49 protein-coding genes and 1 riboswitch (1 of these 50 cut by a window edge) are annotated in these 40,860 nt (G+C 45.7%); of the genes, 3 read left to right on the top strand and 46 right to left on the bottom strand.

Translation table 11 applies throughout. From position 1 onward, the window contains the following. Positions 1-47: 47 nt before the first annotated feature. From J7E26_RS11605 to J7E26_RS11540, 14 genes are all read right to left on the bottom strand, one after another. The gene (locus tag J7E26_RS11605; RefSeq protein WP_251034468.1) at positions 48-1,145 is read right to left on the bottom strand and encodes a sugar dehydratase; all 1,098 of its coding nucleotides are present in this window, start codon (positions 1,143-1,145) and stop codon (positions 48-50) included. Continuing rightward, a complete protein-coding gene (gene sigX, locus J7E26_RS11600) occupies positions 1,081-1,665 on the bottom strand; it encodes an RNA polymerase sigma factor SigX (RefSeq protein WP_214798927.1) in 585 nt (194 codons plus the stop codon). Before sigX ends, J7E26_RS11605 begins: the two co-directional genes overlap by 65 nt. 189 nt (positions 1,666-1,854) lie before the next feature. After that, positions 1,855-3,624: an ATP-binding protein gene (locus tag J7E26_RS11595; RefSeq protein ID WP_214798924.1), complete on the bottom strand. Its 1,770-nt coding sequence runs from the start codon at positions 3,622-3,624 to the stop codon at positions 1,855-1,857. After that, positions 3,621-4,343, bottom strand: a complete 723-nt coding sequence (gene resD, locus J7E26_RS11590) for a response regulator transcription factor (protein ID WP_214798921.1) — start codon at positions 4,341-4,343, stop codon at positions 3,621-3,623. Before resD ends, J7E26_RS11595 begins: the two co-directional genes overlap by 4 nt. Positions 4,344-4,422: 79 nt before the next feature. Continuing rightward, a complete protein-coding gene (gene ccsB / locus J7E26_RS11585; protein WP_214813312.1) occupies positions 4,423-5,598 on the bottom strand; it encodes a c-type cytochrome biogenesis protein CcsB in 1,176 nt (391 codons plus the stop codon). Positions 5,599-5,616: 18 nt separating this feature from the next. Further along, entirely contained in the window at positions 5,617-7,245 is a 1,629-nt protein-coding gene (gene resB / locus J7E26_RS11580; protein WP_214798914.1) for a cytochrome c biogenesis protein ResB, read from the bottom strand. Next, positions 7,242-7,781 (bottom strand): thiol-disulfide oxidoreductase ResA, encoded by a 540-nt coding sequence (gene resA / locus J7E26_RS11575; protein WP_214798911.1) that lies wholly within the window; start codon positions 7,779-7,781, stop codon positions 7,242-7,244. Before resA ends, resB begins: the two co-directional genes overlap by 4 nt. An 84-nt stretch (positions 7,782-7,865) precedes the next feature. Beyond that, complete coding sequence (gene rluB, locus J7E26_RS11570; protein WP_214798908.1) at positions 7,866-8,600, bottom strand: 23S rRNA pseudouridine(2605) synthase RluB; 735 nt, start codon at positions 8,598-8,600, stop codon at positions 7,866-7,868. A 93-nt stretch (positions 8,601-8,693) separates the two neighbouring features. After that, positions 8,694-9,230, bottom strand: a complete 537-nt coding sequence (spmB, locus tag J7E26_RS11565; RefSeq protein WP_214798905.1) for a spore maturation protein — start codon at positions 9,228-9,230, stop codon at positions 8,694-8,696. 4 nt (positions 9,231-9,234) lie between these two features. Continuing rightward, complete coding sequence (locus tag J7E26_RS11560; RefSeq protein ID WP_214798902.1) at positions 9,235-9,825, bottom strand: nucleoside recognition domain-containing protein; 591 nt, start codon at positions 9,823-9,825, stop codon at positions 9,235-9,237. Beyond that, a complete protein-coding gene (locus J7E26_RS11555) occupies positions 9,813-10,964 on the bottom strand; it encodes a D-alanyl-D-alanine carboxypeptidase family protein (protein WP_214798900.1) in 1,152 nt (383 codons plus the stop codon). The genes J7E26_RS11560 and J7E26_RS11555 overlap by 13 nt, the downstream gene beginning before the upstream one ends. A 113-nt stretch (positions 10,965-11,077) precedes the next feature. Beyond that, on the bottom strand, positions 11,078-11,611 hold the full coding sequence (locus J7E26_RS11550) for a DUF3907 family protein (protein ID WP_251034467.1): 534 nt from the start codon (positions 11,609-11,611) through the stop codon (positions 11,078-11,080). A gap of 40 nt (positions 11,612-11,651) precedes the next feature. Continuing rightward, positions 11,652-12,245: an SMC-Scp complex subunit ScpB gene (gene scpB, locus J7E26_RS11545; RefSeq protein ID WP_214798898.1), complete on the bottom strand. Its 594-nt coding sequence runs from the start codon at positions 12,243-12,245 to the stop codon at positions 11,652-11,654. Then, positions 12,235-12,990: a segregation/condensation protein A gene (locus J7E26_RS11540; protein WP_214798896.1), complete on the bottom strand. Its 756-nt coding sequence runs from the start codon at positions 12,988-12,990 to the stop codon at positions 12,235-12,237. The genes scpB and J7E26_RS11540 overlap by 11 nt, the downstream gene beginning before the upstream one ends. 207 nt (positions 12,991-13,197) lie before the next feature. Here J7E26_RS11540 and J7E26_RS11535 point away from each other — a divergent pair, with 207 nt between their 5' ends. Continuing rightward, entirely contained in the window at positions 13,198-13,287 is a 90-nt protein-coding gene (locus J7E26_RS11535; protein ID WP_214798893.1) for a YjcZ family sporulation protein, read from the top strand. Between the two features lie 88 nt (positions 13,288-13,375). Beyond that, entirely contained in the window at positions 13,376-13,900 is a 525-nt protein-coding gene (locus tag J7E26_RS11530) for a DUF309 domain-containing protein (RefSeq protein WP_214798890.1), read from the top strand. Positions 13,901-13,987: 87 nt separating this feature from the next. On the opposite strand, the gene J7E26_RS11525 is transcribed toward J7E26_RS11530, so the two are convergent. The 9 genes from J7E26_RS11525 to J7E26_RS11485 all read right to left on the bottom strand — a co-directional run bounded on the left by J7E26_RS11525 (position 13,988) and on the right by J7E26_RS11485 (position 20,646). After that, the gene (locus J7E26_RS11525; protein ID WP_214798887.1) at positions 13,988-14,362 is read right to left on the bottom strand and encodes a GNAT family N-acetyltransferase; all 375 of its coding nucleotides are present in this window, start codon (positions 14,360-14,362) and stop codon (positions 13,988-13,990) included. A 115-nt stretch (positions 14,363-14,477) separates the two neighbouring features. Continuing rightward, positions 14,478-14,942, bottom strand: a complete 465-nt coding sequence (gene ribH / locus J7E26_RS11520) for a 6,7-dimethyl-8-ribityllumazine synthase (protein WP_214798883.1) — start codon at positions 14,940-14,942, stop codon at positions 14,478-14,480. 31 nt (positions 14,943-14,973) lie between these two features. After that, the gene (locus J7E26_RS11515) at positions 14,974-16,170 is read right to left on the bottom strand and encodes a bifunctional 3,4-dihydroxy-2-butanone-4-phosphate synthase/GTP cyclohydrolase II (RefSeq protein ID WP_214798881.1); all 1,197 of its coding nucleotides are present in this window, start codon (positions 16,168-16,170) and stop codon (positions 14,974-14,976) included. Positions 16,171-16,184: 14 nt separating this feature from the next. Further along, positions 16,185-16,832 (bottom strand): riboflavin synthase, encoded by a 648-nt coding sequence (ribE, locus tag J7E26_RS11510; protein ID WP_214798878.1) that lies wholly within the window; start codon positions 16,830-16,832, stop codon positions 16,185-16,187. Then, the gene (gene ribD / locus J7E26_RS11505; protein WP_214798875.1) at positions 16,813-17,928 is read right to left on the bottom strand and encodes a bifunctional diaminohydroxyphosphoribosylaminopyrimidine deaminase/5-amino-6-(5-phosphoribosylamino)uracil reductase RibD; all 1,116 of its coding nucleotides are present in this window, start codon (positions 17,926-17,928) and stop codon (positions 16,813-16,815) included. Before ribD ends, ribE begins: the two co-directional genes overlap by 20 nt. A 131-nt stretch (positions 17,929-18,059) precedes the next feature. Further along, positions 18,060-18,206: riboswitch (FMN riboswitch) on the bottom strand. Between the two features lie 123 nt (positions 18,207-18,329). Beyond that, positions 18,330-18,674 (bottom strand): hypothetical protein, encoded by a 345-nt coding sequence (locus J7E26_RS11500; protein WP_214798871.1) that lies wholly within the window; start codon positions 18,672-18,674, stop codon positions 18,330-18,332. Positions 18,675-18,916: 242 nt separating this feature from the next. Next, positions 18,917-19,492 carry a signal peptidase I gene (gene lepB / locus J7E26_RS11495; RefSeq protein ID WP_214798869.1) on the bottom strand — a complete coding sequence of 192 codons (576 nt, stop codon included), beginning with the start codon at positions 19,490-19,492 and terminating at the stop codon, positions 18,917-18,919. A gap of 84 nt (positions 19,493-19,576) precedes the next feature. Next, on the bottom strand, positions 19,577-20,068 hold the full coding sequence (locus J7E26_RS11490) for a CcdC protein domain-containing protein (protein WP_214798865.1): 492 nt from the start codon (positions 20,066-20,068) through the stop codon (positions 19,577-19,579). 146 nt (positions 20,069-20,214) lie between these two features. Beyond that, positions 20,215-20,646: a peptidylprolyl isomerase gene (locus J7E26_RS11485; RefSeq protein WP_061521248.1), complete on the bottom strand. Its 432-nt coding sequence runs from the start codon at positions 20,644-20,646 to the stop codon at positions 20,215-20,217. Between the two features lie 280 nt (positions 20,647-20,926). Between J7E26_RS11485 and J7E26_RS11480 the strand changes: the two genes are divergently transcribed. Next, positions 20,927-21,826 carry a DUF1002 domain-containing protein gene (locus J7E26_RS11480; protein ID WP_214798863.1) on the top strand — a complete coding sequence of 300 codons (900 nt, stop codon included), beginning with the start codon at positions 20,927-20,929 and terminating at the stop codon, positions 21,824-21,826. Between the two features lie 49 nt (positions 21,827-21,875). On the opposite strand, the gene lysA is transcribed toward J7E26_RS11480, so the two are convergent. The 23 genes from lysA to aspA form a co-directional block, all read right to left on the bottom strand. Continuing rightward, positions 21,876-23,195, bottom strand: a complete 1,320-nt coding sequence (lysA, locus tag J7E26_RS11475) for a diaminopimelate decarboxylase (protein ID WP_214798860.1) — start codon at positions 23,193-23,195, stop codon at positions 21,876-21,878. Between the two features lie 124 nt (positions 23,196-23,319). Then, complete coding sequence (locus J7E26_RS11470) at positions 23,320-24,804, bottom strand: spore germination protein (RefSeq protein ID WP_214798857.1); 1,485 nt, start codon at positions 24,802-24,804, stop codon at positions 23,320-23,322. Continuing rightward, entirely contained in the window at positions 24,755-25,366 is a 612-nt protein-coding gene (gene spoVAEA / locus J7E26_RS11465; protein ID WP_214798855.1) for a stage V sporulation protein SpoVABEA, read from the bottom strand. The genes J7E26_RS11470 and spoVAEA overlap by 50 nt, the downstream gene beginning before the upstream one ends. A gap of 6 nt (positions 25,367-25,372) precedes the next feature. After that, entirely contained in the window at positions 25,373-25,723 is a 351-nt protein-coding gene (gene spoVAE / locus J7E26_RS11460; RefSeq protein WP_214798852.1) for a stage V sporulation protein AE, read from the bottom strand. Next, positions 25,724-26,740: a stage V sporulation protein AD gene (gene spoVAD, locus J7E26_RS11455; protein WP_214798849.1), complete on the bottom strand. Its 1,017-nt coding sequence runs from the start codon at positions 26,738-26,740 to the stop codon at positions 25,724-25,726. It lies immediately after the preceding gene. A 15-nt stretch (positions 26,741-26,755) separates the two neighbouring features. Then, positions 26,756-27,208, bottom strand: coding sequence for a stage V sporulation protein AC (gene spoVAC / locus J7E26_RS11450; RefSeq protein WP_214798846.1), 453 nt, complete (start codon positions 27,206-27,208; stop codon positions 26,756-26,758). A gap of 12 nt (positions 27,209-27,220) precedes the next feature. Continuing rightward, the gene (locus J7E26_RS11445) at positions 27,221-27,646 is read right to left on the bottom strand and encodes a stage V sporulation protein AB (RefSeq protein WP_214798843.1); all 426 of its coding nucleotides are present in this window, start codon (positions 27,644-27,646) and stop codon (positions 27,221-27,223) included. Beyond that, positions 27,636-28,256 (bottom strand): stage V sporulation protein AA, encoded by a 621-nt coding sequence (locus J7E26_RS11440; RefSeq protein WP_214798840.1) that lies wholly within the window; start codon positions 28,254-28,256, stop codon positions 27,636-27,638. The genes J7E26_RS11445 and J7E26_RS11440 overlap by 11 nt, the downstream gene beginning before the upstream one ends. A 127-nt stretch (positions 28,257-28,383) precedes the next feature. Further along, positions 28,384-29,151: an RNA polymerase sporulation sigma factor SigF gene (sigF, locus tag J7E26_RS11435; protein WP_214798837.1), complete on the bottom strand. Its 768-nt coding sequence runs from the start codon at positions 29,149-29,151 to the stop codon at positions 28,384-28,386. 11 nt (positions 29,152-29,162) lie between these two features. Continuing rightward, positions 29,163-29,603, bottom strand: coding sequence for an anti-sigma F factor (spoIIAB, locus tag J7E26_RS11430; RefSeq protein ID WP_061520885.1), 441 nt, complete (start codon positions 29,601-29,603; stop codon positions 29,163-29,165). Beyond that, complete coding sequence (gene spoIIAA / locus J7E26_RS11425; protein WP_061520884.1) at positions 29,600-29,953, bottom strand: anti-sigma F factor antagonist; 354 nt, start codon at positions 29,951-29,953, stop codon at positions 29,600-29,602. Before spoIIAA ends, spoIIAB begins: the two co-directional genes overlap by 4 nt. Positions 29,954-30,048: 95 nt before the next feature. Then, positions 30,049-31,218, bottom strand: a complete 1,170-nt coding sequence (locus J7E26_RS11420) for a D-alanyl-D-alanine carboxypeptidase family protein (protein ID WP_214798834.1) — start codon at positions 31,216-31,218, stop codon at positions 30,049-30,051. A gap of 139 nt (positions 31,219-31,357) precedes the next feature. Beyond that, positions 31,358-32,176 carry a purine-nucleoside phosphorylase gene (locus J7E26_RS11415; RefSeq protein ID WP_214798831.1) on the bottom strand — a complete coding sequence of 273 codons (819 nt, stop codon included), beginning with the start codon at positions 32,174-32,176 and terminating at the stop codon, positions 31,358-31,360. Between the two features lie 11 nt (positions 32,177-32,187). Further along, positions 32,188-33,372, bottom strand: coding sequence for a phosphopentomutase (deoB, locus tag J7E26_RS11410; protein WP_214798828.1), 1,185 nt, complete (start codon positions 33,370-33,372; stop codon positions 32,188-32,190). Between the two features lie 164 nt (positions 33,373-33,536). Continuing rightward, the gene (gene xerD, locus J7E26_RS11405) at positions 33,537-34,427 is read right to left on the bottom strand and encodes a site-specific tyrosine recombinase XerD (RefSeq protein ID WP_214798825.1); all 891 of its coding nucleotides are present in this window, start codon (positions 34,425-34,427) and stop codon (positions 33,537-33,539) included. Between the two features lie 7 nt (positions 34,428-34,434). Further along, entirely contained in the window at positions 34,435-34,662 is a 228-nt protein-coding gene (locus J7E26_RS11400) for a YqzK family protein (RefSeq protein WP_214798823.1), read from the bottom strand. Between the two features lie 114 nt (positions 34,663-34,776). Further along, the gene (gene fur, locus J7E26_RS11395) at positions 34,777-35,226 is read right to left on the bottom strand and encodes a ferric iron uptake transcriptional regulator (RefSeq protein WP_214798820.1); all 450 of its coding nucleotides are present in this window, start codon (positions 35,224-35,226) and stop codon (positions 34,777-34,779) included. A 112-nt stretch (positions 35,227-35,338) separates the two neighbouring features. Beyond that, a complete protein-coding gene (gene spoIIM, locus J7E26_RS11390; RefSeq protein ID WP_214798817.1) occupies positions 35,339-35,983 on the bottom strand; it encodes a stage II sporulation protein M in 645 nt (214 codons plus the stop codon). 76 nt (positions 35,984-36,059) lie between these two features. Continuing rightward, positions 36,060-36,287, bottom strand: a complete 228-nt coding sequence (locus tag J7E26_RS18290) for a hypothetical protein (protein WP_251034465.1) — start codon at positions 36,285-36,287, stop codon at positions 36,060-36,062. Positions 36,288-36,343: 56 nt separating this feature from the next. Continuing rightward, complete coding sequence (locus J7E26_RS11385; RefSeq protein WP_214798814.1) at positions 36,344-36,634, bottom strand: hypothetical protein; 291 nt, start codon at positions 36,632-36,634, stop codon at positions 36,344-36,346. A gap of 111 nt (positions 36,635-36,745) precedes the next feature. After that, entirely contained in the window at positions 36,746-38,059 is a 1,314-nt protein-coding gene (locus tag J7E26_RS11380) for an NAD-dependent malic enzyme (RefSeq protein WP_214798811.1), read from the bottom strand. A gap of 12 nt (positions 38,060-38,071) precedes the next feature. Then, positions 38,072-39,478 (bottom strand): Na+/H+ antiporter NhaC, encoded by a 1,407-nt coding sequence (gene nhaC, locus J7E26_RS11375; protein WP_214798808.1) that lies wholly within the window; start codon positions 39,476-39,478, stop codon positions 38,072-38,074. A 139-nt stretch (positions 39,479-39,617) separates the two neighbouring features. Beyond that, positions 39,618-40,860, bottom strand: partial view of an aspartate ammonia-lyase gene (gene aspA / locus J7E26_RS11370; protein ID WP_061520873.1) — the 3' portion only. Its footprint extends 185 nt past the window's final position; 1,243 of the gene's 1,428 nt are visible here — the last part of the coding sequence; the start codon falls outside the window, past its right edge; it ends in the stop codon at positions 39,618-39,620.

Here is a 40,860-nt window from a genome sequence, read left to right as displayed (position 1 = left end):
TCATTCTAGGGGGTCAGTCCCATTAATGTTTTGGGTTTTTATTATGTTTACTGAACAGGAATCGGATTAGGCGCAACGGGCACGGGAACCGGCTTTGTTACATCGTATTCCCCGATCTTTTTTGCACGCGTATGTGCAAACAGCACCTCAGAAAAACCAAATTCCTTCGCGGTAAGCAGCAGCCCTTCAATCATCAAAATCCCCTTTAACGAGTCTTCCGCTGCATGTTTCCCCGAAAATTGAATCCGTAACCGCTGATGGTTTTCACTTTCAGATACGGACGCTATCGAATCAGCGTCAATCACACCGGCCGTATGAGAACCTCTGTCTGTTTTCATTCCGTCAATGGCCTTCTTTACAGAATCATAGGTTTGTTCAGACGGAATAAGATATTCTTGTCCCAGATCGTCGTGATAAGAAAAATACGCCCTGTTTTTCTTCTTCGGTACGGGAATCTCAGTGGATATCCCGTAAGATTTTCCGAACTCCAGTCCGGCGCCGTTTTGAATGTTTGTGACTTTGATTCGTTCATAAGGGCTCCATGTCAGTGTTTCTTTCAGCATTTTTTTTAATAATTCTGCTTCTGCTGAGGATTCAATCGCCACACGCCGGTTTATTTGCACAAGCAAATCCTTCTCGTCCGCCGTCACTTGAACACCGTCCAAAAGTTCCGGAACAGACATAAAAGAATCCGGTACTTTTAAGTCTCTGCCTTCTGTCAGCGCTTCTTGAACCGACTCGTTCTGCTTCTTCTTTTCAAAACTGAGGGGGATCACTGCAGACGTTTTAGAATCCGCAAACGCCATGGTAATGTACTTGTTTTTTTCTTTTTTTGAGACGACAAATGTTTTCTGATCCGGCTTGGCGGGGTCTGCCTGACTGGTTTTTACAGTTCGCCGCTCATCAGCAGCAAGCTGGCTGCCGGATTCATTTTTTGTCAGCAGATGAGGAGATATCATAAGAGCGATGCACAATGCGTATGCAGTGGCTGCGGCGGGGCCAATCCAGGTTCGGACCGGTTTTTTCCTGTATTTTACGGTTTGAATGTTCTGGTAAATGGCTTCAGGTGAACGATGGTCTCTAACCGCCGGAAGTTGTCTTAACAACTCCTTTACTCTTTCTTCGTTCCAGTATGACTTCATCATCCATTAGCTCCTCCCTCAAAAGCTCCATCTGTTTCCGAAGTACCTTGAGCCCTCTGTGTTGGGTCGTTTTGACTTTGCTTTCCGAGAAGCGGAGAGCGGCGGCTGTTTCCTGAATGGAATAACCCTGAATAAATCTCAAGATAATAACAGCCCTTTGATCGATGGTGCAATGATCAAGCGCAGTATAAATTTCCCGGACATTTTCGTGCTGAACGGCAAGTTCGTCCGGAAGCAAATGCTGATCTCTGACATCTTGTGTATCCCAATCAAATGTACCCATAATACGCTGTCTGATCGTTTGCTGCTTGCGAAACCAGTCAATCGCCACATGGCGCGCAATCGACAAAAGCCATGTTTTTTCACTGCTTCTTCCTTCGAATGTATGATAAGAATTCAAGACGCGGATATACACTTCCTGCGCCAAATCCTCGGCCTGGGTCTTATCCTTTACCATATAAAACAAAAACTGGTATAAATCTTGATGGTATGTATCATATAATATCTGAAAGGTTTCTTCCATGGGAAGCCCCTCCGTTCACTTTTTTGTCGTAAAAATGGGTTGAAAAGTTACATTACAACTATATTACGAGAAACTGGAATTTGGAAGGGAATTTATATTAACATATTCTTAAATTTTTAAGGGAGAAATAAATAAAAACACCCGCCGGATATGCGGGTGTTTCGTATGGAACAAGATTGTTCGTCAATTTCAGACGCCCTCTTGCGTTTTTGTCGGAATATAAAAGGTAAACGTCGTTCCCTTGTCGATTCTGCTGTGCACCGCAATCGAACCGCCGTGGGCTTCCACGATGTTTTTAACGATGGCAAGACCAAGCCCCGTGCCTGCCCTTCCTCTTGTCCGCGCTTTATCCGCTTTATAAAAACGCTCGAAAATAAAGGGCAGATCCTCCTCCGGAATACCAGTGCCGGAATCCTTGATATCGATCTTCAAACCGTCTTTTACGGTTTGGGCGGCGATATGAACGCTTCCGCCGGACTCGGTATGGCGCAGTGCATTGTCAATGAGATTCGTAAAGACTTGCTCCATTTTGTCCTCATCAAACGTACATTCTGGTTCCATCACTGATATATCTTCTGTAAGCGCAACTCCCTTTTCCTTGGCTACTCCGAAAAATTTGCGGGAGATTTTCTCAAGAAATTCATGCAGATTAACTTTCTCATAATGAAGCCCCGTATGGCCGGATTCCATTCTCGCCAAATCCAGCAAATCATTTACGAGCCTTCCCATGCGCAGGGATTCATCGTATATAATTTGGGCAATCTCTTTTTTGTCATCTTCCGTGCTTGCAATATCGTCCACTATCGCTTCACTGTACCCTTGCAGCATAGAGATGGGCGTTCTGAGTTCATGACTGACATTGGCAATGAAATCCTCGCGCAATTTATCAAGCCTGCGTTCTTCAGTCATATCCCGGAGCACGGCCACAGCGCCGCGAACATGTGATTCCGCATAAAGTGGCGACATCAAAAGCACCCATGACCTTCCTTGAAGTGTCATTTCAATCATTTGTTCTTTTTCTGTGCTGACGGCATTTTGGAACAGCTCTTTTGCTTCCGGCGGAAGATTGTCATCTTCTTTTATATTCATATTCTGCTCATAATACCAGGCTTGCAGGAAACGTTCAGCCGGCGGATTGGTCACCAAAATGGTGCCGTCGATATTAATGGTGATGACCCCGTCGGCCATGCTGCTTAAAATGTTCGACAGCTGTTCTTTTTCCTGATTCAAGGCATTAATATGAAAATTGAGCTGCCGGCCCATCTGGTTAAAAGCAATGGCGAGCTCCCCGATTTCATCTTGAGTGAGGATCGGAATTTTCGTGTCAAACTTTCCCTTTGCCAGATCCTGTGCGCCCTCCCGCATTTTTCGAAGCGGGTACGTTACCCTGCTTGATAAAAAGAAGGCAAAAAACGTCGTCAGCACAATGGCAATACCCGCGGCAAGAAAGATGTAACGGGTCGTATGTTTAGTCGTGTCTTTTACAGCAAGCAGTGACTGTGATAAAAAGACCATGCCTTTTTTGCCGTCTTTTTCATACGGCACTCCGACGATCAGCCGTTCAGTGTCATTCGGCCCGGCGCGTTTGCTGACTTTTTTATGGCTGTTCAGCGCTTTGTGTAAATCACGGTCACGTTCAATTTGCGACAACGTAATGGATGATAAATGATTATCATCATTAGGCGAATACCAAACATGTTTATCATCCTGAATGATCGCAATGCTCGTTAGATTGTCAGCCAGCTCCCACGTAATGGATCTTGCCAAAGCCTGGTCTTCATGGTTTTCTAAAATGACCGCAACTTTATCGGCAAGCTGTGTTAAATCTTCTTCCGCTTCTTCGACGTGATAATTTTCTATAAATTCCAGCAAAAGGACGGTTAAAATGAATAATACGATTAACACGAGCGAAAGAATGGTAAACCAAAGCTTTCCTACTACGCTTTTCCAAAACTTCATTCAGCGCCTACCTCAAATTTGTACCCTACTCCCCATACGGTGACGATTTTTTTCGCCGCTCCCGGAGAAACTTTGTTTAACTTTTCACGAAGCCGTTTTACATGAGTGTCCACCGTTCTGAGATCACCGAAAAATTCGTACTGCCACACTTCTTTTAAGAGCTTTTCCCGGTCATAGACCTTATCAGGCGTTTTCGCCAAAAAATACAGAAGCTCGTATTCCTTCGGCGTCAAGCTCACTTCCGTTCCGTCTGCGGTAACTCTGTGGGCATCATGATCGATTGAAAGATGAGAAAAAACAAGCACATTTTTAGTCGGCGTATTGGCGGAAAAATATGACGTTTGGGAAGCCCTTCTCAAAAGCGCCTTCACACGAAGCACCACTTCTCTTGGGCTGAAAGGCTTCACGATATAGTCATCCGTTCCGGCTTCAAACCCCTGCACGCGGTTGGCTTCTTCCCCTTTTGCAGTCAGCATAATGATCGGAGTCGCTTTTTTTTCTCTGAGCTGGCGGCAGACTTCTATTCCGTCTGTTCCCGGCATCATTAAATCAAGCAGCACGAGATCATAATCTGATGCAAGCCCCATCTTTATGGCTTCATCACCGTTTTCCGCTTCTTCAATCACGTAGTTTTCCCGTTCAAGGTACATTCTTAAAAGGCGGCGAATTCTGGCTTCATCATCTACTACTAATATTTTAGTTTCATTTGTTTGATCCATCGTTTTCCCCCTGCTTTCCTTCTGTTACTATCATTTTAACAAACTGTGCGGCGGCTTGAGAACTGTATCGCTTTCCGGTCTATGCGTACGAATGAAGTCCGGCAAGCACAAGATTCACAAAAATTAAGTTAAACATAATAATGGCAAATCCGATCACAGCAAGCCATGCTGATTTCTCGCCATGCCAGCCCCTTGACAGCCGCAAGTGCAAGTAAGCGGCGTAAAATAAAAAGGTGATGAGGGCCCAAACTTCTTTCGGGTCCCAGCCCCAAAACCGCGTCCATGCAAGCTGCGCCCAAATCATCGCAAACACGAGGGCGCCGAGAGTAAACACCGGAAAGCCGATGGAAACGGCGCGGTAGCCGACTTCATCGACCAAATCCAGGTTCACATTCTTTACGAGCGGACTGATAAATGCGCTGATTCTTTTTCTGAGTATCAGCCTGAGTGCGCCGTATAACACAAGCGCCGCACCAAACGACCAAATTACCGTATTTACTTTTCTGCCTGAAAAAATGGCGGGAAGCTCAATGACCGGCTTCATCGCGCCTTCTGTGAGCAGTTCTCCATCATGCGGCCCGACAAGTGCGGGCATATCGTATACCATGACACTTTTATTCTGTTTTTTATCCACCCAATTAAACTCAGCTTTATAATCAGCAAGCCGGAATGCCGATGTGACCGCGATAAACGCCACGGCCGTCACGAGGATAAACATAATGACTTCAAGCCAAAACGTTTTTTTGCTCGGCTTTGACTGGTCGACATGTTTTAACAGAAATATAACCCCGGCGACAAAGCTGATGGCAAGGATAGCTTGCCCGAGTGCCGCTGTCGTCACGTGAATATACAGCCAATTGCTCTGCAGTGACGGAATTAGAGGCGTAATATCTGTCGGAAACATGCTTGCGTAAGCAATAAGCAGCAGCGCAATCGACAATGTAAACATTCCTAAAGACGGCAGCTTATAAATAAAGTAAAGAATAATAAAAGCAAGGACAAGCATCATGCCGAAAGACGTGGTAAATTCAAACATATTGCTGACAGGCGCATGACCGCTTGCAGCCCATCTCGTAATGAAGTAGCCGAGATGACATAGAAATCCGATAACCGTTAAGGTGATTCCAATTGCCGCCCAGCGGCCCTTTCCGTCCTTTTTGCCTTTAGTTCCCCGGATGGCGCCGCCGAAAATAGGGACGGCGATTAAATAAATCAAAAAGGCAGCATAAAGAAAATTTGCGCTCAGCTCCGCCATGACACCACTCCTTTTTCACTAGGCCTTATTTTTCGTCAGTTCTTTTTGATCAGCCGGTTCTGAAATCCCTGTTCCGTTTAGAGCATATTCGATATCCTTTTTCAAACCGAACCAGTTTTTGTTCGTATGTCCCGCCACCAGCACTTCTCCGTCTCCTGTATGCAGCCAGATTCTTCTGTGCTGCCAATACATGCCTTGAATGACACCGATCATAAAGATCGCACCGCCGACGGCAAGAACCCATAAGGTTAAATCCTTTCTGACGGTAAGGCCTGTAATGTTTTTCGTTTCGACATGATCAAATTTTAATTTGTACTTATTATGGCCCGAGCCCTCAACCGTCTGCTGGATCGCAACAAAGCTTTTCTCCCCTTTCGGTTTGTCAGGCGCAATCACCTTAAAGACAAAAGCCGGATTATTAGGGACCTTGGTTTTTGTGCTCGGTTCTCCGTCCTTGTTAAAATAAAAATCAGGAAGATAGCTGGCGATCTGCACTTTGTAACCGTTACCAAGATCATAGTCCGTATCAGGATCAAGAAGGTTAATCTTCAGCTTCCCAAATGATTGTTTTGTTTTTTGGTCAATCAGCTGAAATACCATTTGATCCAGCTGGTTTTCTTTATAGTCCACTTGATAAACGGAAAAGGAATCAAAACGCAGCGGTTCATTGACACGGATATTTTCTTCTTTTATTCTTTTAAGCTTCGGTTTTTCTCCAAATACAATATCGCCTTCCCTCTTGTAAAGAACGGCATCCGTCTTAAAGGTTTTGGCGACCTTGCCGTTTCCTGCCCTGTCAATGGCGTCGGCGAAAACTTTATCTTCGTTTTTTTTGTTATACGTCTGCATGCTGAATTGGTTATTCTTCAAATAATATTTGCCGTCAGTGCCGGGAATCGGAGCAGTTTCGCCTTCCCGGACCCAGAGGGTTTCATCGACATACATTCCGGGTACAAACCTCAGCATTGCACCGATAAGAAAAATGATCAGGCCAATATGGTTCACATAAGGTCCCCATCTCGAAAAGCGGCCTTTTTCAGCAAGAATGCTTCCCTCTTTTTCTCGCAATCTATAATGTTTTTTCTTTAATTGGGTTCTGATTCTGTCCGCCGTGTCATCGGTCAGCTCGGTTTCTGTCCGGCTGTACAGACGCTGCCTTCTTAAAAAGACCGGATTTCGACGCACGCCCTGATTCTTGAGCGCTCTGTAAAGGGGAATCACCCGATCCAGGCTGCAAATGACGAGAGAAACACCGATGGATGCGATCAGAAGCATATACCACCAAGAGCCGTATAAATGGTGAAGGCCTAAAAGATAATAGATTTTGCCGATCGTGCCGTATTGCTGTTCATAGTATGTATCTGGCTGGGCGCCCGGCGGCAAATAGGCTTCCTGCGGAAAAATGGTGCCGAATGCCGACGCGGCAAGTGTGATAACGATCAGCCATATTCCGACTTTAACGGAAGAAAAGAAATTCCATATCTTATCAATAATTGTTTTATTATACGTTTGTGAACGCCTTGCGCTGCCGTCATACCTCATATCGGCAAGCTGCGCCTGATGATCATCGAGCGGCCTTCCGCAAGATTCACATAATACCGTCCCGGCGGGATTAATATGTCCGCATTCGCATTTGACCTTTTTCATGAAGACGCCTCCGGCTTAATTAAATTCATATAGTCATGAACCATGCGCTCTGTCATTGTGACGGTCACCACTTTAACGATTTTCCCCTCGGGATTGATTAAAAAAGTTGTCGGCAGCGGCGATACGCCGTATGCGTCCAGCACTTGGCGGTCACTATCGAGCGCAACCGGGAAATTGACGCCGTATGATTTCATAAAGTTATGTACTGCAATTTTTGATTCTCCGACATTTACCGCAACCACCTCGACACCGAGGTCTTTAAAATGCTTATATTGGTTTGCCATGTAGGGAAATTCCTGTTTGCACGGATCGCACCACGTCCCCCAGAAATTCAGGAAAACACCTTTTCCTTTTAATTGACTCAGCTCTATGAGCTTGCCCTCCGTATCTTTCAGCGCGAAATTCGGGGCCTTGGACCCCTCAGATATACGTTCCCCATTCGTATAGACAGCATTGTAAATGGTATATCCGAGCGCGCAGAGTAAGATGAGAAGGATGCCGGTCCGAATGAATAAACGCCGCCGTTTTTTGTTCATTGTTCACTGCTCCCCTCCCCTGCTTGCAAATCCATTCAATTATATCACTTTCACGTTTTGTAATTTTTGAAGGTTATGTGAAAATTAGAAAGCGTTTTTACCGTGTTCAGCTAATGCTCTCAGACGTTTCACCTCATGCGGCGTCAGCTCTCTTGCATCCCCCGTGCGCAGGCCTCTTAAGTCTAAAAACGCGTATACCTCGCGTTTAAGTTTCAGCACGTCATGGCCGATCGCTTCGAACATGCGGCGGACCTGTCTGTTTCGCCCTTCATGAATGGTCAGCTGGATAATGCTTGTCTGTTTTCTTTTGTCCAAAGAAAGCAGCTTCGCCCTGGCCGGCGCTGTTTTGCCTTCTTCAAGCTGGATGCCGCGCTCAAGTTTTCGAAGAAGTTCTTTTGAAGGAATTCCTTTGACTTTCGCGACATACGTCTTATCAATTTCGTATTTCGGGTGCATGAGTTTGTTGGCAAACTCGCCGTCATTTGTCAGCAATAAGAGTCCGCTCGTATCATAATCAAGACGGCCGATCGGATAAATGCGCTGGGGAACTTCCTTGAAAAAGTCGGTTACCACTTTACGCCCTTTGTCGTCCTCGGCAGCAGAAATCACTCCCCTCGGCTTATAGAGAAGAAAGTACACAGGCTCTTCCCGTTCCACCTTTAATCCGTTTACTTCAATTTGATCAGAGCCGGTTACTTTTACGCCGAGCTCTGTTATTACTTTTCCATTCACCTTTACTTTTCCTTCTTTGATCAGCTCTTCTGCCTTTCTGCGTGATGCCACGCCGGCGTGAGCAATAACTTTTTGCAGTCTTTCCATGTCTTTCACCTCAAGTATAATCTTACTTTTTTCCCCCTGAACAAACAAGCTTTTTCAAGGAGCAGTTATTCTGGTATATAAAAAGCGCCTGATTCAGGCGCTTCCAAATAATAACGTAACAATGATGATTGATGCAACCACCCCGATCAAATCGGCGAGAAGACCTACCTTTAACGCATCTCCCATTTTTTTGATTCCGACTGCTCCGAAGTACACGGTGAGAACATATAAAGTCGTGTCCGTTGACCCCTGCATGACCGATGCCAGCCTGCCGATAAATGAATCAGGGCCGTACACGGCGATGAGATCTGTCGTCATGCCAAGCGCCGCTGTACCTGAAATCGGACGGATCAATGCAAGCGGCACCACTTCAGCGGGGATGCCGATTGCTGTAAAGACGGGCTTAAACATTCCCATCACGAAATCAAGCGCGCCTGATGCCCGGAATACAGTAATGGCAACAAGCATCCCCACCAAATACGGAATAATGGAAAAAGCAATCTCAATTCCTTCCTTTCCGCCTTCAACGAACGATTCATAGGTCGGAACTTTTTTAATGGTGCCGTAAATAAGAATGCCGGCGATAATAATCGGAATCATCGCCAAAGACAGCCAATTGACCACTTCCATTCGTTTACCTCCCCTTCTTTTTGCGGCGATAGAAGAAATAGCGGTCGATCAAAATCGCGCCGATTCCTGATATCAAGGTCGCCAAAATGGTCGGTCCGACGATATCGGTCGGCGCCTTTGCCGAATAAGCCATCCGGACGGCGATTACGGTTGTCGGTATCAAGGTAATGCTTGACGTATTCACCGCCAAAAAGGTAATCATGGAACGGCTGGCCTCCGTCCGGTTTTCGTTCAGCTTTTTCATTTGTTCCATTGCTTTAATGCCAAGCGGGGTGGCGGCATTTCCCAATCCGAAAAAGTTTGCCATCAAATTGGATAAAATATATCCCATTGCCGGGTGGTCAGGCGGAATATCAGGAAAGAGCTTCGAAATAAACGGACGGCATATCCTGCTGAATATATCCAAAAGCCCCGACTGCTCGGCTATTTTCATCAGTCCAAGCCAGAAAACGAGGACGCTCATCAGTCCGAATGAGATTGTCACCGCTTCTTTGGCCCCTTTAAAAACAGCTTCATTCACATCAGGCAGGGTTCCGTTATACATCGCAAATACAAGTCCGATCACCGTCAGGGCGACCCAGATTAAATTGACCATTTTGCCCCGCCCGCCGCGCTCATAAACAGACTCGTAAATGTTTCGATGAAGTGTTTTTTCGGTTTTTTATGTCGTTCATTTTCGTAATAGACCGGCAGTTTGGCGATAATTTTCCCGTCGTGCATGACGGTCATCCGGCCGACGACATCAGGAATTAATGACGCGTCCTTTTTCCAGGCTTTTTTCGGTTTGATCAAGGTAGTGCTGATTTTAACATCTTCGATTTCGTCTTCTTTTAATAGATAGCTGACATCACGGTTGATAAAGGCGTGTTTCCCGTAAAATGTGTTTTTCAGCTTCGGTATTTCTCCTTTTTTGGCGACGATATAGGTTTTATAATGTTCAAATACATAGTTAAACATATTCATATGGTCATCCCAATCGTCCGGATCATTAATAGTGACCGCGATCAGATCTGTGCCGTCTTTTGAAGCGGTCGAGACCAAAGTCCGTCTCGCCATTTTCGTAAAGCCCGTTTTTCCGCCGGTGCTGTAAGGATAAAGTCCCGTCAGCAGCTTATTTTTATTTTTCCACACCCTGTCCATTGTTTCTGCTTTATATCTTTTCGTTCCGGAGACGGTCCGATATTCTTTTATTTTCATCGCGTACTTTGTCAAAAGCGCCATATCATAAGCGGTTGAATATAAATTTTCATGGTCGTCCAGCCCGTGGGGATTTTGGAATTTCGTATTTTCCATTCCGATTTGCTCCGCTTTTTGATTCATCATAAATACAAATCCGTCAAGGCTGCCGCCCACATACTCAGCAATCGCTGCAGCGGCGTCATTTCCCGATCTCAGCATGAGCCCGTAGACAAGGTCCTTCAGTTTGACCTTTTGTCCCGGCTGCACGTAAATCGCTGAGCCTTCTGTTTTCACGGCATTTGGAGAAATCGTGACGGTTTCTTCCATCTTTCCCGATTCAATCGCGAGTACGGCTGTCATGATTTTGGTAATGCTTGCGATCCGCCGTTTATGGTGTTCATCTTTTGCAAATAAAACCCTGCCTGATGTTCCGTCAATGATAATCGCGCTTTTTGCGCTGACATGTATTTGGGCATGTGCTGTATTGCCGTCTATGATGGAAAGAAGAAAAAGAAAAGCCAGAAGGAATACAACAGCTTTTTTTGGAAAGCGCATGAATGCTCACGTCCTTGTTGTGGTTTGTACAAGTTTATGCGCATGTCCATGACTTATGATTAACATTTACGTTCCGTTCAGCATAAAAAAACTCTCCCGGATGGGGAGAGTTTTTATCTGACAGTAGCGATGTTTGAACCTGAGGCTTCGTATTGCGCCAGCTCTTCCCGCATGTGCAGAAAATCCCGGCTGAGCGCCAGGAGCAAGCCTCGCAGCGAGTCCGGCACACGCTGATAAAATTGAATCGCGCTTTGATCTGTATAAGCCGCACGGCTGTTTTCATACCACGTGTCTTTTTTCGGCATAAAAAATTCTTCTACGCACTGATGATATACTTTATACAGCATTTTTTCCGCACTTGCCTCATGAAACGGCTCCTGGATTAAGAGCCGGCGGCAGGCCTCCTGAGCACCTTCGCAAAAGACGGTCATTCTTCTCAAAACACTGAGCACGTCCTGACAATACGCTTCATCCGCCCCTCCCGAAGCCTGCATATCCGGTAATGTTGTATGGTTTAAATATCTGCTGACCATCGTGACAACCTTGGCTAAAAATTCTCCTGTTTCTTCTGTATGGGCCCTCACAATCGAATTTCCCATTCTGTCCGTTTCCTTCCTCTCCTGTACTTTGCATCTTGCGTCATTCATCAATGGCCTTTCCCTACTATCGTATGATGAAAAACTGCTATTATTTTATATCCTCAAAAGTTTGGTTAAAGTTTTCAAAAAATAAATCGGCTTCCTCTTGAAGAACGTCTTCCTCCCCATGCTCAGGCAATGGCGGCAGTTCGTCCAATGTTTTCAAGCCGAATTGCTCAAGAAACACCGGTGTCGTGCCGTATAAAATCGCCCGGCCGGGGCCGTCGGCGCGCCCGACCTCACACAGCAGCGCTTTTGACACGAGGCTGTGCAAAATCCGTTCTGATTTCACTCCCCGGATATCTTCAATTTCCGCCCGTGTGATCGGCTGTCTGTAAGAAACAATCGCCAGAACTTCTAACGAAGCCTGCGATAACCCTTTTGACGGCACTTCAATTAATTTTTTCAAATACGGAACGAACTCTTTTTTTGTTGAAAGCATATACGTATCCGCATACTCGGTAAGCTCGATGCCTCTGTTTTCTTCCCGGTACTGGGCGGCGACTTCTTCCATTATTCCGGCCAGTTCCGCCTCTTCTATTTCAAGCACCGTTACTAATTGCTTTTTGGTCAGCCCTTCATCACCCGCCGCATACAGCAGGGCCTCCACAATTGCCTTCCAATTCACGATATCAAGCGCCATGAATGGATTCACTCCCCGTAATGTATATATCTGAAAAGTTTTCTTCCTGCTCAATCAGGATCAGCTGATTTTTCATCAGCTCAAGAACAGCTAAAAAAGTCACGACTAGATGGTCTTTTTGCTCATACGGAAAAAGCTCCATAAAGTTCATTCTTTTTCCCGCCGTCTTAAGGCTTTTTACGATTTCGTTCATTCTCTCTTCAATCGGAATTTCCTGTCTTGCAATGGTCGTTTCTTTCGGCCGCGTAATTTTTTTCCGCTGCAGCACCTTTTGAAACGCGCCGATCATATCATAGACGGTAACTGACAGTTTCTGCTCCGTCTGTTTTATTTCTTTCGCATACTCACTTAAATCACTCGGCGGCTTGGTAAAAGATTTTTGTCTTTCCTCTTCCCGCTCTTTTAAATCCTTCGCAGCGCTTTTATATTTTCTATACTCAATCAGCTTTTCAATCAGCTCATCGCGAGGGTCTTCTTCTTCAAGCATTTCATCTTCAAAAAGCTCTTCCTCTTGTTTCGGAAGCAGCATTCTGCTTTTAATGCTGAGCAGGGTCGCCGCCATGACTAAATATTCGCTGGCTACGTCAAGCTCAAGCACTTGCATTGTATGTACATATAATAAATATTGTTCTGTAATGGTTGCCACGGGTATGTCGTATATGTCGATTTCCAGACGGTTAATTAAATGAAGCAGCAGGTCCAATGGGCCTTCAAACGTATCTATTTTCACTTGATATTCTACCATTATCTCACCATTTTCAATATCACTCTCATTGCCGGAAAAACTGGCTATCCTTTAGTATAATCCACCAAAATGCTCTCGTCCAATACTTTTATAAATGCGCTCTGTTATTTAGAAAATACTGAAAAAGAAGATACCCGCCTATACCTTAAAAGGCGGATACACATATGATACTCGTGTAAACATGAAACAAAGGGAGGCTGATTGTACATGGGTGGAACCTGTTTCGGCGGAGGATTTGCATTAATTGTCGTTCTGTTCATTTTGCTCGTTGTCGTAGGAGCGTCTTACATCTGCTAGTCCGGCAGGAAGCAGAAATCAAGCCGCTCTTTTTTTCCTTTTATTAGCGCTGTGTTACACTAGGCTTAGCATAAAAGGAGGAAGCGGCTTGTATCCAAAAGCTTATATCGGCTTTTTAGCCGAATTTCACGCAACAAGAGATTATTTTGAATGTCATGAACTGTTAGAGGAATATTGGAAAGAACGTCCGCCTAAGGAGCGGAACATCTATTGGGTCGGGCTGATTCAGCTTGCCGTCGCTTTATACCATCAGCGGAGGCAAAATGAAGCCGGCGCCAAACGGCTGATAGCCAACAGTCTACGTATTCTGCGGTCTGAAGAACAGGCTGTCTGTTCTCTCGGACTGAGTTATCCGCGGCTGATTGAGCTGATTGAATCGCTGTCAGACGATATAAAAGCAGGCTCACCGTACAAAAGCGTCATGCTGCCGATTATCGACGAAAGCCTGAAGGAGGCATGTCTCGCAGAATGCCGCCGGAAAGGATATACGTGGGGGCAAAACAGCATATTAACTGATACCTTTCTTATCAATAAGCATCGTCTGCGGGACAGGACGGATGTCATCATGGAACGCAAGCGGCAAATCGAGAGAAGAAAAAAAAACAGAGGCTGACCGCAAGCCTCTTTTCGTATACAAAACCAAAGCCCGAAACAGGATTGCCGTTTCGGGCTTTGCCACAGGAAGGCGCTTTTGCCTTCCTTAGTTATTATATGAGATATCTTGATCTGTTTGATGTTGACAGCGTTCAAAAAAGCTTTGCGTTAATTCATTTGGAACGATCGCCTCTGTTTTAAATAAACGTTTTAAGGCGTCCATCATTTGTTTTCCGATTCCTTGATGGCGGTGAGAAGGATTCACGCTGATATGGCGGATTTCAACTTCAGAATCTTTTTTTTCGATTCCGATCGCTCCGACGATATCTTCATCCTCTTTCCAAAGAAAGAGCTGGCGGCCAGTATCCGTTTCATAGTCCTTCATTGTCTGCTGAAGCTGCTTGAGATCTTTTTCATTCGGCATAAATGACAGAAGACCCATCGCAATCTTTTCAAACGATTTTTTATAACGAATTAACATAAAAACCCCTCTGTATCCAAAATGTCCATTCATGTCTATCAAACGGATAAATAAAGGTGATCCGTTTTCTCACATTATATCATTTTCGCCGCGGTTTTAAACTCTTTTCAACAAATTATTCAAATGAACGGTTTAAATTTACCATTTCAATGGCGGATACTGCGCAATCCGCTCCCTTATTTCCCGCCTTCGTACCGGCGCGCTCGATGGCTTGTTCAATGGTTTCCGTTGTCACGATGCCGAAAATAACCGGCACGCCCGTCGTGTTTCCCGCCTGCGCAATTCCTTTCGCGGCTTCGTTGCAGACATAGTCGTAATGCGTTGTCGCTCCTCTGATGACGGTGCCGAGTGTAATGATGGCATCGTATTTTTTCGTTTCCGCCATTTTTTTCGCTGCAAACGGAATTTCAAATGCTCCCGGCACCCAGGCAACGTCGATATTGCCTGACTCTACGCCGTGGCGAAGCAATGTATCTTCCGCACCGCTTAACAGCTTGCTTGTAATAAATTCATTAAATCTGCCGACGACGATTCCGATTTTGAGTCCTGTTCCAACTAGGTTTCCTTGTATAATATTCATATGATATCCATCCTTTTTGTGTGTTTTGTTTTTAGAAATGAAGCAGGTGTCCGAGTTTTTCCATTTTGGTTTGCAAATATTGTTTGTTATGCTCTTTTGCTTCCATTTGAAGGGGGACCCGCTCGGAAATGCTGAGGCCGTATCCTTCAAGGCCTGCGATTTTACGGGGGTTATTGGTCAGAAGATTCATATTCTGAACCCCTAAATCACGGAGTATTTGAGCGCCGATGCCGTAATTGCGCAAATCAGGCAAAAAGCCGAGCGCTTCATTGGCTTCAACCGTGTCATATCCTTGTTCCTGCAATTGATACGCTTTTAATTTGTTAATTAAGCCGATACCTCTCCCTTCCTGGCGCAAATACAATAAGACACCCCTGCCTTCTTCAGCAATTTGCGCAAGTGCTGCGTGCAGCTGAGGTCCGCAATCACAGCGGTGGGAAGCAAACACGTCGCCCGTCAGGCATTCTGAATGCACTCTGACCAGAACAGGCTCCTCATTAAACGGCACATCCCCCATCACAAAGGCGAGATGTTCTTTTCCATCAACTTCGTTTGTGTATCCGTAAACGCGGAAAGTTCCGAAGTCAGTCGGAAGCGTAATGTCAACTTCTCTGTTGACGAGCGTTGTGATGTTGTAGCGGTACTCTATTAAGTCTTTTATCGTAATCATTTTCAGCTGATGCCGTTTAGCGATTTCAGCTAATTCGGGAACTCTGGCCATCGTTCCGTCTTCATTCATAATTTCACAGATGACTCCGGCTCCTTGCGATCCGCAGGCTTCCGCAAGGTCAACCGCCGCTTCCGTGTGGCCTGCCCTCTTCAGGACGCCGCCTTTTTTTGCAATTAACGGAAAAATATGTCCAGGCCGCTGAAAATCAGCAGACACAGATCCTTCATCAAGCAGCGCCTGAATGGTAAAAGAACGTTCTTGTGCGCTGATTCCCGTTTTTGTCAGCCTATGGTCAATGCTTACCGTAAAAGCGGTCTGATGGGAATCGGTATTATGATCCACCATCGGATGAAGGTCCAGCCGGCCTGCGATGTCTTCACAAAGCGGTGTGCAGATCAGGCCTCTCCCGTGTGTTGCCATAAAATTCACCACTTCAGGCGTGGCATGTTCAGCAAGCGCTACGAAATCTCCCTCGTTTTCTCTGTCTTCATCATCGACAACGATGATGACTTCACCTTTTTTCAGCGCTTCTAACGCCTCTTCTATCGGATGAAACATATCGATCTTCCTCTCTAAAAGCCGTTCTCGCTTAAAAAGGCTTCTGTGATAGTTTGATTGCTCTTGTTTTGATCTGTTTTGTGCAAAAAGCAATATAAGTATTTCCCGATCATGTCACACTCAATATTTACGATAGAGCCGACGGTTTTCGTCTGAAAAATCGTTTCTGAGATCGTATGCGGGATGACCGATACCGTTACGCTTTCGTCCGTTAAACCGAAAATCGTTAAGCTGACGCCGTCCACCGTAATAGAGCCTTTTAATACAAGCGTTTTCGTTAATTCGGATGACAGTTTCAAATCGTAATATACGGCGTTGCTTTTTTTCTCTATCCGCGTAATCTCCGCCGTTCCGTCCACGTGGCCTGAAACAAAATGGCCGCCGAAACGCCCGTTTGCAGACATTGCTCTTTCCAAGTTGACTTTACTTCCTTTTGATAAGCCGTTCAGCGATGTCGCTTTTACTGTTTCCGGCATGACATCAACCGTAAATTGAGCGTTCGTAAAATCGGTTACGGTCAGGCAAATGCCGTTGACGGCGATGCTGTCGCCAAGCTTCACATCTTTTGTCACTTTTGAAGCCGCAATGGTTAAAGCCATGGAAAGGCCTGTCTTTTTCATTGTTTGGATCGTGCCTGTTTCTTCAACGATTCCTGTAAACATCGTCACCATCCTTTTCATCTTGAGGTTTGGCCGTCAATTTAATATCCGGTCCGATTTGGGTAATTTGTGTGAATTGTAAATGGGGGACATCTTTCATTGATTGAAAACCTTCACCGGAGATTAAGCTGGGAGCAAGCGTTCCTCCGATCAGTTTAGGGGCAAAATAAAAATGAAGCTCTTGAAAACAGCCTTCCTTGACAAAACTTCCGTGTACGGATGCTCCGCCTTCCACATATACCGACATAATGCCGTTTTCAGCCAGAATGCCGAGTACCTCTGGAATGTGAATCCGGTCTGTTTCAAGCGAAAATATTTTGATTCCGAGAGCGGCAATCCGATTTTTCTTCTGCTCGTCAGCACCGTTCGCCGTAAAAATCCATGTCGGCGCAGCTCGGTCAGAGATGACGTTTGCCGTTTCAGGAATAGTCAGTTTTGTGTCAAGAATGACTCTGACAGGCTGCTTCGGCGTATCAGGAAGCCTGCAGGTTAAGCTCGGATTATCGGCTTTGACAGTGCCTGCGCCGACAAGAATGCTTTGATGCGATTTCCTGTATTGCTGGGCATCAAGCCTGGCCGCCTCTGATGTAATCCATTTGCTGTCGCCCGTTTGGGTCGCAGTTTTCCCGTCAAGGCTTGCGGCTGCTTTTAATGTAACGTACGGAAGTCCCGTCCGCATGAAGTGAAGGAACATCTTATTAAGCTCTTCTGCCTGATGCTTTAGAATACCTGTTGTCACTTCAATGCCCGCCGCTTCTAACATACTGATGCCTTTCCCCGCAACAAGCGGGTTGGGATCTTTCATGGCGATAAATGCCCTTTTTACTCCTGACTCTATGATCAGTTCGGCGCACGGCGGCGTTTTTCCGTAATGGCTGCACGGCTCAAGCGTTACGTAGATATCAGCACCCTTGGCATGCTCACCGGCCATTCTGATAGCGTGGACCTCCGCATGGGCCTCTCCGTATTTTAAATGAGCGCCCATTCCGACAATATGTCCGTCCTTGACGACAACCGCACCGACAAGCGGATTGGACTGTGTCTGTCCTTCGCCCCGTTTGGCAAGCTCTATCGCCGTATTCATATAGTATTCTTCCATTTCTTTATCCCTCCCTTCTTTACGCAATTTGGCGTCAAAAAAGCCCCGAATGTTTACACAGTTCGGGGCCTCGCCATTTTTTAACCATAGGAAATAAGACTATGCAACGTGTTCATTTTTGCATAGCTTCTCTCATCCTTCTCCCATCCAGACTTTCACTGTCGGCTTCAGCTTTTCACTGAATCCACCGTATGCGAATGCATACGGGTCACGGGCTGTAAAGCGCATAGCGCCTTATTACCGCCGGTCGGGATTTTCACCCAGCCCCGAAGGATACAATCAATATTTTTTTGTCCTTAGTCGCTATTATAACGATCCTTTACAGAAGGCGCAATGAATAAACACTTAAAATTTTTAGAAAAAAACAAAAAGCGCCCTTTTTACATAAGAGGCGCCGCTCGTTATTCATTTATTTTGACGACCTTCAGCAAACCGTCAATCCGGTTGGATTTACTGAAATAGGCCTTGATTTTATCTCCTTCTTTAATATCAGAAAGATCTTGCTGCAGCTTTTCACCGTTAAAAATGATTTTTGTTCCGTTTGCTGCCGTACCGTGATATTCAGAACCGTCGATTTTCGTAATTTTGTATGTTTTCGTCGTATATTCTTCTTTTTCCTGGGACAGGGTTTGTCCGATTGCAGTCGGCACGTCTTTCAGCTCAATATCGTTAATCACCATGAAGCCGCCCGCCAGTAAAAGCAAAAGCACAACTAAAATGGTTAACTTTGTTTTTATTCTTCCCATTTTTTAACCTCCAGCGTATATCAATCTATTCATTATTATGTAATATTCCTTTTTTCATGAATAGAAAACCGTTGTTCCATAAAGAGTTATTCATATAACGTTCCGTAAAGGGAATATGTTTCATCTATCTGTAAAACTTTCTATCTATTTTATAGATATACGAATTTATGTTCTGTTTTTGAGGGTGGGGACGAACATTTATAAAAAAAGCAGTTTTCTTATAAAGAAAACTGCTAGGTGTGTTACTTCGTCCGGCGTATTTCGTTAAACGGGAAGAAGACGAATTTTGCTGTGCCGGCAATTTGTTTTTTCGTGAAAAGCCCCAGCCCGTTGCGGCTGTCCATAGATTCTCTGCGGTTATCACCCATCACGAAATACTTATCATCCGGCACCTTCACAGGACCGAAGTCATCCGTTAATCGGTCAAAGCCCTCTTGCTTCGCTTTTTTCTTATTAACCGCCAAATAAGGTTCTGACACTTTTTTTCCGTTAATGTACAGCTGGTCGTTTTTCATTTGCACCGTGTCGCCCGGAAGTCCGATAATGCGTTTTACGTAGTGCTCATTCTCCCCGTTCAAGACAACGATTTGACCCCGTTTAAACTCGCTTATGTATTTGACCGTCATATTGACAAAAATCCGCTCGCGGTCATGCAGGGTCGGATCCATTGATTCACCGTCAACGACATAAGGAGCAAATAAAAAGTTGCGGATGAGCACTGCCAGGATGACAGCGATGATGATGGCTTTTGCCCAATCCAGCAGGACGCTTTTTTTAGAAGTTTTTTCTTTTTCTGATTTCAACTGATTTCCTCCCATTAGCCATGGTCTTTTTTATTTTACCATGAATCCCTGTACAGAAGGCAAATAAGGCGCCGCGGAGTTATCCATTTTTTTCTTTTTTCACAATCCGGTTTTGCTGATTTTCCTGAATTTCACAAAGCTTCCGATCCGCCAAATGCATAGGTACACAAATGCCAGCTCCATTGTTAATACCGTAAATTCAGCCGCATCAATGTTTTTAAAATATTGGCTTAACACGATACGGATTGCAATGATCGATATAATGACATATTTAAAGTTTTTATTCCGTTTCGAATAGACAAACCCGTCTTCACGAACTTCATATGCGGTTTGCGACAGCATGACGGCGCCAAAAAGCGCTCCTAACAGGCCGGCGATGGCGAGCTCCCAATAAGCGGGAAAATGAAATGGCTTTCCCGGTATATTCATGAGCTGGCTGATGCTGAAGGAGAAAACAATCGCGATTATAATAAGCGGCGAGATGATGCCGAAGCCTCCGCCTCTAATAGGCCGGTTTCCCTTTTTTGCTCTGAACCAAATAATAAGTGCAATACATATGATGACAAATAGAGCTATTGCCAATTGAACCAAAGTTTCTACCTCTTTTCTTTTTTGTCCGTCTTTATCACTATACCAGAAGGATCACGGCTGTTCATATATGTATATTTTCACTTTTCCATATGAGATTTATCATGTACAAAAAAAAGCCCGCCTTTATAGGGCGGGCTTTTCTCTCATTAACCTTCTACACGGACTTCTTTCATTTTATCGCCGTTAGACATGTTTTTCGCATGCTCTAATCCGCTTGTTACTTTTCCGAAAACAGTGTGAACACCGTTTAAATGCGGCTGCGGCTCATGCACGATAAAGAATTGGCTTGAGCCTGTGTCTTTACCGGCGTGCGCCATTGATAAAGAACCGGCTTCGTGCTTGTGCGGGTTGCCTTCCGTTTCACATTTGATTGTTTTTCCGCTTCCTCCCATGCCTGTCCCGGTCGGGTCTCCGCCTTGGCTTACAAAGCCCGGAATGACGCGGTGGAAAATCACGCCGTCATAAAATCCCGTGTTTGCCAGCTCTTCAAAGTTGGCAACCGTGTTTGGCGCTTCATTCGGATAAAGTTCAAATTCAATTCTGCTGCCGTTTTCCATTACTATGTAACCAGTTTTCATTCTCATTCCTACTTCCTTATTGTTTTGTCAAAGCCTCCCGCAATTGAATTTCAATTGTAAGCCGGCCTTCTTTTTGATATTCTCTTGAAGGAAGAAGCGTTTGCTCTTCTTTTCGCGGCTATTATACCACACCTTCAGCCGGAAAACGAATCTCCCCGCTTCAAAGAAAGAAAATGAAACCAGAACAGCTTCACAGCCGTCTATGTATCGGAACTGTCTTATGCAGTCCCTCACGAACCGCCTTAAGACGGCGTTTGTGAAAAGAAGGAGGTTAACCGCTTTGAAAAAAATGTGGATTGGAATGCTGGCGGCGGCCGTCGTATTGTTTACAATACCGAAAATCAGCCTTGCCGATGCCGCTGTCGGAGATGTCATCGTCACGCTTGGGGCAGACCTATCAAGCACAGACCGTCAAAAGGTGCTTGACGAATTAAATGTGCCAGATAACGCGACGAAAGTAACCGTCACAAATAAAGAAGAACATGAATATCTAGGAAAATATATATCTAAGGCGCAAATCGGCACAAGAGCGATTTCTTCATCATCCATCACGGTGGCAAAGAAAGGCTCGGGTCTTGATGTTAAGACACATAATATTGATTCCATTACGGATGAAATGTACTTAAACGCCCTGATGACAGCGGGGGTAAAAGATGCGAAAGTATATGTGACGGCTCCGTTTGAAGTGTCAGGAACCGCAGCGTTAACGGGCATCATTAAGGCATATGAGGTTTCATCTGACAAGGCTATTTCTGAAGATGTTAAACAGGTTGCAAACCAGGAGCTTGTGACGACTTCAGATCTCGGAGATAAAATCGGGGATAAAAACGCCTCAGCGCTTATCGCAAACATTAAAGAGGATTTTGCGAAAAACGGTGTGCCGGATACGAAAGCCGGTATTGAGAAGAAAGTCGATGACGCGGCTTCGAACCTGAACATCACATTGACCGACGCTCAAAAAAACCAGCTTGTTTCATTGTTTAATAAAATGAAAAATGCCAAGATTGACTGGGGCCAAGTCGGTGATCAGCTCGATAAGGCAAAGGATAAAATTACAAAGTTCATTCAATCGGATGAAGGTAAAAGCTTTATTCAGAAAGTCATAGATTTCTTCGCTACCATTTGGAATGCGATTGTGTCTGTATTTACAGGCGGCAGCCAATCAGGGTCAAACGGCTGAAGCTGAAAAAAGAGACCGGACTGAAACGTCCCGGTCTCTTTTTTGTATTTTACTGTTTGACTCCCGTTTTAAACGGTAAGTCTAATTTCACAATGTCTTCGTAGGTTTCTCTTTTAATGACAAGATGCGCTTCGCCGTCCTCCACAAATACGACAGCCGGACGCGGAATGCGGTTGTAGTTGTTGGCCATACTGTAACCGTATGCTCCCGTACAGAAAACAGCGAGAAGGTCACCTTCCTTCACTTCTGGAAGGTCAATATCCCATATGAGCATATCTCCGCTTTCACAGCATTTTCCCGCGATCGAAACCGTTGTGTCATGGTTTTCCCCGATTCTGTTTGCCGAAATGGCTTCATATTTGGCCTGATAAAGCGCCGGACGGATATTGTCACTCATGCCGCCGTCAACCGCCGCATATTTACGGGTGCCGGGCACTTCTTTTTGAGACCCGATGGAATACAGCGTTGTTCCCGCGTCACCGACAAGCGAGCGTCCCGGTTCAATCCAGATTTCCGGAATGTCAAAGGAATAACGCGCTGCATTTTCTTTTACGGCTTCTATGATCTTTTCTACGTAAACAGCGGGATGAAGGGGCTCATCCTCTTCGGTATAACGGATTCCGAAGCCGCCGCCTAAGTTCAGCACCTCGGAGACAAATCCGTATGATGCTCTCCATTCATTCAGTTTGGCGAAGATTTTTTCTGCGGCCAGCACAAAACCCGCGGTATCAAAAATCTGCGAGCCGATATGGCAATGCACGCCGAGAAGATGGATATGTTTTGATTGTAAAACTTGTTTGATCGCCTTCTCTATTTGACCGTTATGCAGATCAAAGCCGAATTTGGAATCTTCCTGCCCTGTCGTAATGTAGTCATGCGTGTGAGCCTCTACCCCCGGTGTAATCCGCAAAAGCACATCCATCGTGCGCCCTGACTCGCTGCATAGATCCGCAAGTAAAGAAATTTCATAGAAGTTATCAACGACGATGCATCCGATTTGATGATCCAGCGCCATTTGTAATTCTTCCCGGCTTTTATTATTGCCGTGAAAATGTATACGCTCCGCCGGAAACCCCGCTGAAACGGCCGTATACAGCTCTCCTCCGGACACAACGTCCAATGAAAGCCCCTCTTGTTCAGCAAGCTGAATCATCGCAACGGATGAAAACGCCTTACTCGCATATGCGACCTGCGCCTTTAAATCTGCTGCAATGAAAGCCTGTTTAAAGCTTTTAGCGCGCTCACGTATTAAAGCCACATCATAAACGTAAAGAGGCGTGCCGTAATGCTCTGCTAAATAAAGCGCATCCACCCCTCCAATTTCCAAATGACCTAGTTTGTTTTGTCTGCTTGTGCCATGTAAGAACAATGCTCATTCCCTCTTTCTGATCCGCATATGGGTGAAAAGGACAGCTTCAGATGAGCTGTCCTTATACATTTTCCGTATAAGTTAAGACATACAATATCATAATCTTCTGTCGGTTTCAATGCGATTATGAATTACTCGGCTGTCTTTGGCGGTCTTTAGGGTGAACGATGCTCGGCCTGACTTTTGCTCCGGGAACAGTCGTGCGGACAATCACCTGCCATAACGCCTTTCCGTTAAACGGCAAAAACGGCCATAAATACGGAGTGTGAAATGAGCGGATACCCGCCATCACTATTAACAGCAATGTAAATCCGATAACAAAACCTTTTACATGGAAGATGGCGACGAGAATCATCAGAATGAGCCGAAGCATTTTATTGGCGAGGCTGAGCTCATAGCTCGGTGTCGTAAATGAACCGATGGCGGCGATTGAAACGTAAAGAATCACCTCGGATGAAAACAGCCCGACCGCTATGGCGATTTGTCCGATTAATACCGCCGCAATCAAACCCATGGCGGTGGATAAAGCCGTCGGTGTATGGATCGCAGCCATCCTGAGAAATTCAATTCCCAAGTCAGCCAAAAAGATTTGCAGGATAATCGGAATATGCGTATTTTTATTTAAGCCGATAAAATCCAGCCTCTCAGGGAGAAGGGACGGCTCCAGCACAAAGAGAAACCATATCGGAAGCAGAACAGTTGAGGCGATGATGCCGAAAAATCTGACCCATCTTAAAAATGTGCCGACAGAAGGTGCCTGCCTGTATTCTTCCGCATGCTGAATATGGTGAAAAATAGTGGTCGGCGCTATAATAACGCTCGGTGAGGTATCGACAACGATAAGGACATGACCTTCCAAAATATGGTTGGCAGCCACATCGGGACGTTCCGTGTACCTGACCATCGGGAATGGATTGTAACCTTGCTTAACGATAAATTCTTCAACCGTTTTATCAGCCATCGTCAGGCCGTCAATGTCAATGGCGTTCACTTCATTCTCGACGATGCTGACCAGATCGGGGTCTGCAATATCCTGAACATAAACGATGGCGATATCCGTTTTTGAGCGCTCCCCGACTTTCGTCATTTTGATGCGCAGCCGCTCGTCTCGGATCCTTCTTCTGATTAACGCCGTATTAATGACGATGTTTTCGATAAAACCGTCTCTTGCCCCCCGGACGACTTTCTCAGTATCAGGTTCTTCAGGCGTGCGTCCGGGGTAACTTCTGACATCGACAACAAATGCGAAGCCGGCGCCTTCCACGATAACGGCAATAAGCCCTGACAGCACTTGGTCCGTTGCTTCATCCAACGTTTTAACCTTTTGGACCTGCTGGTTGACAAGCCGATTTTCCACGACGTCAACCGCTTCATCCGAGTTTTCATCATAGTTATTCACATCGACGAGCTGTTCTAATAAATGGATGATAAATAACGTATCGCTCAGACCGTTGACGAAGTATATTTGGACTTCGCGGTCTAATAAATAAACTTTTCGGACGCCGACGTCATAGCTCGTCCCCATACCGACACGGTTTTTAAAATATTCTTCATTTTTTCTAGGATCCCGGTATACTTTGATCATGTCTTTTTCCGGTTTTTTCGCCATGAAAATCGCTCCTTTCTAAAATGAATTCAACTGCTTTCATCGTGACGGGTGAGCCTTTTGTAATATCATCTTTTCGGCCCATCTTCCCTATATCTCCGATGCCAACGATGAGGGGAACGTCAAGCTTATCCAGACAATATACCGTGTCGCCGCTCATTCTGTGCTCGTCCATTTCTCTCATTCCGATTTTATCGACGCCAAACTCCGTCACTTCTCCTTCACGGTCAATAGAGACATCGACTTTTGTCCATTCAGCCTGATGGGTTTTAGACGCAACCGCAATGACTCCCAGCACTTCAATGTCATGATGGGTGGCGACATATTTAAGTGCCGTTTCCCCCGGGCCCTCTCCTTGAAGGCCGGAATCGTCAAACATCACAAACACCGGGTCGTGCGGCGCAGCTTTAATGAGCTTCACTAGTTCCGGTCCGCTTTTTGTTGACGGGTTGCCCTTTGATTGGGAAATACAGCGTCCGCCGACTTTCATCGCGGCAAATTCAATGGTTTTAGCGGCGTATACGTCACCATCCGTCACAAGGATGACCTTACGTTTCGTCGTCATCAGGCATTATCCTTTCGGTTTAAAAATAACGGCTACAAGAAATGCGAATAAAATAGCTGAAGATATCCCGGCGGATGTAAGTTCAAAAATCCCCATGCCGATGCCGATAAATCCGTGTTCATGAGCCTGATGCATGGCGCCGTGCAATAAGCTGTGCCCGAAGCTGACGATGGGAACAGTGGCGCCCGCTCCCGCGAATTCAATAAATTTGTCATAGATGCCGAAACCGTCTAACAAGGCGCCGATGACCACAAAGGAAGTCATGACATGAGCGGGTGTCAGTTTAAAAATATCTAAAAGGAGCTGGCCGATAATACATATGATTCCGCCGCATACGAAAGCCAAAAGATATTCCATTTACGATGCACCTCCCGCACGCTCAAATACAACCCCGTGGGCGATGGTCGGAATCGTTTCCTTTTGCTGAATCATTGTCGGGCTTAAAAGCGCACCGGTTGCCACGATAAGGACCCTTTTCAGCAGCCCGGCTTTTATTTGGTTAAAAATGTGTGTATAAGTGACAAGCGCGGAGCAGGCACAGCCGCTCCCCCCCGCAAACACCTGCTGATCAGGTGTATAGATGAGAAGTCCGCAGTCATCATGTTTCGTTCCGACCGGATATCCTTCTTCTTTCAGCAAATCTTTCACGATTGGTGAGCCGACTCCTGAGAGATCTCCCGTTAAAATCAAATCATAATCATCAGCCGTGCGGTTTAAATCCTGCAAATGCTGTTTGATTGTATCAGCAGCGGCCGGCGCCATCGCAGATCCCATATCAAACGGATCGGTAATGCCGAGATCACTTACTTTTCCTACAGTCGCGCTTGTGATTTGAATATCGGAAGGGGTTTGGCTGATGATGACAGCTCCGCCCCCAGTAACTGTCGAAGTGGCGGTATCCGGTTTTTGCCCGCCATACTCCGTCGGGTTGCGGAATTGGCGCTCCGCCGTCGCATTATGGCTGCTTGTCGCCGCAATAGCCCGATTGGCAAAGCCGCCGTCAATAAGCGCAGAGGCTACGGCAACCGTTTCCATTGATGTCGAACAGGCGCCAAACATACAGAGGAACGGTATTTTTAAATGCCTTGCGACATAATTGGCTGTCACGTTCTGATTCAAAAGATCTCCGGCCAATAACAAATCGATGTCACTCTTTTTCAAACTTTCTTTTTGCAAAGCAGAGTTGATGGCATCCTCCATTAATTGGCGTTCTGCCATTTCCCAATTTTTCTGATTGCAATGCATTTCATCGTATGTTTTATCAAACAGCGAGCCGAGCGGTCCGTCTTTTTCTTTCGGTCCGGCAGCCGTTCCCGCCGAATTTATAAATACAGGGTTTTGAAACACCCATGTTTGCTTTCCGGTCAATTTCATCTTTCTTTTCTCCTCCTATGAAAACAGTTTTTCGCAAGCAAACCGTATCAAGCCTACAATGTAAGCCGCCACAACGCCGAACACAATAACGTTTCCCGCTAATTTAAACATGTTCGTCGCTACTCCGAGAACGAGTCCTTCACTTCTGTGTTCCAGAGCGGCGCTTGTCATACTGTTCGCAAAGCCCGTAACCGGCACGGCTGAACCTGCCCCCGCGAATTGTCCGAGCCTGTCATAAATGCCGAATCCGGTTAGCAGGGCTGAAAGTAAAATAAGGGTTGCTGAGGTCGGGTTTCCGGCTGTTTTCTCAGTAAAATTAAAAAAATGAATGTAAAAATCTTGAAGGAATTGTCCGATAAGACAGATAAAACCGCCGATCAGAAAGGCTTTGACACAATTCCAGACGTATGGCGGTTTGGGCTGATAGTCTTTCACTTTTGTTTTGTAATTTTCTTTTAAGTTTGTCACCGTGGTTCCTCCTTATGAATGATGGATAAAATACAGCCAATGAAATAAAGAGCCGGCTATTTTGCCGAACACAATGGCCATCAAGAGAATGATGATTTTACTGCCGAGGCCGATCCGCTTAGCAAGAATAGGAAGCACATTCAGCACTTCTGTAAGCGCAGCGGCCAGCATGCCGATAAATGCGCCGGCCAAAAGCCCGATCGGAACGGCAAGCCATTCAGATAAAAAGAAATGATTCATATTTAATGTTTCCCAGCCGCCGAACACCGCCCCTGCGATAACGGCCGCTTCATAAGCCTGTACAAACCGCATTGTTTTTGTCAGCTGCATTAGACGGGGCATGATTCCCATAACGGTTAGAAAAGCCACAAAGCCCGCTCCTACGGTTAATCCCCCGCCAAGCCCGACAAACATAACGAAAAGAATGCTAACGATCATGCAGATCTTTCGTTGTTTCTTGATTCTCGTGCATCGCGACATAATGATCGAGATCGAGCTGATAGTTAAACATCTCGACTTCGAGCGGGCTTGGTTCTTCATTCAGGCGCTTTTTGAAGATGTGGTTAAAAAAGACGATCATCCCAAGGCCGAGGCCGATGCTGTACGGAATTTGAAGCAGATAAGGATAGTCATTCCGTTCTCCTGTTATGATTTCATATAAGGCGATATGAACCTCTCTCATGCTGACATCTTCGTGAAAATTCATAATGGCGAGGCATGATCCGACAAAAAGCAGCAGCCAGACGGCGACAAACAGAACGGCTGACAGGTGTTTCTTTTGATAATGAATTTCCACTATCGTTTCAGCGCCGCCGACCGTCTGTACATCGAGGGATGGAAAAGCCGCATGAATGGCCTTCAGAACTTTTATAATATCCAGAACGACGATATTTTTATCTTTTTTTGTCACCTGATACAGCGGCAGAGCTGATAGCTTTTTCTTCAGCTTGTGCTGTCCCGCAATTTGCGCGGCATCGCCGACTGTTATGATGTCTCCGGGGTGTGCCTTCACACGGTGGCGAAGCCTGATAAATATTCGTCTTTCCATCTTGCATCACCATCTTTCGGGTGGTTATATATGTAGTATGTGGTTCACTTTTGTTCTCATTCATCAGCGGCAAAAGACCATAAATTACCATCATGTATGCAAATAAAAAAAGCCGGCCCCTAAAAGGCTAGCTTTCCGTATGATCCATTTGCACTTTTATCTGCTTCAGTATTTTTTTCTCAAGCCTTGATACCTGCACTTGAGAAATACCTAGACGCTCAGCCACCTCGGATTGTGTCTGGTCTTTGTAGTATCTGAGGTAGACAATAAGTTTTTCCCGTTCTTCTAAATCGGCGATGGCTTCTTTTAATGCGATTTTGTCAAACCACTTCTCTTCCGAGTGGTCTGCGATTTGATCAAGCAGGGTAATCGGGTCGCCGTCGTTTTCATATACCGTCTCATGAATGGATGAAGGCGCCCGCACCGCTTCCTGCGCGAGCACGACATCCTCTGCTTCAATTTCTAAATGCTCCGCAATTTCCTGGACGGTCGGCACTCTTCCGTATATTTTAGACAGTTCATCTTTGGCCCGGCGGATTTTATTGCCAAGCTCTTTCAACGACCTTGATACTTTGACGGTCCCGTCATCACGGATAAAGCGCTGGATTTCTCCGATAATCATCGGCACGGCATAAGTTGAAAAACGGACATCGTAGGACAAATCGAATTTATCAACGGATTTTAACAATCCGATACAGCCGATCTGAAACAGATCGTCCGGCTCATAGCCCCTGTTTAAGAACCTTTGCACGACAGACCAAACAAGACGCATGTTTTTTTCTATGAGGAGGTCTCTTGCCTGCTGGTCGCCCTCTTGGCTCTTTTTGATTAATTCTTTGACTTCATGGTCCTTCAGCTGCGCGTTTTTACTGTTTTTCTTAACCTCCACATCCATAACAAATCTCCTTAATTACAAAGCGCTTTGCTTTTTGATAGGTGCTTTGTTAAGCGTATCGTCGTCCCCATCTCCGGCGAGGAATCAATCGTGACATCGTCCATGAAATTCTCCATAATGGTAAAGCCCATTCCGGAGCGCTCCAGCTCGGGTTTTGTCGTAAACAAAGGCTGGCGTGCTTCCTCAAGGTCTGCGATGCCGAGCCCTTCGTCACGAATGGTCAGATACACGACATGATCCTCAAGCGTGACAGAAATGTACACCTTACCGTCGCAGTTTTCTTCATATCCGTGGATGATCGCATTGGTTACTGCTTCTGAAACGACCGTTTTGATTTCCGTCAGCTCGTCCATCGTCGGGTCAAGCTGCGCGATAAAGGAAGCCACCGTTACGCGCGCGAACGATTCGTTTTGGCTGAGGGCGGAAAATTCAAGGTGCATCTCGTTTTTCATGATGCCACCCCCAAAGTTAAAAGCGCTTTTTGTTCAGATTGTTCGAACCTGATAATTTTAAACAGGCCCGACATGTCAAACAGACGTCTCACCGCAGGCGAAATCGCGCACACAACCATCTCTCCGCCGAGCTGCTTAATTTGTTTATACCGTCCTAAAATAACACCGAGGCCGGAGCTGTCCATAAAGGAAAGATCCTCAAGGTTCAGCACAATGTGGCGGATGCCGTCTCTCTCCAACGATTCAGCAACCTTTTGTTTTAAGGATTCCGCCGTATGGTGGTCAAGTTCACCTGATAATCGAATACAAAGCACGGTTTCTTTGACATGAAAGTCAATTCCAAGGCTCATGCTCATTCCTCCTTGATATGATCGGATAATGAGTGTTTCGATTTTACGGGGAGCAATTCCTTCACTATGACAAAACTAGTGTCCGTTCGGCACGATTATTTAAATTTTGTCCAATCTCCCATTGTCCGCTTAAGGAAAGTGAGATAGCCCGCTTTCTCCATGTCATCTTTCGCAGTTACAGGACTTTCAACGAGCACCTCACCGTCCTTTTTCAGAACGAGGCTGCCCAGCACGTCTCCTTTTTTAATCGGAGCCGTAATGCTGCCGTTAATCTTTACTTCTTTTTTTATCTTGTCCATGTTCTCGCCCTTTTTGGCAAGCAGGGAGATCGGCTCTGAAGTGGTCAGCTTGATCAGTTTCCGCTTCCCTTTTTTCACTTTAACTGCCCCGACGGTTTGATTTCGTTTATACAGAGGATGTGTTTTGAACTGGCTGAAGGCATAATCAAGCATTTTGGTAACTTGAGCGTTTCTCTCCTTCGGTGTGCTCGCCCCGAAAACAACCGCAATGACACGCATATTGCCTTTTTTGGCGGTAGCGGTTAAACAATATTTCGCTTCACCTGTATAACCTGTTTTTACACCGTCTACTCCAGGATAAAATTTGATCAGCCGGTTTGTATTGACAAGCCAAAACTTTTTATCTGTATCTTCTCTTAAATAATCTTCATACGTTCCCGTAAATTGAGTGATTTTATCATACTTTAATAATTCCTTCGCCATTTTGGCCATATCATAGGCAGAGCTGTAATGGCCTTTTTCCGGCAATCCGGTCGGGTTTTTGAAGGATGTATTTTTCAATCCCAGTTCTTTTGCTTTTTTGTTCATCTGACTGACAAAATCCTCTTCAGAACCTGCGATGAACTCAGCCATAGCAACAGATGCATCATTCCCGGAAGCAATCGCAATACCCTTCAGCATTTCTTTGACGGTCATTTCTTCGCCCGGCTCCAGAAATATCTGCGACCCGCCCATCGATGCGGCGTGTTCACTCGTTCTGACTTTATCGCTCATTTTGATTTTCCCTTTGTCCAGCGCTTCCATGATTAAAAGCATGGTCATGATTTTTGTCATGCTGGCGGGCGCCAGCCGCTCTCGGCTGTTCTTATTGTAAAGAATTTTTCCCGTATCACGCTCAATCAGCACGGCGCTCTTGGCTTCGTGAGCAAGCTCCGATGTATGTTTTCCGTCCTGCTTTGCAAATGCGGACGGTGCTGATGCAGTTATTAGGATACCAATCAACATAGTGGATATAAGACGTTTCATCTCCAAAGCCCTCCATTTCATAATCTTTTTCATTTTTTCCAAGCCGGGTGGTTTTATACGCCTCATATGGAAAATCTTTCGTTTAGAAGGCTCAAAAAAAACAGCTGCTTCTTAAGAAACAGCTGTCTTGGTTAATTCATTATGATTGAGAACGGGCGACAACAGCTTTTACTAGCTTCAAAAAGCCGCCTTTCACTTTTTCTGTCATTTCCATTACCTCATCATGAGATAACGGCTGGTCAAGAATACCGGCAGCCGCATTGGAAATGCAGGAAATACCGAGAACGCGCATACCGGCATGGTTTGCGACGATGACTTCCGGAACAGTCGACATTCCGACAGCGTCAGACCCCATCGTTCTTAAAAAGCGCACCTCGGCGGGCGTTTCGTAGGAAGGCCCCGTAACCGCCGTATACACGCCTTTTTGAACAGGAATGTTTAGCTCAGTTGCTGTTTTTTCAGCTAAGCTTGACAGCTGTTTGTCATAGGCTTCTGACATATCAGGGAATCTTGCTCCGAAATCGGCTTCGTTCGGTCCGATTAACGGATTCGTGCCCATAAAGTTGATATGATCCGTGATAATCATCAGATCGCCGGCTCGAAACTCAGTGTTAATGCCGCCGGCTGCGTTTGTCACGATGAGAGATTCGACGCCAAGCGCCTTCATGACACGGACGGGAAACGTCACCTGGTCCATTGAATAGCCTTCATAGTAATGAAAGCGGCCCTGCATCGCGATGACTTGCACACCCTCAAGCGTTCCCAGCACAAGCTGGCCGGCGTGGCCTTCTACGGTTGAGACCGGAAAATCAGGGATATTTTCATATGTAAGCTTGACAGCTCCCTCAATTTCATCGGCTAACACACCGAGCCCTGAGCCTAAAATCAAACCGACTTTAGGCGTTTCTTTCAAGTTTTCTTTAATAAAAGCAGCAGCCCGTTCAATTTTTTGTTTCAAAAAAAGTCCCCCTACTGTAATCGTGATAAAAAGCTTTTTCCGTATTTCGGTTTTTCTGTTTTGAAATTATCGGCTATGGTCGCTCCGATATCGGCAAATGTATCCGCAAGCGGTAAGCGTTCAGCCTGTTTATGCTTTTTGCTGTACACAAGAAGCGGCACAAATTCTCTCGTGTGATCCGTACCGTGATGGATCGGATCATTGCCGTGGTCAGCTGTAATAATGAGACAATCGTCTTCCTTCATTTTTTCAAATACTTCCGGAAGCCTTGCATCAAATTCTTCAAGCGCTTTACCGTAGCCGAGAGGATCGCGGCGGTGTCCGTACAGCGCGTCAAAATCAACGAGATTGGCAAAGCTGATGCCCGTAAAATCTTCATCGAGCGTTTCAATCACTTTGTCCATGCCGTCCATATTAGAAACCGTTCTGCGTGAAGACGTTATGCCTTCCCCATCATAAATATCAGAAATTTTCCCGATGGAAATCACATCCAGGCCGCTGTCCTTCAGTTCATTCATCACCGTGCGGCCAAATGGCTTAAGCGCATAGTCATGGCGGTTCGGCGTCCGTTTAAAGCTGCCGGGTTCACCGACGAACGGGCGCGCGATGATCCGGCCGACCATGTACTTCGGATCAAGCGTCAGCTCTCTGGCCGTCTCACAGATCTCGTACAGCTCTTTAAGCGGAACGATATCCTCGTGGGCGGCAATCTGCAAAACGGAATCTGCCGATGTATATACAATCAGTGCTCCCGTTTCCATATGTTCTTTGCCGAGCTCATCCAAGATCGCCGTACCTGAAGCCGGTTTATTTCCGATGATTTTCCGCCCTGAACGTTTTTCAAGCTCTTGCAGAAGCTCATCAGGAAATCCTTCCGGGAACACTTTGAACGGTTTTTCGATATAGAGACCCATGATTTCCCAATGCCCCGTCATCGTATCCTTCCCGTTAGACGCCTCCTGCATTTTTCCGTAATAAGCAAGAGGATGTTCGGTTTTTTCCACACCGCGGATGTCTCCGATCAGGCCGAGACCGAGCTGTGCCATATGCGGCATATGTAAGCCGTTCATCTGCTCCGCAATATGCCCGAGCGTATTTGCGCCTATATCATTAAAGTCGGCGGCATCCGGCGCTTCACCGATTCCGACAGAATCCATTACGATTAAAAATACACGTTTATATTTGTATTCAGACATCATAAAAGCCTCCTTTTCTTCCATCTGTTCATTGTAGCTTACAGAGGTCAGACAACTCAAGTATAAACCGTTTACATTCCCGTTGACAATGCAAATCCAAATAATAAGAACCTTCGCTACATTCCGGACACAGAAAAAAACCGCCGCATCTGCGGCAGAGGCCGCTAGGCGCGCGGATGATATTGCTTATACACGTCCTTCAGCCTTGTTTTTGTCACATGTGTATAAATTTGTGTCGTGGAAATATCGGCATGTCCCAGCATCTCCTGCACCGCCCGCAAATCAGCTCCGTTTTCAAGGAGATGCGTGGCAAAAGAGTGCCGGAGCGTGTGCGGGGTCAGCTCTTTTCTGATTCCCGCTTCAAGCGCTATTTTTTTTAAGTTTTTCCAAAACCCCTGGCGGCTGATCTGCCTGCCGTGGTGGTTTAAAAAAAGCGCTTCGGTCACGTTTTTCTTTAATAGTTTCCCTCTGGCTTTCGCGACGTATTCCTCTATCGCATGGGCTGCGGCTTCACCGATCGGCACGATCCGCTCCTTCCGGCCTTTCCCGAAGCAGCGGACAAATCCCATCGATAAATGGACATCGGACAATTTCAGCTCGATCATTTCACTGACCCTGATGCCTGTGGCATACAGCAGTTCAAGCATCGCTTTGTCCCTGAGGCCGAACGGGCTGTCAAGCTTAGGCGTGTCCAACAGCAGTTCTACCTCATTCAGTGCCAGCACTTTCGGGAGCGTACGCTCTGTTTTTTGTGTTTCAATATGTACGGAAGGGTCTTTATCAGTGACTTTTTCCCTCAGCATAAATTGATGAAACGAACGGATCGATGCCAAATGCCTGGCGGACGTCTTCCCTGATTTCCCGGAGTCTTTTATATGCTTTAAATATTGAATAATATGAAGTCGGGTCACATCATTCCATGATGCGATCTGAAGGGTTTCTGTTAAAAAGAGAGAATAACTTTTCAGATCACGCTCATAGGACATCATCGTATTTCGGGACAGCCCTCTTTCAACCCTCACATAATGGATGAAATCCTTAATTTGATCCTTCACTCTCGATCTACTCCCCGTTTTGGTAAAAAAAGATCAACCGGCCGAACCAGCCTTCCTTCTCCTCATTTTCCGTTCCGGCTACTTTGACGGCGGAGCCTTCCGGCTTATCGTACCGATGATAATTTTCATACTCTGAATTCACCCATATCATAGCATAATAGAACAGCGCGGTAAAACCTGTGAACAGAATAAACACTTTGATGGTATCCACGGCTGTTTTCATGAATCTGCCCATGTCACGATCGACCCTTTCTTTGGCAACTGTTAGTACACCTTATGCCAATTTCATAGGCTTTTATACATAAAAACAGCAAAAAACCCTTTCCTAATAGAAAAGGTTCAAAGGCTTTTATTCTGTTTCTTTTCCGCGGCAGCGGTGGCAGATGCCGTGAAAAGTCAATCTATGATCTTTAATTTTAAATTTCCAATCACGTTCCACGACTTCTTCAACTTCTTCAAGCAGATCTTCTTCAATTTCATCGACGGCTCCGCACTCCATGCACACCAAATGATGGTGAAAGTGGGCCGCTCCTTCTTTGCGAAGGTCGTAGCGGGATACGCCGTCCCCGAAGTTAATTTTATCGACGACTTTTAATTCTGTTAATAATTCTAATGTACGGTATACTGTAGCGAGACCAATTTCAGGAGATTTCTCTTTTACGAGGAGGTATACATCTTCTGCGCTTAAATGGTCTTCTTCGTTTTCAAGCAGCACCCTTACTGTCGCTTCACGCTGTGGCGTAAGCTTGTAGCTTGATGAGTGCAGCTGCTTTTTAATTCGATCAATACGGTTTTCCATGTCTTTCCCTCCTACGCCGCATTCCATGACCCATTATAACAAAATACGCGCAGAGTTCCAACTATAATTATTACAAACTGATAAATAAAAATGTTATTTTTTAATAATGATTCTAAAAAATTCGCGATGACAGCTTTTCCATAAAGAGCGGAGACACGTAGGCTTCTAAAAATGAGGAGAGGAGTGACAAAAGCAAAATGAGAACAAGCACAAGGGCGTAGCGTCCAAACCACTGAATCGGCGCGTCATGAAGGCTCCGCTTCACAAACAGCTGCCTGATCAGCTTCAGCGAAAAAGCGATTGAGCATGTCCCCATAATCAGATACGCGGGAATCAGCACGATATTTTGCGGAAGCACTGAAATGAATGATAGGAAAAAGCCGTTCATCCCCATTTGATTCACTAAAAAACCGACCGTAAATCCGACGACAATTCCCTTTAGAAAGATCATGATGAAAATAACCGGCAATCCGATAACGGATATGCCCAAAATCCACATCAGCCCTAAGTATTTTACATCATGAAAGACAGCCTGCCAAAACATCTCTGAAGCGCCGGCATGCTTCCCATCTGACAGCTGCCCGAAAAACTTGCTTAAATAGTAATACAAATCTTCTTTTTGTGTAATCGTCATGCTGTTAACAATGATAGCGCCGAAGATGACTCCCATTAAAAACAAGACAAACACAAATATATAAAGAGACAGATGATCCTTGACATGGCGAAAAAACATTTCTTTATACGATTGTTTTCGCATACCGTTTCCTCCCGCATACTCTATTGACTTGATTTAGTAGATTGTATGAAAGAAAAGAGAAAACATGACACAGAATTCATAGAAAGCTGCGAGATTGCGGCAAAAAAAAAGAATCCCTGCCATCACTATAGTGATCATAAGGATTCCTCTTTTTGTGTTTGAAGTTTTGAAGCCGGTCCTTTTTGCTTTTGGTCATCCGTTCATGCGTGCTGAAGGACGGCTGCACTCCTCGTGATAATGACGCGCCCCGCACTCCGTTTCTTGCGAGATGCGCACGTTTTTTTCTTGCTTTGCTTTTAGCCATCTGCCAATCACTCCTATTACCTTTGCCTTTATGATAGCAGATTTCAGCCGGGATGTTTACGAATACGGTTCATGTTTTGTCCTGAAGGCGCGAAGAGAGGTTTTCGTTGAGGCATAGCTTCCCATCGCGGCATATCCGTAAAAAAACCCCATAAAAATCCCCGCATACACGTGCTCATGATGTCCGAAAACGATAGAAACAATGTTGCCGATCACAAGAGCGAAGACGGGAACGTATAAGCTCGGAACCCGGCAGAACACCTTAATCAGCTGCGTCACGCATAAAACGACCGGAACACCGATTACCGCATCCCAAATATTTGTATGGATCAGCGGAAAATAATCCATATTGACACCTCTTTATTCCGTCTTTTTCTTCCTGTTAGGTTGCCAAAGAATTCCGCTTCTTATTCACCAAAAAAACAGCACCGGAAGAGAATCCGGTACTGTAAACAATGTTTACTTGCCTCTTGCTATACGTTCAACGGCGGCTGCAACGGCTTGATGCACTTTCGGATCAAGCGGCTGCGGCACGAGATCCCCGTGCTTCGTACAAGAAGCAATGGCTTCTGCCGCAGCAACGAGCATCTCATGGTCAATCACCTTGCTTTTGGCGTTCAGCGCGCCTCGGAAAATGCCGGGAAAACCGAGGACATTATTGACTGAACGGCCGTCTGCCGCATAACCAGCACCCGCTTCTAACGCCTCTTCCGGTTCAATTTCCGGTTTCGGATTAGACAATGCCAAAATGACCTGGCCCTGTCTGACATACTCTTTTTTAATCAGACCGGGGACTCCGGTCGTGCTGATGACAATGTCGCATGTATCCATTAAATCCTTGATGCTTTCAAGCGGCTGGCCTCCGTATTGAGCGAGGCGGTTCATTGCTTCTTCTGACTTGTCCGTTCCGCAAACGGCTTTGACTCCGTATGCCATAAACATACGGCAGATGGCTACTCCTGCCGCGCCAAGCCCGATTTGTCCGACCTTCGCTTCTTTTAAATCAAGTCCGGCGCTTTTACATGCCGAAATCGCAGCAGCAAGAGTGACAACCGCCGTTCCGTGCTGATCATCGTGCATGACAGGTATATTTAAGTCTTCTTTCAGGCGGTCCTCGATGTCAAAGCAATGCGGCGAGCCGATATCTTCAAGCAAAATTCCGCTGAAGCCCGGTGAAATATGTTTTACTGTGCGAATGATTTCTTCCGGGTCAGAGGTATCCAGCAGAATCGGAATTCCGCTGATGCCGGCAAGCTGATCAAAAAGCGCAGCTTTCCCTTCCATGACGGGCATTCCCGCGACAGAACCGATGTTGCCGAGGCCGAGAATCGCCGTTCCATCGGTCACAATAGCGACTGAATTGCTGATTGTCGTATAAATGGACGCTTTTTCAGGTTCGTTTTCAATCAGCCTGCACACGTCGGCGACACCCGGCGTATACACACGGCCCAGTTCCGCTAACGTGCGGATCGGCATTTTGCTTTTCATCTGAATTTTGCCGCCTTCATGGGCTGAGAGCACTTCATCTGACACCGTATGAAGCCGAATGCCTTCCCCGAGGGCTTCAATGGCCTGAATGACCTCTCGAAGCTGCTCTTCATTTTCGACTTGAACGGTAATGTTCCGCATCGTGTAGTTCGGCCCGACCTTAACGGTTTCAACCTCCCCGATGTCTCCTCCCATTATGCCGATGGCTGTAGCCACTTTTCCCAGATTTCCGGGGACAGTCGGCGTTTCAATCATTAATGTCCGAATCATATGCTTTGTGATCATAAAGTGAACCTCCTAACCCAGTTTTTGAGATTGCAAGGATTTCTCTTTCGTGTACCAAATGAACTTCCCTGTATAGCCGTACAATAAAGCAAGTCCTATAGAAACAAAACTGAGCCACATGAACGGCAGGTAAGAAAACGTGGACACTCCGAGAATGCCGGCCATATAGATGCCGTTATCAGACCAAGGCACCATCCCTGAGGTCAGCGTGCCGCCCACCTCTGCGTTGCGGGATAAAATCCTTCTGTCAAGATTCAGTTTATCATAACTGTTTTCCATAATTTTCGGCGTTAAAATCAATGAAACATACATAGCACAGCCGAAAATGTTGGCTAAAAAGGCTACAATCAGCGTTGAAAGCGTGATGTTTCCGGCTGATGTAAGCTTTTTTTCAAATGTTGACACAATCACTTTTAAGACACCCAGCTTTTCAAGCAGTCCGCCGAATCCGAGACCGAAAATAATGACGATTAATGAATCAAGCATGCCTGTTATGCCTCCGCGGTTTAACAGGCCGTTTAAAAATTCGACATCTGTTTTAATCGAAAAACCATTATAAGCTGTAGCAATCGCGTCTGCAAAATTCATTCCCTGAAAAACAGAAGCCCAGATCGCGCCAAGCAAAGCGCCTATTACGATTACCGGCATGGACGGCTTTTTCAGAACCAAAAGAGCAATGACGACAACAGCCGGTATGAGCATCCACACATGAATGTCAAATGTATGCTGCAAAGAGGATTTTAAAAATTCCACTTTGTCGAGATCAATATTTTTCCCGCCGTATACAAATCCCGTTACCGTAAAAAGAATCGCCGTAATAATATAGGACGGAATAGACAGAAACATCATCGCTCTGACGTGGGACAGCACATCCACCTTAGAAAGTGTGGATGCAAGCACCGTGCTGTCAGACAGCGGAGAAAGCTTGTCCCCGAAGTAAGCGCCTGACAAAACGGCTCCGGCTACAATCGGTAGCGGTATGCCAAGCCCTTCACCGATGGCAATCATGGCAATCCCCGCAGTTCCTACGGTTCCCCATGACGTTCCCGTCGCTACAGACATAATAGAGCAAATAATCAGTGTGGCAAGCAAAAAGACATTAGGATTAATAAACTCTAAACCGTAATAAATTAAAGTCGGTACAACACCGCCGGCAATCCATGTTCCGATAAGCGCTCCGACCGAAACGAGAATTAAAACCGCTTCAAGCCCGTTTGATATTCCGCTTACAATGGCCGACTGCAAGTCTTTATAAGAGTATCCCAGCCTGACTCCGAGAATAATAGCGATGAACCATGAAATAAACAAGGCCAGCTGGATCGGCAAATCTAAAAACACCGTAAATGATAAAACAAGCGCTAAAAACCCGAATAATAAGATAATAATTTCCAATAAATTTGGCAATCTAACCTCTTTCAAAAGAAATCCCCCTAGAAGAAAAAAGCTAAAACGCTTTCATCAAATAATATAACAAATAATACTATACTTCCTCATCCCTTTGTATGGCAACCGCCTATTCACCAAAAACAGTGAATAAGCGGCTATATTACTTAAAAATTTATTTTTCCAATAGCTCTTTTCCTGCAATTCCCGGTTTTGTCATTTCAAACGGATTTAATATAATATCCAATTCTTCTTCTGTCAGCACATCATTTTGAAGGCAGAGATCCCGTACAGATTGCCCAGTCATGATGGCTTCACGGGCAATTCTCGCAGCCGCCTCATAGCCGAGATGCGGATTGACCGCCGTGATGACGCCGACGCTTTTTTCTACATATTGCTGAAGACGTTTTTCGTTTGCTTCTATGCCCGCTAAACAATGATCCGTAAACGAACGGAAGCCGTTATTCATAATGCTGATCGATTGAAGCAGATTAAACACAAGCACAGGCTCCATTACGTTCAATTCAAGCTGGCCCGCTTCTGAAGCGAGGCAGATCGTGTTGTCATTCCCGATGACTTGGAAGGCGATTTGGTTAATCAGCTCTGCCATAACCGGGTTGACTTTCCCCGGCATAATGGATGAACCCGGCTGGCGCGCCGGCAGTGAAATTTCCGCAAGTCCCGCGCGAGGGCCTGATGCCATTAAGCGCAGATCATTGGCGATTTTAGACATATTCATCATACATACCTTCAATGCCGCTGATACTTCTGTATACGCATCGGTGTTTTGCGTGGCATCCACCAAATGGTCGGCGCCGACGAGCGGGAGTCCGCTGATTTCAGCCAGATGCTTAACGACTTGTTCTATGTAGCGCGGATCAGCGTTAAGCCCTGTCCCCACTGCCGTCGCTCCCATATTTACTTCATAGAGATGCTGGCGGGACTGTTTAATCCGTTTGATATCGCGTTCGAGCACCCGGCTGTATGCTTCAAATTCCTGTCCGAGACGAATCGGCACAGCATCCTGAAGATGAGTGCGCCCCATTTTAATGACGGAATCAAATTGTTTCGCTTTTTCCCTGAATACGCTCAGCATGTGCTCCATCGTGTCAAGCAGCTTATCAAGAAGTTTTAAAGTAGAAATATGAATCGCTGTCGGGAATACATCATTTGTCGATTGAGACATGTTGACGTGAGTATTCGGGCTGAGGTGAATGTATTCGCCTTTTTGATGCCCCATGATCTCAAGCGCCCTGTTGCCGATGACTTCATTGGCATTCATGTTCATGGACGTTCCGGCTCCGCCTTGGATCGGATCGACGATGAATTGGTCATGCCATTTGCCTTCCAATATTTCATCAGCCGCCTGAACGATCGCGTTTCCGATTCCTTCATACAGCCGTTTGACGTCCATATTG

Source organism: Bacillus sp. ISL-51 (assembly GCF_018613535.1).
GTDB lineage: Bacteria > Bacillota > Bacilli > Bacillales > Bacillaceae > Bacillus.
Note: the sequence above shows the minus strand (reverse complement) of the source record. Positions and strands in the feature narration are given on the sequence as shown.

What these genes read in the sequence shown, in the direction of transcription:
- J7E26_RS11605 (WP_251034468.1), bottom strand. Translation starts at nt 1,145, where the DNA reads ATGATGAAGTCATACTGGAACGAAGAAAGAGTAAAGGAGTTGTTAAGA.
- sigX (WP_214798927.1), bottom strand. Translation starts at nt 1,665, where the DNA reads ATGGAAGAAACCTTTCAGATATTATATGATACATACCATCAAGATTTA.
- J7E26_RS11595 (WP_214798924.1), bottom strand. Translation starts at nt 3,624, where the DNA reads ATGAAGTTTTGGAAAAGCGTAGTAGGAAAGCTTTGGTTTACCATTCTT.
- resD (WP_214798921.1), bottom strand. Translation starts at nt 4,343, where the DNA reads ATGGATCAAACAAATGAAACTAAAATATTAGTAGTAGATGATGAAGCC.
- ccsB (WP_214813312.1), bottom strand. Translation starts at nt 5,598, where the DNA reads ATGGCGGAGCTGAGCGCAAATTTTCTTTATGCTGCCTTTTTGATTTAT.
- resB (WP_214798914.1), bottom strand. Translation starts at nt 7,245, where the DNA reads ATGAAAAAGGTCAAATGCGAATGCGGACATATTAATCCCGCCGGGACG.
- resA (WP_214798911.1), bottom strand. Translation starts at nt 7,781, where the DNA reads ATGAACAAAAAACGGCGGCGTTTATTCATTCGGACCGGCATCCTTCTC.
- rluB (WP_214798908.1), bottom strand. Translation starts at nt 8,600, where the DNA reads ATGGAAAGACTGCAAAAAGTTATTGCTCACGCCGGCGTGGCATCACGC.
- spmB (WP_214798905.1), bottom strand. Translation starts at nt 9,230, where the DNA reads ATGGAAGTGGTCAATTGGCTGTCTTTGGCGATGATTCCGATTATTATC.
- J7E26_RS11560 (WP_214798902.1), bottom strand. Translation starts at nt 9,825, where the DNA reads ATGGTCAATTTAATCTGGGTCGCCCTGACGGTGATCGGACTTGTATTT.
- J7E26_RS11555 (WP_214798900.1), bottom strand. Translation starts at nt 10,964, where the DNA reads ATGCGCTTTCCAAAAAAAGCTGTTGTATTCCTTCTGGCTTTTCTTTTT.
- J7E26_RS11550 (WP_251034467.1), bottom strand. Translation starts at nt 11,611, where the DNA reads ATGAATGACGCAAGATGCAAAGTACAGGAGAGGAAGGAAACGGACAGA.
- scpB (WP_214798898.1), bottom strand. Translation starts at nt 12,245, where the DNA reads ATGGCGCTTGATATCGTGAATTGGAAGGCAATTGTGGAGGCCCTGCTG.
- J7E26_RS11540 (WP_214798896.1), bottom strand. Translation starts at nt 12,990, where the DNA reads ATGGTAGAATATCAAGTGAAAATAGATACGTTTGAAGGCCCATTGGAC.
- J7E26_RS11535 (WP_214798893.1), top strand. Translation starts at nt 13,198, where the DNA reads ATGGGTGGAACCTGTTTCGGCGGAGGATTTGCATTAATTGTCGTTCTG.
- J7E26_RS11525 (WP_214798887.1), bottom strand. Translation starts at nt 14,362, where the DNA reads ATGTTAATTCGTTATAAAAAATCGTTTGAAAAGATTGCGATGGGTCTT.
- ribH (WP_214798883.1), bottom strand. Translation starts at nt 14,942, where the DNA reads ATGAATATTATACAAGGAAACCTAGTTGGAACAGGACTCAAAATCGGA.
- J7E26_RS11515 (WP_214798881.1), bottom strand. Translation starts at nt 16,170, where the DNA reads ATGTTTCATCCGATAGAAGAGGCGTTAGAAGCGCTGAAAAAAGGTGAA.
- ribE (WP_214798878.1), bottom strand. Translation starts at nt 16,832, where the DNA reads ATGTTTACAGGAATCGTTGAAGAAACAGGCACGATCCAAACAATGAAA.
- ribD (WP_214798875.1), bottom strand. Translation starts at nt 17,928, where the DNA reads ATGGAAGAATACTATATGAATACGGCGATAGAGCTTGCCAAACGGGGC.
- J7E26_RS11500 (WP_214798871.1), bottom strand. Translation starts at nt 18,674, where the DNA reads ATGGGAAGAATAAAAACAAAGTTAACCATTTTAGTTGTGCTTTTGCTT.
- lepB (WP_214798869.1), bottom strand. Translation starts at nt 19,492, where the DNA reads ATGGGAGGAAATCAGTTGAAATCAGAAAAAGAAAAAACTTCTAAAAAA.
- J7E26_RS11485 (WP_061521248.1), bottom strand. Translation starts at nt 20,646, where the DNA reads ATGAAAACTGGTTACATAGTAATGGAAAACGGCAGCAGAATTGAATTT.
- J7E26_RS11470 (WP_214798857.1), bottom strand. Translation starts at nt 24,804, where the DNA reads ATGGCGAAAAAACCGGAAAAAGACATGATCAAAGTATACCGGGATCCT.
- spoVAEA (WP_214798855.1), bottom strand. Translation starts at nt 25,366, where the DNA reads ATGACGACGAAACGTAAGGTCATCCTTGTGACGGATGGTGACGTATAC.
- spoVAE (WP_214798852.1), bottom strand. Translation starts at nt 25,723, where the DNA reads ATGGAATATCTTTTGGCTTTCGTATGCGGCGGAATCATATGTATTATC.
- spoVAD (WP_214798849.1), bottom strand. Translation starts at nt 26,740, where the DNA reads ATGAAATTGACCGGAAAGCAAACATGGGTGTTTCAAAACCCTGTATTT.
- J7E26_RS11445 (WP_214798843.1), bottom strand. Translation starts at nt 27,646, where the DNA reads ATGATCGTTAGCATTCTTTTCGTTATGTTTGTCGGGCTTGGCGGGGGA.
- J7E26_RS11440 (WP_214798840.1), bottom strand. Translation starts at nt 28,256, where the DNA reads ATGGAAAGACGAATATTTATCAGGCTTCGCCACCGTGTGAAGGCACAC.
- sigF (WP_214798837.1), bottom strand. Translation starts at nt 29,151, where the DNA reads ATGGATGTGGAGGTTAAGAAAAACAGTAAAAACGCGCAGCTGAAGGAC.
- spoIIAB (WP_061520885.1), bottom strand. Translation starts at nt 29,603, where the DNA reads ATGAAAAACGAGATGCACCTTGAATTTTCCGCCCTCAGCCAAAACGAA.
- spoIIAA (WP_061520884.1), bottom strand. Translation starts at nt 29,953, where the DNA reads ATGAGCCTTGGAATTGACTTTCATGTCAAAGAAACCGTGCTTTGTATT.
- J7E26_RS11420 (WP_214798834.1), bottom strand. Translation starts at nt 31,218, where the DNA reads ATGAAACGTCTTATATCCACTATGTTGATTGGTATCCTAATAACTGCA.
- deoB (WP_214798828.1), bottom strand. Translation starts at nt 33,372, where the DNA reads ATGTCTGAATACAAATATAAACGTGTATTTTTAATCGTAATGGATTCT.
- J7E26_RS11400 (WP_214798823.1), bottom strand. Translation starts at nt 34,662, where the DNA reads ATGGGCAGATTCATGAAAACAGCCGTGGATACCATCAAAGTGTTTATT.
- fur (WP_214798820.1), bottom strand. Translation starts at nt 35,226, where the DNA reads ATGGAAAACCGTATTGATCGAATTAAAAAGCAGCTGCACTCATCAAGC.
- spoIIM (WP_214798817.1), bottom strand. Translation starts at nt 35,983, where the DNA reads ATGCGAAAACAATCGTATAAAGAAATGTTTTTTCGCCATGTCAAGGAT.
- J7E26_RS18290 (WP_251034465.1), bottom strand. Translation starts at nt 36,287, where the DNA reads ATGGCTAAAAGCAAAGCAAGAAAAAAACGTGCGCATCTCGCAAGAAAC.
- J7E26_RS11385 (WP_214798814.1), bottom strand. Translation starts at nt 36,634, where the DNA reads ATGGATTATTTTCCGCTGATCCATACAAATATTTGGGATGCGGTAATC.
- J7E26_RS11380 (WP_214798811.1), bottom strand. Translation starts at nt 38,059, where the DNA reads ATGATCACAAAGCATATGATTCGGACATTAATGATTGAAACGCCGACT.